The 56,185-nt window shown below is 42.3% G+C and carries 69 protein-coding genes and 3 pseudogenes; 21 read left to right on the top strand and 51 right to left on the bottom strand.

Going from position 1 to position 56,185, the window contains the following annotated elements; genetic code table 11:
• Positions 1-271 precede the first annotated feature (271 nt).
• The gene (locus AC0L6R_RS10205; RefSeq protein WP_473271134.1) at positions 272-883 is read right to left on the bottom strand and encodes an RNA polymerase sigma factor; all 612 of its coding nucleotides are present in this window, start codon (positions 881-883) and stop codon (positions 272-274) included.
• 772 nt (positions 884-1,655) lie between these two features.
• On the opposite strand from AC0L6R_RS10205, the gene AC0L6R_RS10200 reads away from it, so the two are divergent.
• Genes AC0L6R_RS10200 through AC0L6R_RS10185 form a run of 4 tightly spaced genes read left to right on the top strand, consistent with a single transcriptional unit; the run spans position 1,656 to position 4,178 of the window.
• Positions 1,656-2,192: a hypothetical protein gene (locus tag AC0L6R_RS10200; RefSeq protein WP_473271095.1), complete on the top strand. Its 537-nt coding sequence runs from the start codon at positions 1,656-1,658 to the stop codon at positions 2,190-2,192.
• Positions 2,193-2,202: 10 nt separating this feature from the next.
• A complete protein-coding gene (locus AC0L6R_RS10195; protein ID WP_473271094.1) occupies positions 2,203-2,472 on the top strand; it encodes a hypothetical protein in 270 nt (89 codons plus the stop codon).
• Entirely contained in the window at positions 2,435-3,178 is a 744-nt protein-coding gene (locus AC0L6R_RS10190; protein WP_473271093.1) for a Kelch repeat-containing protein, read from the top strand. The genes AC0L6R_RS10195 and AC0L6R_RS10190 overlap by 38 nt, the downstream gene beginning before the upstream one ends.
• Entirely contained in the window at positions 3,108-4,178 is a 1,071-nt protein-coding gene (locus tag AC0L6R_RS10185; protein WP_473271092.1) for a DUF4229 domain-containing protein, read from the top strand. Before AC0L6R_RS10190 ends, AC0L6R_RS10185 begins: the two co-directional genes overlap by 71 nt.
• A gap of 70 nt (positions 4,179-4,248) precedes the next feature.
• Here the strand turns inward: AC0L6R_RS10185 and AC0L6R_RS10180 are convergent, their stop codons facing one another.
• From AC0L6R_RS10180 to AC0L6R_RS09975, 42 genes and pseudogenes are all read right to left on the bottom strand, one after another.
• Positions 4,249-4,452 carry a hypothetical protein gene (locus AC0L6R_RS10180; protein WP_473271091.1) on the bottom strand — a complete coding sequence of 68 codons (204 nt, stop codon included), beginning with the start codon at positions 4,450-4,452 and terminating at the stop codon, positions 4,249-4,251.
• Between the two features lie 23 nt (positions 4,453-4,475).
• Positions 4,476-5,249, bottom strand: coding sequence for a hypothetical protein (locus AC0L6R_RS10175; protein WP_473271090.1), 774 nt, complete (start codon positions 5,247-5,249; stop codon positions 4,476-4,478).
• A gap of 4 nt (positions 5,250-5,253) precedes the next feature.
• On the bottom strand, positions 5,254-5,487 hold the full coding sequence (locus AC0L6R_RS10170; RefSeq protein ID WP_473271089.1) for a hypothetical protein: 234 nt from the start codon (positions 5,485-5,487) through the stop codon (positions 5,254-5,256).
• Positions 5,484-5,660 carry a hypothetical protein gene (locus tag AC0L6R_RS10165; RefSeq protein ID WP_473271088.1) on the bottom strand — a complete coding sequence of 59 codons (177 nt, stop codon included), beginning with the start codon at positions 5,658-5,660 and terminating at the stop codon, positions 5,484-5,486. Before AC0L6R_RS10165 ends, AC0L6R_RS10170 begins: the two co-directional genes overlap by 4 nt.
• Positions 5,661-5,674: 14 nt before the next feature.
• On the bottom strand, positions 5,675-6,001 hold the full coding sequence (locus AC0L6R_RS10160; protein WP_473271087.1) for a hypothetical protein: 327 nt from the start codon (positions 5,999-6,001) through the stop codon (positions 5,675-5,677).
• Positions 5,998-6,423 (bottom strand): hypothetical protein, encoded by a 426-nt coding sequence (locus AC0L6R_RS10155; protein WP_473271086.1) that lies wholly within the window; start codon positions 6,421-6,423, stop codon positions 5,998-6,000. The genes AC0L6R_RS10160 and AC0L6R_RS10155 overlap by 4 nt, the downstream gene beginning before the upstream one ends.
• A 170-nt stretch (positions 6,424-6,593) precedes the next feature.
• Positions 6,594-6,995 carry a hypothetical protein gene (locus AC0L6R_RS10150; protein ID WP_473271084.1) on the bottom strand — a complete coding sequence of 134 codons (402 nt, stop codon included), beginning with the start codon at positions 6,993-6,995 and terminating at the stop codon, positions 6,594-6,596.
• Between the two features lie 19 nt (positions 6,996-7,014).
• Positions 7,015-7,413, bottom strand: a complete 399-nt coding sequence (locus tag AC0L6R_RS10145; protein WP_473271083.1) for a DUF3823 domain-containing protein — start codon at positions 7,411-7,413, stop codon at positions 7,015-7,017.
• 30 nt (positions 7,414-7,443) lie between these two features.
• Positions 7,444-7,989, bottom strand: coding sequence for a RagB/SusD family nutrient uptake outer membrane protein (locus AC0L6R_RS10140; RefSeq protein WP_473271133.1), 546 nt, complete (start codon positions 7,987-7,989; stop codon positions 7,444-7,446).
• 5 nt (positions 7,990-7,994) lie between these two features.
• Positions 7,995-8,150, bottom strand: coding sequence for a hypothetical protein (locus AC0L6R_RS10135; protein WP_473271081.1), 156 nt, complete (start codon positions 8,148-8,150; stop codon positions 7,995-7,997).
• Positions 8,125-8,853 (bottom strand): hypothetical protein, encoded by a 729-nt coding sequence (locus AC0L6R_RS10130; protein ID WP_473271080.1) that lies wholly within the window; start codon positions 8,851-8,853, stop codon positions 8,125-8,127. The genes AC0L6R_RS10135 and AC0L6R_RS10130 overlap by 26 nt, the downstream gene beginning before the upstream one ends.
• A 57-nt stretch (positions 8,854-8,910) precedes the next feature.
• Positions 8,911-9,204: a RagB/SusD family nutrient uptake outer membrane protein gene (locus tag AC0L6R_RS10125; RefSeq protein ID WP_473271079.1), complete on the bottom strand. Its 294-nt coding sequence runs from the start codon at positions 9,202-9,204 to the stop codon at positions 8,911-8,913.
• A complete protein-coding gene (locus tag AC0L6R_RS10120; RefSeq protein WP_473271077.1) occupies positions 9,194-9,508 on the bottom strand; it encodes a hypothetical protein in 315 nt (104 codons plus the stop codon). The genes AC0L6R_RS10125 and AC0L6R_RS10120 overlap by 11 nt, the downstream gene beginning before the upstream one ends.
• A gap of 54 nt (positions 9,509-9,562) precedes the next feature.
• Positions 9,563-9,991 carry a hypothetical protein gene (locus AC0L6R_RS10115; protein ID WP_473271076.1) on the bottom strand — a complete coding sequence of 143 codons (429 nt, stop codon included), beginning with the start codon at positions 9,989-9,991 and terminating at the stop codon, positions 9,563-9,565.
• Positions 9,992-10,027: 36 nt separating this feature from the next.
• Positions 10,028-10,372 carry a hypothetical protein gene (locus AC0L6R_RS10110; protein WP_473271075.1) on the bottom strand — a complete coding sequence of 115 codons (345 nt, stop codon included), beginning with the start codon at positions 10,370-10,372 and terminating at the stop codon, positions 10,028-10,030.
• A 115-nt stretch (positions 10,373-10,487) separates the two neighbouring features.
• Positions 10,488-12,140, bottom strand: a complete 1,653-nt coding sequence (locus AC0L6R_RS10105; protein WP_473271073.1) for a SusC/RagA family TonB-linked outer membrane protein — start codon at positions 12,138-12,140, stop codon at positions 10,488-10,490.
• Between the two features lie 20 nt (positions 12,141-12,160).
• Positions 12,161-12,778, bottom strand: coding sequence for a carboxypeptidase-like regulatory domain-containing protein (locus tag AC0L6R_RS10100; RefSeq protein WP_473271071.1), 618 nt, complete (start codon positions 12,776-12,778; stop codon positions 12,161-12,163).
• Between the two features lie 99 nt (positions 12,779-12,877).
• Positions 12,878-13,585, bottom strand: coding sequence for a glycoside hydrolase family 76 protein (locus AC0L6R_RS10095; RefSeq protein ID WP_473271070.1), 708 nt, complete (start codon positions 13,583-13,585; stop codon positions 12,878-12,880).
• Positions 13,586-13,599: 14 nt separating this feature from the next.
• Positions 13,600-14,067: a hypothetical protein gene (locus AC0L6R_RS10090; RefSeq protein WP_473271068.1), complete on the bottom strand. Its 468-nt coding sequence runs from the start codon at positions 14,065-14,067 to the stop codon at positions 13,600-13,602.
• 49 nt (positions 14,068-14,116) lie between these two features.
• A complete protein-coding gene (locus AC0L6R_RS10085) occupies positions 14,117-14,323 on the bottom strand; it encodes a hypothetical protein (protein WP_473271067.1) in 207 nt (68 codons plus the stop codon).
• Between the two features lie 16 nt (positions 14,324-14,339).
• Positions 14,340-16,151, bottom strand: coding sequence for a carboxypeptidase-like regulatory domain-containing protein (locus tag AC0L6R_RS10080; RefSeq protein ID WP_473271066.1), 1,812 nt, complete (start codon positions 16,149-16,151; stop codon positions 14,340-14,342).
• Positions 16,152-16,672: 521 nt separating this feature from the next.
• Positions 16,673-17,380, bottom strand: coding sequence for a gluconate 2-dehydrogenase subunit 3 family protein (locus tag AC0L6R_RS10075; protein WP_473271065.1), 708 nt, complete (start codon positions 17,378-17,380; stop codon positions 16,673-16,675).
• Between the two features lie 76 nt (positions 17,381-17,456).
• Positions 17,457-18,848 (bottom strand): GMC oxidoreductase, encoded by a 1,392-nt coding sequence (locus tag AC0L6R_RS10070; protein ID WP_473271063.1) that lies wholly within the window; start codon positions 18,846-18,848, stop codon positions 17,457-17,459.
• A 558-nt stretch (positions 18,849-19,406) separates the two neighbouring features.
• Entirely contained in the window at positions 19,407-19,637 is a 231-nt protein-coding gene (locus tag AC0L6R_RS10065) for a phosphoenolpyruvate hydrolase family protein (protein ID WP_473271062.1), read from the bottom strand.
• A complete protein-coding gene (locus tag AC0L6R_RS10060; RefSeq protein ID WP_473271132.1) occupies positions 19,612-20,106 on the bottom strand; it encodes a phosphoenolpyruvate hydrolase family protein in 495 nt (164 codons plus the stop codon). The genes AC0L6R_RS10065 and AC0L6R_RS10060 overlap by 26 nt, the downstream gene beginning before the upstream one ends.
• A 10-nt stretch (positions 20,107-20,116) precedes the next feature.
• The gene (locus AC0L6R_RS10055; protein WP_473271061.1) at positions 20,117-20,269 is read right to left on the bottom strand and encodes a hypothetical protein; all 153 of its coding nucleotides are present in this window, start codon (positions 20,267-20,269) and stop codon (positions 20,117-20,119) included.
• Between the two features lie 352 nt (positions 20,270-20,621).
• Positions 20,622-20,762, bottom strand: a complete 141-nt coding sequence (locus tag AC0L6R_RS10050) for a hypothetical protein (protein ID WP_473271060.1) — start codon at positions 20,760-20,762, stop codon at positions 20,622-20,624.
• A complete protein-coding gene (locus AC0L6R_RS10045) occupies positions 20,752-21,114 on the bottom strand; it encodes a hypothetical protein (protein WP_473271059.1) in 363 nt (120 codons plus the stop codon). Before AC0L6R_RS10045 ends, AC0L6R_RS10050 begins: the two co-directional genes overlap by 11 nt.
• A 35-nt stretch (positions 21,115-21,149) precedes the next feature.
• Entirely contained in the window at positions 21,150-21,353 is a 204-nt protein-coding gene (locus AC0L6R_RS10040; RefSeq protein ID WP_473271058.1) for a Tm-1-like ATP-binding domain-containing protein, read from the bottom strand.
• The gene (locus AC0L6R_RS10035) at positions 21,286-21,702 is read right to left on the bottom strand and encodes a Tm-1-like ATP-binding domain-containing protein (protein ID WP_473271057.1); all 417 of its coding nucleotides are present in this window, start codon (positions 21,700-21,702) and stop codon (positions 21,286-21,288) included. The genes AC0L6R_RS10040 and AC0L6R_RS10035 overlap by 68 nt, the downstream gene beginning before the upstream one ends.
• A gap of 137 nt (positions 21,703-21,839) precedes the next feature.
• On the bottom strand, positions 21,840-22,718 hold the full coding sequence (locus tag AC0L6R_RS10030; RefSeq protein ID WP_473271056.1) for a glycoside hydrolase family 43 protein: 879 nt from the start codon (positions 22,716-22,718) through the stop codon (positions 21,840-21,842).
• Between the two features lie 219 nt (positions 22,719-22,937).
• Positions 22,938-23,783: a sugar phosphate isomerase/epimerase family protein gene (locus AC0L6R_RS10025; protein WP_473271055.1), complete on the bottom strand. Its 846-nt coding sequence runs from the start codon at positions 23,781-23,783 to the stop codon at positions 22,938-22,940.
• Position 23,784: 1 nt separating this feature from the next.
• Positions 23,785-24,902 (bottom strand): annotated as a pseudogene (locus AC0L6R_RS10020) (Gfo/Idh/MocA family protein).
• Positions 24,903-25,228: 326 nt separating this feature from the next.
• Complete coding sequence (locus AC0L6R_RS10015; RefSeq protein WP_473271054.1) at positions 25,229-25,762, bottom strand: ThuA domain-containing protein; 534 nt, start codon at positions 25,760-25,762, stop codon at positions 25,229-25,231.
• Positions 25,763-25,881: 119 nt separating this feature from the next.
• A complete protein-coding gene (locus AC0L6R_RS10010; RefSeq protein WP_473271053.1) occupies positions 25,882-26,433 on the bottom strand; it encodes a plastocyanin/azurin family copper-binding protein in 552 nt (183 codons plus the stop codon).
• 7 nt (positions 26,434-26,440) lie between these two features.
• Complete coding sequence (locus tag AC0L6R_RS10005; protein ID WP_473271131.1) at positions 26,441-29,515, bottom strand: PVC-type heme-binding CxxCH protein; 3,075 nt, start codon at positions 29,513-29,515, stop codon at positions 26,441-26,443.
• Positions 29,516-29,864: 349 nt separating this feature from the next.
• Positions 29,865-30,458: a response regulator transcription factor gene (locus AC0L6R_RS10000; protein WP_473271052.1), complete on the bottom strand. Its 594-nt coding sequence runs from the start codon at positions 30,456-30,458 to the stop codon at positions 29,865-29,867.
• Positions 30,436-30,807, bottom strand: a complete 372-nt coding sequence (locus tag AC0L6R_RS09995) for a response regulator transcription factor (RefSeq protein ID WP_473271051.1) — start codon at positions 30,805-30,807, stop codon at positions 30,436-30,438. Before AC0L6R_RS09995 ends, AC0L6R_RS10000 begins: the two co-directional genes overlap by 23 nt.
• Positions 30,771-32,279, bottom strand: a complete 1,509-nt coding sequence (locus AC0L6R_RS09990; protein WP_473271050.1) for a sensor histidine kinase — start codon at positions 32,277-32,279, stop codon at positions 30,771-30,773. The genes AC0L6R_RS09995 and AC0L6R_RS09990 overlap by 37 nt, the downstream gene beginning before the upstream one ends.
• Before the next feature lie 50 nt (positions 32,280-32,329).
• Positions 32,330-32,605 (bottom strand): two-component regulator propeller domain-containing protein, encoded by a 276-nt coding sequence (locus AC0L6R_RS09985; protein WP_473271130.1) that lies wholly within the window; start codon positions 32,603-32,605, stop codon positions 32,330-32,332.
• A 495-nt stretch (positions 32,606-33,100) separates the two neighbouring features.
• The gene (locus AC0L6R_RS09980; RefSeq protein WP_473271049.1) at positions 33,101-33,268 is read right to left on the bottom strand and encodes a hypothetical protein; all 168 of its coding nucleotides are present in this window, start codon (positions 33,266-33,268) and stop codon (positions 33,101-33,103) included.
• Between the two features lie 100 nt (positions 33,269-33,368).
• On the bottom strand, positions 33,369-33,947 hold the full coding sequence (locus AC0L6R_RS09975) for a ligand-binding sensor domain-containing protein (protein WP_473271048.1): 579 nt from the start codon (positions 33,945-33,947) through the stop codon (positions 33,369-33,371).
• A gap of 652 nt (positions 33,948-34,599) precedes the next feature.
• Here AC0L6R_RS09975 and AC0L6R_RS09970 point away from each other — a divergent pair.
• The 11 genes and pseudogenes from AC0L6R_RS09970 (at position 34,600) to AC0L6R_RS09920 (ending at position 41,481) form a co-directional block, all read left to right on the top strand.
• Entirely contained in the window at positions 34,600-34,929 is a 330-nt protein-coding gene (locus AC0L6R_RS09970; protein ID WP_473271046.1) for a carboxypeptidase-like regulatory domain-containing protein, read from the top strand.
• Entirely contained in the window at positions 34,871-35,755 is an 885-nt protein-coding gene (locus AC0L6R_RS09965) for a TonB-dependent receptor plug domain-containing protein (RefSeq protein ID WP_473271045.1), read from the top strand. The genes AC0L6R_RS09970 and AC0L6R_RS09965 overlap by 59 nt, the downstream gene beginning before the upstream one ends.
• Positions 35,724-35,939 (top strand): hypothetical protein, encoded by a 216-nt coding sequence (locus AC0L6R_RS09960; protein WP_473271044.1) that lies wholly within the window; start codon positions 35,724-35,726, stop codon positions 35,937-35,939. Before AC0L6R_RS09965 ends, AC0L6R_RS09960 begins: the two co-directional genes overlap by 32 nt.
• Positions 35,917-36,426, top strand: a complete 510-nt coding sequence (locus AC0L6R_RS09955) for a hypothetical protein (RefSeq protein ID WP_473271043.1) — start codon at positions 35,917-35,919, stop codon at positions 36,424-36,426. The genes AC0L6R_RS09960 and AC0L6R_RS09955 overlap by 23 nt, the downstream gene beginning before the upstream one ends.
• Complete coding sequence (locus AC0L6R_RS09950; RefSeq protein ID WP_473271042.1) at positions 36,353-37,021, top strand: hypothetical protein; 669 nt, start codon at positions 36,353-36,355, stop codon at positions 37,019-37,021. The genes AC0L6R_RS09955 and AC0L6R_RS09950 overlap by 74 nt, the downstream gene beginning before the upstream one ends.
• Before the next feature lie 68 nt (positions 37,022-37,089).
• The gene (locus AC0L6R_RS09945) at positions 37,090-37,725 is read left to right on the top strand and encodes a hypothetical protein (protein WP_473271041.1); all 636 of its coding nucleotides are present in this window, start codon (positions 37,090-37,092) and stop codon (positions 37,723-37,725) included.
• A gap of 147 nt (positions 37,726-37,872) precedes the next feature.
• Positions 37,873-38,013, top strand: a complete 141-nt coding sequence (locus AC0L6R_RS09940) for a hypothetical protein (RefSeq protein WP_473271040.1) — start codon at positions 37,873-37,875, stop codon at positions 38,011-38,013.
• A 66-nt stretch (positions 38,014-38,079) separates the two neighbouring features.
• Positions 38,080-39,615: a RagB/SusD family nutrient uptake outer membrane protein gene (locus AC0L6R_RS09935; protein WP_473271039.1), complete on the top strand. Its 1,536-nt coding sequence runs from the start codon at positions 38,080-38,082 to the stop codon at positions 39,613-39,615.
• Between the two features lie 24 nt (positions 39,616-39,639).
• Complete coding sequence (locus AC0L6R_RS09930; protein ID WP_473271038.1) at positions 39,640-40,344, top strand: DUF3823 domain-containing protein; 705 nt, start codon at positions 39,640-39,642, stop codon at positions 40,342-40,344.
• A gap of 92 nt (positions 40,345-40,436) precedes the next feature.
• Positions 40,437-40,685, top strand: a complete 249-nt coding sequence (locus tag AC0L6R_RS09925) for a hypothetical protein (RefSeq protein ID WP_473271037.1) — start codon at positions 40,437-40,439, stop codon at positions 40,683-40,685.
• Positions 40,658-41,481 (top strand): annotated as a pseudogene (locus AC0L6R_RS09920) (family 43 glycosylhydrolase). The gene AC0L6R_RS09925 and the pseudogene AC0L6R_RS09920 overlap by 28 nt, the downstream one beginning before the upstream one ends.
• A gap of 2 nt (positions 41,482-41,483) precedes the next feature.
• Here the strand turns inward: AC0L6R_RS09920 and AC0L6R_RS09915 are convergent.
• Positions 41,484-41,813 (bottom strand): hypothetical protein, encoded by a 330-nt coding sequence (locus AC0L6R_RS09915; RefSeq protein ID WP_473271036.1) that lies wholly within the window; start codon positions 41,811-41,813, stop codon positions 41,484-41,486.
• Between the two features lie 540 nt (positions 41,814-42,353).
• Here AC0L6R_RS09915 and AC0L6R_RS09910 point away from each other — a divergent pair.
• From AC0L6R_RS09910 to AC0L6R_RS09885, 6 genes are all read left to right on the top strand, one after another.
• Complete coding sequence (locus AC0L6R_RS09910) at positions 42,354-43,031, top strand: response regulator transcription factor (protein ID WP_473271035.1); 678 nt, start codon at positions 42,354-42,356, stop codon at positions 43,029-43,031.
• A complete protein-coding gene (locus AC0L6R_RS09905) occupies positions 43,028-44,332 on the top strand; it encodes a sensor histidine kinase (RefSeq protein WP_473271034.1) in 1,305 nt (434 codons plus the stop codon). Before AC0L6R_RS09910 ends, AC0L6R_RS09905 begins: the two co-directional genes overlap by 4 nt.
• 140 nt (positions 44,333-44,472) lie before the next feature.
• The gene (locus AC0L6R_RS09900; protein ID WP_473271033.1) at positions 44,473-45,786 is read left to right on the top strand and encodes a TolC family protein; all 1,314 of its coding nucleotides are present in this window, start codon (positions 44,473-44,475) and stop codon (positions 45,784-45,786) included.
• Between the two features lie 3 nt (positions 45,787-45,789).
• On the top strand, positions 45,790-46,896 hold the full coding sequence (locus tag AC0L6R_RS09895) for an efflux RND transporter periplasmic adaptor subunit (RefSeq protein ID WP_473271032.1): 1,107 nt from the start codon (positions 45,790-45,792) through the stop codon (positions 46,894-46,896).
• A 4-nt stretch (positions 46,897-46,900) separates the two neighbouring features.
• Positions 46,901-50,005 (top strand): efflux RND transporter permease subunit, encoded by a 3,105-nt coding sequence (locus AC0L6R_RS09890; protein ID WP_473271031.1) that lies wholly within the window; start codon positions 46,901-46,903, stop codon positions 50,003-50,005.
• A 121-nt stretch (positions 50,006-50,126) separates the two neighbouring features.
• Complete coding sequence (locus AC0L6R_RS09885; RefSeq protein ID WP_473271030.1) at positions 50,127-50,390, top strand: bile acid:sodium symporter; 264 nt, start codon at positions 50,127-50,129, stop codon at positions 50,388-50,390.
• Positions 50,391-50,657: 267 nt separating this feature from the next.
• Here AC0L6R_RS09885 and AC0L6R_RS09880 read toward each other — a convergent pair whose 3' ends face one another.
• The 7 genes and pseudogenes from AC0L6R_RS09880 to AC0L6R_RS09850 form a co-directional block, all read right to left on the bottom strand.
• Complete coding sequence (locus AC0L6R_RS09880) at positions 50,658-51,506, bottom strand: hypothetical protein (protein ID WP_473271029.1); 849 nt, start codon at positions 51,504-51,506, stop codon at positions 50,658-50,660.
• On the bottom strand, positions 51,448-51,759 hold the full coding sequence (locus AC0L6R_RS09875; RefSeq protein WP_473271028.1) for a hypothetical protein: 312 nt from the start codon (positions 51,757-51,759) through the stop codon (positions 51,448-51,450). The genes AC0L6R_RS09880 and AC0L6R_RS09875 overlap by 59 nt, the downstream gene beginning before the upstream one ends.
• Before the next feature lie 179 nt (positions 51,760-51,938).
• On the bottom strand, positions 51,939-52,448 hold the full coding sequence (locus tag AC0L6R_RS09870) for a gluconate 2-dehydrogenase subunit 3 family protein (RefSeq protein WP_473271027.1): 510 nt from the start codon (positions 52,446-52,448) through the stop codon (positions 51,939-51,941).
• Between the two features lie 173 nt (positions 52,449-52,621).
• Positions 52,622-54,400, bottom strand: a pseudogene (locus tag AC0L6R_RS09865) (GMC oxidoreductase).
• Between the two features lie 56 nt (positions 54,401-54,456).
• Entirely contained in the window at positions 54,457-55,290 is an 834-nt protein-coding gene (locus tag AC0L6R_RS09860; protein WP_473271026.1) for a glycoside hydrolase family 71/99 protein, read from the bottom strand.
• A complete protein-coding gene (locus AC0L6R_RS09855; protein ID WP_473271025.1) occupies positions 55,229-55,801 on the bottom strand; it encodes a hypothetical protein in 573 nt (190 codons plus the stop codon). Before AC0L6R_RS09855 ends, AC0L6R_RS09860 begins: the two co-directional genes overlap by 62 nt.
• Positions 55,802-55,804: 3 nt before the next feature.
• A complete protein-coding gene (locus tag AC0L6R_RS09850) occupies positions 55,805-55,957 on the bottom strand; it encodes a hypothetical protein (protein WP_473271024.1) in 153 nt (50 codons plus the stop codon).
• Positions 55,958-56,185: the final 228 nt, after the last annotated feature.

Here is a 56,185-nt window from a genome sequence, read left to right as displayed (position 1 = left end):
TTATGACTGTGACCTATATAGAGACAGGCTCTTATAAAATGACCCCACAAGTGCTAAAAAAAAATATGATATTTCACGAATTTAGTTTTGACAAAACCTTTACAACTGATGTTTTTAAACCACTCGCTATAAAAAATCAAAAGAAAAGATCAGCCAGAAACCAAATCTCAAAATCAAGATTTGGTAAAAATTTGAAGTTGCGTGAGCGGAGAAAAAAAGTCTTCTCCGAATAATACCTGCCAAAAAATGTAGTCTTCCTACAGATCCTACCCTAAATAAAAAAGTAAAAACAACTCAATAAATCCCGGTGCTTTCCGAGAAGTTCGCTGAGACCTTCTAACGATCGATACAACAATTTTCTGGCAGATTTAACTTGAGAAAATTCCATAATATCGGCAATCTCCTTATAGGACAAGCCCTCAAAAAAATACAAAGCCAGAATTTCGCGTTGTCTTGCCGGAAGTTGGTTGCATGAATTTTCCAACAGCACTTTTTGATCCACAGTAAACTGAGTACTTATGCTATGATAATCAGGGGTGAAACTAAGTTGGAATTTCCCACTTAATCCAATGTTTTCATCAAACACAATATTCTTGCGTTGTTTTAACAATCTCAAAAGTCTACGTCTAAAACTACTGAAGATATAATGTTTGACAGATTGTGCACTTGACAACCTTTCTTTAGTTTTTATTAACTGGTAAAAAACATCTTGTATAGCATCGTTAACTAATCCCGTATCACTTGAAAATTGCTTACCATAATTAAAAAGTTTATCCGCATATCTTTCAAATAGTACAGAAAGTGCATACTCACTTCCCTGAACAAACGCTGACCAAATTGTAGAATCCGAATCTTCTTCCTTCAGGGATTGCCCCGTTTCCATAGCATTCAATTGCACCGATTCTTTCGAACTTCTCTCAGAAGTAGAGAAATCATCAAAATGGTTTTTACGAGTCATGCTGGGATAAGAAATTGCATTTATGAATACACAGAATGTAATCTACCAATGGATACCTAAAGTGTCTATTTCAAAAGTAGTATTTTTAATTCTATTGCCAAATTACCCCAATGGACTACTGGATAAACGCTAATAGTCTACACCGTAGTTGTTGATTCTCAGTCACCGCAATCCTTACAATGAGATTAGAAAGTAAAACTTACAAGTGGATGCTACTAATTGTGAGTGAATTAAGTAAAGAGGCTAAAGACAACATCGAGACAAAAATACATGATGTTATTTTTATCAAACCACCATAATTTTCCAACCTTCCGTGAAGTAGCTGGCCCGATTTGCACTAACCGCTTGGATCACCTTAAAGCGTCAGATGCTGAAAAAGTTATTATTTACAATTAATCAGTGATGAAACAATTCAACTAAAAGGAAAAAACTACCCCTTGCAAAAAGCTGTCTGAGAAACCCAGACAGCTTTTCCATGGCCAAATTTTAGAATTTCAGCACTTCAAATTAATTATGAAAAGGCTATTTTTGAATTGAAGGATTCAATACATACCAATTGCATTGTCCCCTGCTTAAATTCATTGAAATAAAAAATATGCTATAAAGAATTACTACACTTGTATTGCAAGTGAACTTTAGCTTATACTATAAACCCAACGATCATTAACCCCTAGCGGAGTTTGATTCACAAATCTCAATGCCAATACTCACAAAAATTAACTTCCTATTCTCATTAGTTTTTGGTTTAATTCTTTTGCAGTCCACCCAAACTGGAGGACTTAAATTCAACGGAAGTGAGCATGCAATCAATCAACGTACCTCGTATGATGTTTTTGGAAACAATCAAGTAGAATTCTCTGATCATTTTGAAATAGATTTTAATCTTTCGCTTAGTCCCGCTACAGAGATTGGATATATTTTAAGAATCAAAAACAAAGAAAATGACAGGATCTTCAATTTGTTTTATGATGGACAGGGGGATCAGTTAATTTTCAAATTTAATGAAGAAGGCAAAAGTAATCTCATAGAAGCGAATTTAGACCGGGATCAATTGCTTAACAAGCAATGGTTTGATGTTAAAATTGCGTTTGGATTAGCTCAAGATTCCATCATTTTATCGATCGATAATGAAACCTACTCAGCCGAAAATTTACGCCTTTCAAGCTCTTATAGTCCAGTTATTCTATTCGGCAAAAGCGATCAGATAATAAGATGTCCCTTCTTTTGCTATTAAAGACCTATCCGTGTCAGGAAAAGACACCTATAGGTTTCCACTACTTGAAGACAAAGGCACCGTTGTCCATGACATCTCTGGGAAACCCTATGGTCAGGTCGACAATCCTGACTGGCTTAAAAATTATGCCTATCATTGGAAACATCAAGTTTCCTTTAAATCTCAGGCAATTGCCGGTGTAAATTACAATCCCAAAAGTAAGGAAATATATTACTATAATAAAGATTCTATCTGGACCTATAGTGTACGATCCGGGGCTGACGGAGTTGAAAGTTTTTGAAGAAAAAAGCCCTATTGAATTGATTTTGGGTACTAATTTTATTGATACGGTTTCAAATAAACTGTATTCATATGAGGTCTATTATGAAACCCCTAATTCTAAACCTACTGTAGCCAGTCTTGATCTTGATTCCTATGAATGGAATGAAGAAAGCTATGAGCAACTTCCTACACAACTTCATCATCACGGCTCCTATCTAAATCAAACCGATTCTACCTACACGATTTTTGGAGGTTTTGGAAATATGAAGTATAGTAAAAGCTTTTTCACTTTCGATTTAAACCAAAAAACCTGGACACTGGAAGAGGAGTTTGCAGGTGATGCGATTTCACCTCGATACTTTTCCTCAGTGGGGTACCAACCTGAGCAAAATAAGCTATATATCCTTGGAGGGATGGGAAATGAGTCTGGGGAACAATCTGTCGGAAGAAAATATTACTACGACCTGCACCAGGTTGACCTCAACAACAATAGGATTACAAAGCTTTGGGAAGTTCCATGGGAAAATGACAATGTAGTGCCGGTAAGAGGAATGGTTCTTTTGAATGATTCCAGCTTATACACCCTTTGCTACCCTGAACATTTCTCAGAATCATCACTTCGACTTTATCGTTTTTCTATAAAAGATGGCAGCTATGAAATTCTGGGGGATTCCATTCGCAATCCGTTCGGACAAAATAACCACAAATGCCAATCTCTATTTTGACAAAGGCCTCAATAATCTTTATGCCATAGTGCAGGAATTCGAAGATGACATTTCTTCAGATCTAAAGGTATATTCACTGGCTTTTCCTGCAATTACAAAAGGTGAATTGTCAAATTTTCCGGAGAAACAAAAAAGTGAAATCCCTTTCATCGCCCTTATCATTGGAGCAGGAGCATTAGTTTTGGGTTTCATTTTATTTAAGAAATTGAGAACAAAATCATCAGAATCTATCGATACTGCAGATGAAGTTGAGCACTATACTCACCCGCTAAAGATAGAACCGAAATCCAAGCCAAATTCCATCTTGCTTTTCGGGAATTTCACTGTTCGTGACAGCAAAAACAGGGACATTACCTACATGTTCAGTACCCAACTTAAGCAGGTGTTTTGCCTAATTCTACAATATAGCATTACTGAAGATGGTATTTCCTCTCAGCATCTAAGTCATCTTCTTTGGCTAGATAGACCTGCTGACAAAGTAAAAAACTCCCGTGGTGTCACCATTAATAACCTACGCAAAACGCTTAGCGAACTGGAAGGGCTGGAATTAATCCACGAAAAAGGGCATTACAAACTTATTTTACATGAAGAAGCCTATTGCGATTATGTTCGCTTCCTACAGATCATTACTTCGCATGAAATAAATGAACACAGAGATGAGTTTACCCAGATTGTCTCAAAAGGTAAATTTTTATACCTGTCGGACGATCCTCTTTTTGATTCATTTAAGGAAGATGCTGAAACCAAACTCGAACCAGTACTCCTTCTGGAAATAGAAAAAAACTTCACTATCGAGTCCTATCAGAACACCATATCTTTGAGTGAAGCACTTTTCCATATCGACCCATTAAACGAAACAGCATTGGTTTACCAAATCAAAGCCATGCAGAAACTCAAAATGCAGGAGGAATCAATTATAGCTTTCAGAACTTTTGCAATTGAGTATAAAAGGGTTACTGGCAAGGAGTTTCATAGAACCTATGCCAGCCTTTCCTCTTAAGAACTAACCCAATTGCTTACAAATCACCAGCTAAATTTCACCTTAACTCCATCGGGATAATTCTCAAAACTCAAGAAATAAGTTTTACTGGATTCATCCCAGCGAAGTTTCCGCTGCTCAAAACTTGTCCTGTAGGATCAATGACTTCAACAGTTTCTGGCTTGTGAGGTAAAAGTACTCTCATCACATTAGTAGTGTTTTCCGGGCTCTTTGCTACTAAGGAATACTCACTTTCAGTAGATATCTCATCATAAATTCTCGCCGCTGTAGCCAAAACCTGAGGTACTTGAGGATTCTTTACCCGTTGGATATTGAAAAGAAATGCCTGCTCACCAGCGGCTCACCTTTTTTTTCATCCAACACCGGAATCTCAGGATCAAATAAATCAATAAACTTCCCCTTGGCCGTGTAGGAAGATTGGTCTTCATTCTCATTTACTACAGAGATAATTTCATATGGACCTCTAGTTAGGGAAAAGTGGTTTTTAAATTCCAGTATCTCAGAATTTGTATCCGAATCATACATTTCCTTAATGGTATTGACAAAAGTCAAGTCATTCCCTTCCTTTAAAACGAATTCTTTGGGATCGTTGCGCATAATAACCACTTTACCTTTACCATAGGCAAATTTCCCTTCCTGAAATGGTGCTTTCAAGCTAAGTTCCCCGAACAAATGCTCAGATGGAGCATTAAAATTATTCCCATTGGTATTCCACCATTCCTGTACAGTTTGGAAAGGATCTTTATCACTACCGACGTATACAAGAATCCCACCATTTTTAACCCAGTCGCCTAAGTGAACGTGTGCGTCTTTTTCCATGGGTTTCATATTGGAATAAGACATAATAAGAATCTTTACATCTTCGAGAGTCTTTGAAAATGAGACATTTTCTATATGAACTGTTTTTACAGGCACCCCTCTTTTCAACAAAGGCAAAGCCTGCCCATAAAAATTTGACAACTGAGGATCATCATACCCCTGATGAGTGGGGAAACGCTGAAACATTAGCGAGTTGGACATCAAAATCCCTATTCCCTGCGATCCACTAACTCTGTTGTCAGAAAGAGGCATATCATTAAAGTGTGTTGATCATTACCTGGCATCTCGGGTAGAATAAAAGCGCTGCAATCTGTGCTTTCTCATCACTATCAGCACTAGTCCTATATAAACCCTCATAAATTCGATCTGGCCAAGGCATTACTTCATAATCCGCTACCATAGGATAAAGTAATTGTGCTGCAAACGTGGCCTGATAATTCTTCTTGTAATCCGCCCAATCCCTAGGCCAGTCTTCTATCGGATCAGTCAAGAGAATAGACTTTTCTGCCGGTCGGAGCAGTCATCGACTCCATGGATCCATATTCCAGAAAAGCTGTTTCGAAGCACACGTTCTTTTTCCTTTCCGTTGAAAAAATTGGGCTCACGGGAAGTGCCTGTCCATACCTGTGCGATGTATCCATCCACACTGGGCAAAGAGGCCAAACTTGCCTCAGGACTTACAAATCATCCACTGTGAATAATTCACCAAAGAATGAGTAGGAATATAGCAACGAACATTCCATCCCCTTACTCTTTCCATATTCCTTAGCGTAGGAAAAACATTCCTCCACCGCACGGTAGTATAAATGATATCTAAGCTTGTTCCGACAAATAGGTATTTTCCGCGGATTCTCGTGCTGAGGCCTCCAGTCAAAGCCGTAATATTCCTTCCATTCTCTTTTAAATGCTTCACTATAGCCTGCCCTAGCCCAAAACTCAGGTTCTTCCAGATAGATGGCGTCGATTCCAGCATCAATTACACGCTTAATTACCTTTTCCTTCATGGATGTGTAGTAAAATTCATCGAAGGAACGATATATGGAACCATATGTCCATGCCAGATTGTATCGCCTTTTTGGGTGACCTGCCCTTCATCCAAATGCCATTCGCCGTCCCACTCTCCTGTGAAATAGTCTTGGTATTCTCCCCATGCAATGCCACTCATGAAATGCGTGGTATACCCTTTGTCCCTCCAAGTTTGAACCCGCTGTTCAAAGCTCATATCGGCTTTACCGTGGTGATCTTTTACACTGTAAACAATCGCCACATCCGCCCTGACATCTGTCACAGGTTTCCAAGGATTAGAAGTTTGAAATGCAGTTTCTTCTGTTTTCAGTGAATCCTGATTCTCTTGGTTATGCGGAAGTTGAGCACAGCCCTGAATTAAAAAAAACGGAATCAGATATAGAAAGAAATTATATCGCATGGGTATAAGGATTGAATGTTATTAAGGTTAAGTCAAATTTGTCTACTGTCAACTTGTTATTACAGGTTTTTGTGAACAAAATGGATAGGATAAAAGGGAGTAAGGTGTTATCAATAGGGTAGAAGCTTAAAAACCATCCCGCTTACGGGATGGTTTTACAGTTTATATCATTAGTAAACAAGCACCTGACGTGGCTCATTGTAATTCCAACGTCTGGTTCCACTACCTCTTGGAGTATCGAAGTTAATTCTAGCAGCCGCTCTCACGAAGACCATTCTTCCCTCTGGAATCGTACCGTTGGATTCTATGTTAATGGTTTCACCAAGCATTGAATCGAAGGAAGTTCCTGAAAATTCCAATTGACTGGACCATCGCTCGTCCCGTGCCCGGTATCCTACAGTGGAGGAGTAGCTTACGAACAACTGGATATCAGTGACATTCTGAAAGCTATTGCTGTAGCCACCCATAGGTTCGATTTTAGAGCGGAATTCATCTTCAGACACTCCGCGTGTTACCCGCACTTGTGCCCTTACCTTCCCATTGACCACTTCAGGATCTTTGACCCACTCCACTTTCAAAAATGGCTGGACTTCAAACGCTTACACTTGAAACACCATTTATATCGATAGTCTGGGTTTCATCTGCAAGAGGAACACCTCGGTCATCTTCTCTAATTAAAGGAATAAAGGGTCCGTCAATACGGATATTATACGTTCCTTCAAATAACCTCGTGTTTTGGAAAGTACCGTCGGGCATGCAAAAGCAAATCTGGATTGTTGTAGTAGTAGCATTATCCCCCCAGCTCAGTTCGGTCAGTCGTGCACGTATCCCCTCGCTCCCCTGATCTGTAAGCACAGGTTCTCCGGTTTCTCTGTCCACTACTTCTCCTTGTAGAGTTTCTGCAGGCAGGTCATAATTATCCATCTCGAACATACTGCAAGAACTGAGTGAAATCAGTGCGAATAGTATTAGGTATGTTATCTTTTTCATTTTATGAAATTCTAGGTTATTGATATGGGCTTATCGGTTGGGTTGCTGATCGATCACAGGACTTTTCGACACTTCCCCTCCTGGGATAGCGAAATAATAATCGATAATATTGTACTCAAACGTCTTCAGACTAACCCACTGAAAACGTGCATCGAAGAAGTACTTTCCGCTCTCAGTAGACAAGAATGGATAGAGGCCTCTGAATCGATAACGGGAGTTCAGACCGAAATCTTCTTTATCACGGGTTTCACCCCAGAACCCATCTCTTTCTTCGTAACGCTGCACTCTCCATCTGCGTAAATCCCACTTGGTCTTATGCTCCAGGGCAAGTTCTTTTCTTCGCTCTTTACGAACGATATTGCGTCCTTCGATATTCGGGGTAATCATTCCAGTAAGTAAGGTCGCTCCTGCTCTCTCACGGATATCATTGATACTGGAAGTAGCTACCTGAAGCATATCTGAGCCATCAGGGGAAGCTTGCCCGGCCAACGCCAATTCCACTGCGGCTTCAGCGGCATTAAGCAATACGTCCGCATACCTCATCAATATAAAATGCTGGGAAGATTCTACCTTCACCTGCTTCAAAAGAGAGGATCTGGATCTAACCATTCACGGCCATATAATCCTGTAAGTGTACTTTCACCATTATTATAGAATGGCCCATTTGCTCCAGCCGCGGTAATCTGCTCCCCTTGAAAAGAAACCAACTCCTCACTCCCCCCTTCTCTGGCGCTCAAGAAAAGATTCTTTGGGCTTTGAGTGTAAGCAGGAAGTTGTTGGGATCGTGGTCTCTGCTGTAGCATAACTGTAATCGTTGAATAGAGGATTGATTGGCTCCGAACCCGTATATACTCCAGCCCTGATTTCTATTTCCTGATTTTTAAACATATCTTCAGGAAAAATGACATAGGCGCGTAGTCGCGGCTCAGCATCTTCAAAGAAATCCATAGGTGAATCATACATCAGGTAATTCCCTTCTGTATTGCTTGAACCTGTTGTTACCTTAATGGTACCATCCGGATATCGATCAAAACCCTCGAACGATTCCAGAAAATCAAGTGTAGGACAAGTACCTGAAGCCAATGGCGCTTTGAAAATAAATGGAGCGCTGTATGCATCATAACCGTGGGTAGCCACCGGAAAATCATATTGCTTAACATAAATATTCTCAGGACTGGTCTCATCACTGAACATGTCAACCATATTCTGGTATTGCGCCTGTGGATCGTTAGCTGCCCATTTTCTTGTATAGAGCGAATATTGCCCACTGGCAATCACCTCATTGGCAGCCAAGTAAGCTTCTTTGAAATACCTAACCGAAGCTTCCTGAGCAGTAGATTCAGAAAATCCAATAACACGTACACCGGTTTTTAGCCCTGTTCCAGTTAATCTTCCCGGCACAGTTTCATTGTACTTTGCAACACTACCTGCATAGAGCATCGCCTCTGATTTAAAGGAAAGTGCAACGTTCTTATTAGAATAGCCAGGGCTTAGGACTTACTGGTTGAAGTAGCTCAATCGCTTGGTTGTAGTCTGCCAATACCTGATCCAGGCTGCCTCTTCTTCTGTAGAACGAGGAATTTCTAGTTCCGCTTCCTCTGAGGGATATCGTAGTACGCTGGTCACCAGTGGAACTCCACCAAAGCGTCTAGCCATCGCTGAAAAAACAAACGCCCTAACAAAATATGCCTCGCCCAAGTAATGATTGTAAGTAACTTCAGGAAATGCGTCTTTATATTCCGGCAACTTTTCCAGCAGATAATTTGCCTCCCGGATTAGTCTAAAAGCCATTCCCCAATATGGAGTCCGCTCTCCTGTAAATGCAGAACTGATCCCATTCTCGATTCACTGCTTCTCCAGTCCCTTCAATTCCAAGTGAACCTAACCAGGAGTTGTATTCTACTCCCCACTGCGCCATGTATTTAAAATCTTCAAATGGCATCTTGCTGTACATGCCAGCGATATATACATCCATGCCAGATTCGCTGGTCATTAGCGTCTCGTCACCAATCACATTTGGAGGAGGCACATCCAGATCCGTACAGCTGGTAATGTACACCAGGCTGCATAGCAATAGTATGATTCTTAGTTTCATGTGTTTTTTATTTATGTTTCAAAGTCTCTAGTTGCTTTTATCAAAAAGATGCTGTCATCCTACTGTGTAAGTTTTGGTAAGAGGATACAATCTTCCTAGTTCATCTCCTGGATGCTCAGGATCCACAAACTTAACCCCAGTAAAAGTCAGGAGGTTATAAGAATTAGCAAAGAAACGTATGTTAGTAGATGGGTTCTTAAAGGATTTCAAAGTATAACCTAGCTCAATACTTTTAAGACGTAAGTAATTAGTGCTTACTCTGTTGAAGTCAGAATTTCCAAAAGGATAATTACCGGTGTAGCCATAGTATCCACCTATCCATTCTGTCTCAGGATCATAAGGATCTGCCATTGGATCTACAGGATGCCAACGGTCTTGATACTGTTCCAAAGCTCCACCACCATTACTACCCCATATTGAGTATAGTGGCTCTTGATACCTAATGGATCCCAGCTGATCCCTGAAACAATACACTGATATCAAAATTCCGATAGTTTGCGTCCATAGCTAAGCTGAAGTTCAGCCAAGGAGTTTGATCATAGGCAAATGGATGTTCGTCCAGACCATTGATTTCACCATCACCGTTCGAATCTGGGATTTATAGTCTCCCGTAAATATCTTGTCTTTGTAGATATCGTAAGACCAAATATCCTCCCAGTTGGTATATCGCCCGGCGGATTCATATCCAAATTGCACCCCCTGATAGCGATCAGTAAGGTTATCATTTCTCCATTGGTCATAAGAATTGCCATATGGGCCTTTCTCAGCCGCGATCAAATGCTGTCTTCGGGTGATGGTCGCTATACCTTTTAAACCATAGGACACCTGTCCGATCGTGTTTCTGTGGGGGAGTTCCAGATCCATCCCGAACTGACGATCACTGTTTGTATTTTCCCTAGGTGCTCCCGTGCCTGACGACAGAAGGGAACATCTCCAGAACGAGTGGAAAAAAGACCTTCTCGTCTACTGATCAAAATAATCAAGAAGAAAAGCCAAATTTTCCTCTCCATGCTTCAAAGTCCACACCTATATCAAAAGTTTTCGCAGTCCACCAGGTGATATTTTCATTGGGCACTACCACGGAAGCTCCATATACAAACTCCCCATTGAGTATATATCCCGGTGCATATTGATTGTAATAACCCTGCTGGGCATTACCGCTGGTAGCCGGATAGATGTAACCTGGGTACCAGTCATACGCCAATGAGCCATCATCTGCAGTCATCCCATAACTTGCCCTGAATTTGAGCTGATCAACAAAATTGAAGGCAGAAATAGAATTAAAAAATGACTCTTCAGATAGACGCCAACCTACTGAAGCTGAAGGAAACCATCCCCATCTATTGGTTTTAACGAATTTCGATGAGCCATCATACCTAAATTGTACCTCTGCGATATACCGATCCGCAAAGGCGTAATTCACTCTGCCAAACATAGCAGAATTGGCTATTTCGTATAAATCACCGGAACCACCCTGCATTCCACCCTGTTGATTTTCATTCATGCCCCCTGCGAGGTATTCCATCGCAAATGCCAAATCGCGCTGTGCGTAAAAATTATCCCCCTTCCGGTTTTGGGTTTCAAATCCCAGAAGTCCGGACACATCATGATTGGTACCGAAGGTTCTTTTATAATTAAGTAGAAACTGTGCTAAAAACTGTTGCTTACTATAAAGTTCACGTCTAATCTGATTTGGAGAACTGTTATTATAGAGTTTTGACAAATACGTATCCGTCACAGGATCATACATGTATTGATAATATTCCCTACGATAGATATCGTTATCGTCACCCCTGTAATCGTAGCTGACCAAGCCCTTAGCAGACAACCCTTCCAATACAGGGGTAAGTGTACCTAGATCATAGTCCAAAGAAGCTGAGGACTGAAAGTATTTTTGCTTGTACTTTCTATAGCCAGAAACGTCAGAGCTCATCATTGCTACTGTGTTTTGCTCCAGATCCAACCCTTCGTAATTCAACATGGTGTTTTCAGGATCAGCATAAGCGGGAAAAAGAACACCTTGTCTCCAATAATTACGGATAATTTCCACCGCACTTGAATAAGGAGAATTTCTCTGATCTGCCACTCCACTCAGGTTCAGGTTAAACTTTAACCCTTTTGCAATCTCCGTGGTGATGTTTGACCTAAGGTTGACTTTACTATAGTTCATATCACCGGATTTAAAAAACCCTTCCTGATACATATAACCACCGGCTATGTAGTATTGTGTTTTTTCGGTCCCACCTGTAATACTGATGTCATGTTGGCTTTGAGGCGCATATTCATTGATCAATAATGAATTCCAATCCGTGGTACGACGACGGCCTGTCTGAAATGCTTCAAAATCATCTGCCTGATAGATCAGATTCCCGCCATTTATATTGTTCATAGCCATCTCATTGTATAGCGTCATGGTCTGGTAAGGATCTGAAAGCTCGGGAAATCCTGATGGACTCTGCAAGGTGTATGAACCATTGTAGGTAACAGTGGCCTTGCCGTTTTGACTTCCCTTTTTCGTGGTAATAAGCACAACGCCATTTGCTGCCCTTGCTCCATAAATAGCAGCAGAAGCATCTTTCAGTACAGATAATTCGTCAATATCAGATGGATTGAGACGCTGGAAATCAGCCATGGTGCGCTGGATACCATCAATTACAACCAAGGGGTGATCCTAATCCCCTGAATGTCAAGACTGGCATTGAAAGTACCAGGCTCAGCACTTTTCTGCCATACCCTAACTCCGGCAACTCTACCGGTTAGCATATTTTGAGGATTTTCATTTTTGGTTCGCAGCATTTCTTCCCCTTTGATATTAGCTACTGAACCAGTCAAAGTGACTTTTTCCTGCATGCCATATCCTACAACAACGACCTCTCCTAATTGCTGGGTGTCAGGTACCATGGACAGTTCAATTACGGATTGTGCACCCACTTCAATTTCCTGTGTCATATACCCTATAAATGAAAATGTAAGAATTGCATTTTCATCAGGAACCGTGAGGGTAAATTTCCCATCAATATCAGTAGTCGTCCCAACTAAAGTCCCCTTAACAAGTACATTCACGCCTGGCATAGGGGTGCCGTCTTCGGAGAATGTCACCGTACCTGTTACGGTTCTATCTTTGTCCTGCTCACCAAGATTCTCCATGGAATACTTGTTTTCTTTAAGATCTGAAGCAAGAACAGGGGTAAAAACAAAGCATTGTAACCCCACTCCCATCAGAGTGGTGTTGATCAATACTCTGCAAAAACGCTTATATATCTTTTGCATATGTTTTAGGTTATTTTGGTTTATCATCGCCTCCTAGAGGCAGTAGTAGCAATTAACAATCCCGACTTTCCCAGGTTTTAGGAAAGTCGGAAACCGAAGTCATTTCCCTAGCTCATACCGTGATAAAACGGCATATTCTGCTGCAAACGCGAAGTTGAACATCCCCTCAGTCCTGTTATTATTGGGCGTTAAACTCCAGCCAACCAATAAATTGGTAGGTAGAAATCCTTCGTAAAGGAAGTTTTCATATCCGTAGTCAAGGTTTTTCTGAAAAGTAGTAATGTAATCAGCAGCAGCACCGTAGGCCGGCTCTACATCAACATATCCGCGCATCAACACTCCATTGAACCAGTTGTTAAAACCGCTTATATCGTAGGAATACAAATCAGGTTTATTCTGTTCCAATTTTGCAAAATGATTAAAGCTGTCATCAGACAATTTCTGTGCATCCTGAAGATAAGCGCCATCTCCTGTCATTCTATACAAATCTGCTGCTCCGGACAACATAGTGCCAGTGTTATAAGAAATGGCAGGTCCTACCCGATCCTGACAGTTGATTCCTTTGCGGTAAACTGTCCCGTCTATGCTTTCTGTTTGAGGATTTCCCGGAGAACATCCTCCTCTCATATCATCATAAACCCCATCTGAGCGCAGCAAATTATTCTGCTGCCAATCGTACACTTTCTTGGCAAAATCCGCATAATAATCGCTTTTCTTCACTGACATGCTTTCTCGGGTCTTTAGGTCGTCAGCATTTATATATCGGTAAGTGATCTCGTCACTTTTATCCTTGTAAATTTCGTGCAACCAAACCAACGGGCTTACCATAGGGCCGTTGCTACAAGCATGCTTGGTGACGTATCCAGGCCCCAAGGAATACCCCCACGCTCAGTTCCGTCCGGATTTCTCGTACTGTCCCATCCGTCCAACACATAGGCAGTCAAATATTCAGCTTTCTCCAGGTAGGAATTTTCTCCTATGATCTTATATGATTCAAGCAATTCACGGACAAGCCACATCTGGTCGTCATACACATTCTCTATACCTTCTACTTTAGCTGTTCCCTTGGCGTTACCACGATTCACTCCATACACTGACCATTCTTTAGTCTGGGTATAAGACACCAACTCAAATGTGCCCTGATAGTAGTCCACATTGTCATACAATTGACTCAGAAGTTCTTTATACCGGGAAAAGTTATCGTCGTAAAGTTTGGGATTCCCCTTCTCCTTTTGCTCCTGAAGTCCATGGAGAATTGCATTCACTGCTTCAATGGCAGAGGAGTACATCCATACACTACCGATCTCATCGGACCTTACTCCTGTATAGGGATTGTAATCACCTGGCCATGGCCATTCCTGAACCGGAAAAATGGGCTGAAACTGCTTTATCGGTAAGCTCCATTGCCCTAGTAAGATTTTGTTCTGAAAGGCTCACCTCCACAGGAGGGACCGTTGGGTCGGTGTCAGTTGAGTTTTCGGTGCAGGCTGTAAACAGCAGTACACAAAAACTCCAGATTGTGATCATCATTCGATATTGTATCATGTTTAGGTTAATTGTATTAGTTCAAATCAATTCTGTGGATTACCAATTTATTCTCACCCGAATTGGCTTCAGCGTTGTATACTCCAAGAGATAGGGTTACATCTTTACCGTTGAACTGAGCAAGGTCATACACAAAAGATGCGTATCCCTCCGGATTACCTGCACCTCCATCACCATGCTTGAATTTCCAGCAACCATCCTCTGCCGCGCTTGCTTCATCAGCTGTGTTGGATTGGGGATCCAAATGAGTGACAGTGCCGTCATCCTCTATAGCTGTGAGTTTGAAATAGGTGAAATTGTCGCTGAAATTGCGGGTATTCAAGGTCAATTGGTTGCTTCCAGCGCTGATTGAAAATTTAGAGTACAGGTAAGCCTCCGGCACCTTTGTATTTACATCGGGAGTATTTCTGGTTTTTATCAGATACCCTTCAGACGGAAAGACTTCAGGATCCTTTTTCAGCGGCACAAAGAACCATTCTGCTGCAACATGGTCAACTGCTCTCCATGCACGGTAAGCATCCACGTAGTTGTCACGATTGCCACTGACAGGACTAATTCCCGTGAAGGATTTTTTGGTATGAGGCATGGTTGAGCGAACGGTTTCCTGAGTGAGTTTCCAACCTTCTACTACTTCAGTTCCAGGTAGCCAATCCCAGTTTTCCACTTTTCGATCTGCAAATCGCATGGCCCGAAGTACCAACTGCTTCCAATAATCACCTGTGGATTGTCTGTAGATACCCACTGCAACAATTACCTCTTTGCCTACATACTCACTTAAATCAAATTCTATGTCTCCATAGCTTCCAGAAGCATAGGTTCTATTCTCACCTATTTTCACCGCAGTAGGCTGGGATGCTGACAAATCCACTACCTGAACTCCGAAGTATGCAGGGTTTGCGGCGTCAGCATTATGGGTACTGATTCTTAAGGATAAGATTTTATTGTCTTCTGTTATCAGCTTACTACCATAGACATAGGAGTCAAAAACATTCAAATCTGCAGGGTTGCTGCGCTCATCCTCACTGTTTCGTATTTGAAGTGTAGTCCCTTCATTTTGCTCCTGCCAAGCGCCACGGAAGTCAAGCACTGACATATAATTACATGCCCAGTCCCATCGAGGATAGGCATCTGCATTTCTTCCTCCACGATATTCATTATAATACCATTTCTCTGCTGTCAAAAGATCTGCATATGTCAATCCCCGTAGGATTTCACTGCTACCCATTATCACATCAAGATGGGCTATACCTTCAACAAAGTCTGCTTCAGTTACCGTTTTAACAACTGTTTCATAGTTAGCTTTGGTGAACGTGACTGTGTACTCATCAACGATCAGATTCTCAAGCGTAAAACCACCTTCGCTTCCGCTGGTTTGCGTACCTGCAACCCCAACGCTGACCGTCACACCTTCGAGTGGGGCGTCGCCATTTTTCCCATCTTTGATTGTCCCTGATATCTTTGCTGAGGCAAAAACCAATGACACATCCGCGGTTGCGATTCTTTCACTGTTGTACTTATCAGGGTTCACAGTAAGGCTGACTGCTAGCCACCCTTCTTTGGAAAATTTCACCGCTCGTGTTTTCAGCGTGACATTTTCAAAAATATATTTTCCATCACTTCCAGTGGTGACAGAAACTTCTTCTTCGCTAATTGCTGCAAGCACTACACTTACATCTGCAATTGGCTGTCCTTCGCTATCTGTAACAGTACCTGTGATCGAGCCTCTCGGTTCAGCAATGGGCTCGTCCTCAGTGACACAAGAAATTGTGAATACGAAAAACGTACACAACAAGGCGAAGTAACTTATCGCTCGTAAATTTTTACTCATCGTTTAGGAAATTTTGGGTTAAATTGAATCACCAATCGATCAAAAATGCGTTTCACTTCAGCGATTGATACGGATGAAAATAGAGGCGATCCGGTTAATTAATTGGTTAAATCAGGGTTAATACAAGTGGAAATTTTACTAATCCTGTAATCAAAAGATGAAAAATTCGTTTGGATGACTACAAACACTTATGAAAAGAAGCGAATACGAACATTGGTTAACAACAGACTCACACTCTGTGGGATTGCTATTTTCAAACCCTATACATTCCACCTATAAACAAGTCATCCTCAAATTAAATTGCTAATTAAAAAGTCACCTAGATCAGGGAAAAATGATTAAAAATAGCAATGCAATTGAACTTAGTTTCAATCAGGCAATCTATAAATTCATATAAAATACAAGAGGCAAAATCTTCACCTAAGGAGCATTCATATTCATACCATTGAATTTCAAATCGACGTAGATAAAAAAAATGCCTTCCAATTATTTCGGAAGGCATTCTCAAGTTAAAACCCAATCTATTTAATGATATTTCCATCCTCATCCCACTCCGCAATTGTACCCCGATCTTCAGGTTTTAGATATATGGGGAGGTATTTCTCCTGAAGCTCAAATCCATATTTTTCCATCACATGCTGTGGTACTCCATCCCAGACATTAGGCTGATTGCCTACATATCCTATGTATTTCCATCCTGCCTGAGTTGAAAAATATCCTGAGCAAACCAGATTTCTAAGCATATTAAACCACTTTACAGCACCTTCATACTCAGGGGTAGCTTTATCTGGCCAAGCAACTAGTTCTACTATTTCAATAATCTGATCGTTGGATAACTCATTAAATGATTTCCCGAATTTTTCATTTGCTTCAAAATCCAACCACATTAATCCACCTCTCATAGGTGTTTGATTTACTGGCTGGTCATTCATCATAAAGTCAATAAAATCTGGCACTTCAAGTTCTGTGGCAGATGGAGATTCATTATCTGAAGGGCATATAATATCCGCAAGGACATTTATTTTCTTTCTTTCATCCTCTGTAAAAAACTTTTCGGAAAGAAACTCTGCATCTCTACGTTTTTCCTCTTCTGTTCTAAAACCGGGAGTGCCTCCGCCTATTATTGGTTCATGGACAAGTTTTGTTTGTTCAGATTCGCAACCAGTCATGATCAAACCTGCACCCAGAGAGCCGGTAAAGAGCAGTTTAAGATTTTCTCTTCTGTTCATGGCCTATATGTTTTTTTGTTTTAACTGATCCACAATAAATTCTGAAGTTCTCCACGAAAGCGCCAGAATGGTCAGGTCAGGAGGTTTGTCCGCCTGAGACACGAATGACCCCAGCATCTACTACAAAAAGGTTTTTACAGTCATGAGCCTGACAATTGGAATTTACTACTGATCCTTTAGGACTATTTCCCATCCGCGTAGTACCGACTTCATGAATGATTCTTCCTGGTGCATGTAGCCCATAGTTTGATTCAGGTCCTGGTTTGGAACCTAAAAGAAGCGCTCCCGCATTTGTAAGAATTTCCTCGAAAGTATCGTGCATGTGCTTGGCTTGCTTCAGTTCCTGATCAGTCCAGTTGTAATTGAAGCGCAAGACCGGAATACCATATTTATCCACCGTTCCGTTAGGATCAATTTCACAGTAATTCTCATATCTAGGCACACTTTCTCCCCTACCAGACATTCCCAAGGTAGATCCATAGATCCTGCGAATATCCTTTTTCAGTCCTTCACCATATCCACCATTTGAGCTTGGATTACCGAATTCGTCCTTCAGGTATTTTCTCATGGTGTCCATACCACCACCAGCGCCGTATGATGGCTGCCCCATACCACCCCAGTATTCAATGTGATAGCCTCGGGCAAAATCCAGTTTTTTATTATCCAGCCACCATGGAGTATACATATGCATTCCTCCCACTCCGTCTTCGTCGTATCGTTCCCTTTCAAAAAGATCCGGCAGAATACCCATTCGATCTGCTCCTGTTGAATCATGAAGGTATCTTCCTAACGCTCCAGAGTCTCCACCCATGCCGTTTGGGTGAGTTTCGGACTTCGAATTCATCATGATTCGAGCAGACTCACAAGCAGATGCTCCCAGTACTACTACATTAGATTTGAGCTTGTACTCCTTCATATCGATTTTACTCACAAAGGATACTCCAGTTGCCCTGCCAGTATCGTCTGTAGTAACTTTTCGCACCATGGAATAAGTAAATAGGTCCACTTTACCTTTCTTCATGGCAGGACTGTACCAAAACAGGTACCTGCCGAGAAAATCTGCATAGACCTGACAAGCTCTGTTACATTGTGCACAGAAGAAACAAGTACCTCTCTCCTTATTGATCGGGCGGGTAAGCATGGAAAGCCTTCCAGGGATCATCGGCATCCCTGCTTTGTCTGCCCCCTTTTTCAGGAACATTTCGTGCAATCGTGGCTTAGGAGGTGGAAGAAAAAACCCATCCGCTTCGTTGTAAATTCCTTCTTTGGAACCAAATACTCCAATAAGCTTATCGACTTTATCATAGTATGGTTTCAGATCATCATAGCCTATCGGCCAATCATCCCCTAATCCATCTATACTTGCTCTCTTAAAGTCATTTGGTCCAAATCGAAGAGAGATTCTACCCCAGTGATTGGTACGACCCCCAACCATTCTTGTAGCGAAACCAATCAAATTTGGTCCCATCTTTATGCGTGTATGGTTCACCTTCTATATCCCAACCCCCAATTGCCTGATCGAAATCACCGAATGGCCTGTATTCGGGTACCAGCTCCTCTTCGCGGCGATTCCCGATGGTGGCTCTTAACCGAGTACGGTCTTCTTCTTTTGCCGGATCGAAGTCACCTCCAGCTCTCCACTACCGCCACAGAAAGGCCAGACTCCGATAGAATTCTTAGAGGCCATACCTCCACCGAGCCTCCCCTGACCCTACTATGATGACATCATATGAATCAGGAGACTCTCTTAATCTGATAACTCATTAACTATTATTTAGGGTTTAAAAACTTCATTTCAGATCATCGGCATCTTCCCTCTATCCACAGCTATTGATCTGTTTGGGAAAATAGTGTCCGTAAGGTTAATCCTAAGGTTAATTTGCGGTTAAAACCTGATAAAAATCCTCTAATCCTGAGTTTAAACCTCACTGAATACGATTAATGCCATGGATGACAACTCAGAACTAAATATGCTGATGTAGAAATACCACCTAGATTAAACTGCATTAGCTTAATAACAGAAATTTCACTTTATCGTCAGTTTTTTAAACTGCCGGGTCAAATTCGTCAGCGACTCCTCCACTCCCATTCTTTCCAAAGAGGAAGCACCAACAAATCCGTGGACATCTGCTTTTTCCAAAACTTCACGAACGTCTTCTGGTGTGTTGATCGGGCCGCCGTGTGCCAAAAAGAATAAATCAGGATTAACCGCTTTGGCTGCCGCTACGATTTCATTTGCTCCTCGCAACAGCCTCATCCATGCTACAGCTCGCACCCGTTACACCAATGGAGCCTCCCACAGTTGTTCCCACATGAGAGATAATTGCATCGGCGCCAGCTTCGGCCATCTGTCTTGCGTCCTCGGGTGAAGCCACATATACGATAGAAAACAGATCCATTTTATTGGCTATTCTTACCATTTCCACTTCTTTGTCGAAGCCCATTCCGGTTTCTTCCAAAACCTGACGGAAATGCCCGTCCACAATGGAATGAGTCGGAAAATTATTGATGCCTGAGAAACCCATTTCTTTCACTTTCAGCAGATGATGCCACATGCGTCTTCTCGGATCAGAACCATGAACACCACAGATCACAGGAATCTCTTCCACCACCGGCAAAACTTCAAATTCGCCGATTTCCATAGCTACTGCATTGGCATCGCCATAGGCCATTAATCCGGCAGTTGACCCGTGTCCTGACATTCGGAATCTACCGGAATTGTAGATAATCAGTAGATCAGCCCCACCTTTTTCTATGAATTTGGCGGAAATACCCGGTACCTGCTCCCGCAGCGATAATGGCTTTTTTCTGAGCTAAAGTTTCTTTAAGTCTTTCTCTTACTTCCTGTCTGGTATAGGGATTTCCCTTTCCTGTCCATGGATTTGGCATATTTTCTATTTTTATGGTTTGTATTTTTTAATACCCGCGGAGCACACAGAGTTTTCCCCAGAGGACGTAATTTGCGAGTATTTTTGGCTGAACTTCAGCCCCGGTTTGTATGGATATAGACCGAGATGTCAGAGGTTGTCCTGCTTCTTTCAGTAGCAGAATATGTTTTCTTGACTTTTATTCTCTTAATATCCGATCTCTCTTCTCTAATATTTCATCATCTCCATCAACGTTTCCACCGCTTTTTCAGCAAATTCTTTTTCATTGATATGAAAGGGCAAGTTCTATAAAAGCGATATCCGAATTCAAATTCTTTTCGATTGTATCTGAAAGTATCCGGTTTACGGCTGGATTATAGAACACATTTCCCTCCGCATCTATTTGGGGAAAGGCCTCTCTCCGGAAAAAGAACAGCTGATGGGCCTGTGGCATGATTTAGCTTTTTGGCTAGGATCTCACCGAGTATTTGATTTTCCTCGGCGTTAGTTCGCATCAGGGTTACTGTTGGTACCCAGCGTACACAATTGACGATTTTTGTATTTATCCGGGACAGATTCCATGGTACCAAAGTTGACCATATCCATGCATCCCGGTACCACTACTTGCGGAATCCCCAATTTCCCAGCAGCTTCCAACCTTTGTCCACCTGCACTGCAGACCCCCGTACAAAGATCATCTGCCAATTCTGTGGTGGTTATATCCAACACACCTGCAAAGCACCCTTCGAGCACTAGGCTTTCCATTGCTTTTCCTCCCAAACCATTAGCGTGAAAAGTCATCACTTCATAGCCTTTTGCCTCCAACAATTCAGTGCAAAAATCTACGCAAACGCTAGTGTTTCCCAAACATACTGATTGCTATGCGCTTAGAAGTAGTAGATTTATCGAAAACCTCCACTCCACACATGGCTACAATTGCGGCAGCTGCTTGCTGGGATAATTCGTTTGATGACACTATTCAATGCCGCTACATCTACCACGGATGGCATCATCACAATGTCCTTCGCCCCAATCTGCTCAGAAAGATCCTTGCTGGCCAAAGTAGAAATACAGATTTTCGGTAAACCCAAGGGTAGGTTTTGCATGGACTTCAGCGTAACATAAGTTCCGCTCCCCTCCGCCCATGCCGATTACTGCATCAAATTTTTTCTGCTTATAAAGATCCGCCAATATTTCTGCTGATCCCCGACCCATGATTTCCATGGCATAGCCACGGTCATTTTTACTTCGGATATCTTCTAGATTTCCTCCCCCGATTTCAGAGACTGTAGTTCCCTCCACATCTATAGGAAATAGCGTGGTCGAACCCATAACACCAACATTAACCGTAACCACTTCTGCTCCTTGTGCCAATAGACAGTCTCGTAGAAAAGAGAAGATTTGCCCTTTCGTGTCGAAGCAGCCGAGCATCAGGATTCTAGGTTTTTGGGTCATGCTTTGTGGTTGTATTTATATTGTCTTTTGCCATGGTTTGTGTCCTCGCAAACCATAAATGGTGCTAGCCTGTGAGACATAAACCACGGCGTTAGATTTCTCAGTCAGCCTTCCTTCGAAATGACCGTTACACAAAATCAATCTAATTCTAGAAATTTAAAGCTCCCTTTCTTCACTTCCAAAAGATCCGCATCGTTTCCATCCTCCTTAAATTCCAATTCAATCAAAGCCGTTTTTCTGGGAGATACCTTCCCATCCGAATTATGAGTATGCAGCACATATCGAAGTTTACCCTTTGAATCGAAGAAAAAATCTCCATGCCCGGAACCGTTGATTCCTGCATCAGCTTTGTCGAAAATAGGGTTGGTAGGACTTTTTCTCCAAGGTCCCATCGGACTTTCACTTACCGCATAGCCGACAGCGTAGTCTGGGTTCCTGAAATCATTAGCGGAGTAAATAAAGTAATATAATCCCTCGTGCTTAATAATCGCTGGACCTTCAGATACTGTCCAATCCACATTTTGAGTATTTTCCCAAGGTTCTTCCGCATGGAAGCAGTAGGTCAAGGTTTCTTCTTTAATACCTGAAAAATCATCCTTTAATTCAGCCACAAACAGTCGATTTCCTTCAGTCAAACGCACGTGGTACATGTACTTTTTCCCGTCATCATCAATGAAAATGTAAGGGTCAATCTGCTTCACAGGCGCTTCCAGATCTTTCTTTTCTGCTTGGGTAAATGGCCCTAACGGACTATCTGAAGTCGCAATTGCAATGTGTTCATTGGCGGTGTAAGCCATGTAAAATTTCCCTTCGTACTCGAAAACCTGAGGTGCCCAAAAACCAATATCTCCATAGGATTCGCCTTTTTTAAGCGCATATCCATCATTTTTATCAGACCTCTTCCAGGATTTTAGGTTTTTGGAAACATAAACTTCGAAACCCAAATTCTTGTCATTTCCACTGGTACCATAGAGATAGTAGGTGCCATCATGATAGAAAATAGTTGGGTCTGACAAGAAGAATAGGGCTTTTCTCAGGATATGAAAAAAAGCTCAGGCTAAACCAAAATGCTATAAAGAGGATTTGGGTAACGTTCATGGTTTGATGGATTATTGGGTTTTTAAAAGCTGTTACACATCAGTCTTTGTCTCACAGACAGAAATTGGTTGAGTGGTCTGTGAGAACACAGAACACGGAGGTATAGTCAGGCTTAGCGAAGTCGAAGCCTCTTTTATTCAAACTGTACTCTTATAAAAAGCTAGTCCTTCCCTAGCCAAAGCATCTGGACTTTCAGCTAAAGGTCTCCAAATACAAGTAGCTTTTGCCATTTCCTTGGATACAGCTCCGAAGGTTTCAATCACTATCGCACCCTCGTAGCCTATTTCCTCCAAAGCTTCTTTGATCTCATCCCAAGCAAGATTCCCTGTTCCTGGAGTTCCGCGGTCACTTTCATTCGCCTGCACATGGCAAAGCAAGTCCTTGCCAACCTTACGGATGGATGCTGCAATATTTTTCTCTTCAATATTATTGTGGAAGGTATCCAACTGGATTTTCAACCAAGGAGAGTCCACAGCTTTTACAATCTCCAATGCCTGATCTACGGTATTGACCATGTCACTTTCAAAGCGATTAAGAGGTTCCAACCCTAGCGTTATTCCACATTCCTCCGCAGTTTGACAGGCTTTTTTCAAGTTATCCACACACCAATCGAATTCCTGCTTTTTCTGATCAGCAGAAATAGAGCGAAGCTTTCCCACTGCAGAATAAAGCGGACCGCCGAATAATGGGCTACCCATTTTCGCAGCGATCTTGATGGAATCCTGAATGTATTTCAGACCATTTGAACGAATGTCAGGATCCTCACTGGAAATATCCCGGTCTGCTCCGAATGCTCCGCTGATACTTACTTGCAATCCAAGTTCGTCCGTGAGTTTTTTCAGTGCATCCCAATCCACCAACTCTTTGTCTTCCACAGGTACCTCGATGATATCGAAGCCCATCTCCTTCACTTTATGCACAAGATCAAAAGAATGGGTATCGAAAGGCGATACCCATAAAAATGTACTTACTCCAAACTGCATCTTAGTCGAAGGTCGGAACTTGAATTCTTTCCCCACCCTTCATGGCAGACTCGTGTGCGCAAATTCCCGCACAGGTATAATTTGCGGCAGTAGTCGCGTCTACAGCAGAATCTCTTCCTTCTACTATGGCAGCGATAAATTCCTGCACCAAGTGTGGATGTGATCCACCATGTCCAGCTCCCTGAAGGAATGACACGTGATTAGGATCGTCGATAGTCTGTCTCTTGGTAAAGTGCTTGATTGGCTCGATCAGCAACTCATCTGTGTCAGGCACATCTATTCTTCGGGCATTTTCGCCTCCATCAAAAATCACATGGCTTTCATCCTCCAGCTGCTCCCATTCGAAGGACATCTTGGTGCCATAGACGTCGTATGACTCACGATATTGTCGAACTACATCAAAAAGAGAACGAGTCGCTTCTGCAATTACGTCTGAGTTTTTAAGCGTGAAAGTTTGCCGTTTCCATTGCAAATGGAGAGCCATCGCGGCTTGCCAAATCTTCGCTTAATCTTCCTGAACCGTGACAAACTACAGTCTCAGCTTTTGTATTGTTGATTCTCAAAAGCGGAGAAATCGCATGCGTTTTTCGTTCAACATCGGCGGGAAACCTTTCCAATATTCATCCCAGCAGGCATGCTCATATCCTGAATATGCGAACCTCTTACCATTTGTATCTTGCCCAGCTGGCCTGTTTCTGCCAAGTTCAAGCCATATAAAAACTCACGGGTATATAGTGCAGTCTCCATCATCATATAGACTTTGCCAGACTTTTTCTTCGCATCCACAATAGCTGCACAATCTTCCTTAGTCATCGCCATTGGGATGGTACAAGCTGTGTGCTTATTGGCATTCAGAGATGCCAAAGTCATTCTTGCATGATCTGGAACTGGTGTCACAATATGAATCGCATCCACATCGTCACGCTTTGGCACATCTTCGAAATTAGTAAAGCAAAGGTTTCTGTCCAGATTAAACTTGGTCGCCAATTCATCAATTGTTTTTGGATTTCTAGTACAGATACCCACCGCCTTGATATTTGGATGTGCTTGATAGATTGGAATAAACTCCTTGCCGAAACCCAGTCCGACTATAACTACAGTGATTTGTTTTTGACTCATTAGTGTATGCTTTAGGTTTTTGATTAACTGTTGAAAAAGACAGGTTTGATCAGATTCAGAGTAATTACGCTACTCGTTTAAGATAATTCCGGTCTGTGCAGACACAGACCGGGGGAAGTAGGTTTATAACTTATTTCGCAGCCCATTTTACTGCATTTCGAATTAGTGTCTGATAGGCTTCCAGCTCATGCGAAGCTGCATCATGGCCTAAGGCGATGCCGACGATTTTTGCCTTTGGATTTTTTACAATGAAAATAGAAGGAAATGGATCTGTATCCGCATTGCTTGCATTTGCCAGGATTTTCGATTCCAGGACCTCGCTGCATCTACTTTGAAATAGTATAGCTCATCATCCAAAGAGAAGTGTGCTGGGAAGGCCTTTTGGTTACAGGATGCTGTTCAGTCAAATCCACATTGAAATTCCCATAGGCATTATGGCCCCTTGAGCCGCCACTAACCATGGTCTTGTTGTATTCCGGCCAATCATTCCAATTATACCAAAGTGCCGGATGCGCTAGGACAAGACCTTTTCCGGCATCTGCAAAAGCAAAAATTGCTTTGCGGGTAGCCTCGTCTGCTATAGGCTGATTATTTGCTAGAAAGAGTACGTCAGTCTCATCTAAGTATTGCAAAATGGTAGTCGGGTCATCAGTATAAGTTACTTCTGCCAAGCCATCTCTTTCCAAAGTGGCGACGTCGGCACCTTTGTACCATTTGTCAAAATCGTGAGAAGATCCGCCACCAACCATCAATACTTTGATTGGCTTTTTAGCAGGGTTTTCCTTTGCCAGCAGGCTTGTTCCAATTCCGAAAACCAATAGTAGGCTTAGAAAAGGAATGATTATTTTTTTAAGGTTCATATTTTTGGGTTGTGTTTAGAATTTTTATTAGGTCACTTATGAATTTCCACAATGTTGACAGAAGCATTAATTTACTTCTTCACCAAGACCGAAGCACTTCTTCCGACTTCAAACATTTATCATCCCTCCACGACCATGATACCATTCATCATTCTCCAATGCCCAGGAAATGTGCAGGCAAAGGGATAATTACCGGGCTTAGTCGGAGCAGTGAAAGTCAAGGTATAGAGTTCTTGAGGTCCGATCATTTTTGTGGCAAAAAGCACTTCCGGAACTTCAGGTATATAGAATTTCTCTGATGCTTTTGGGTCACGAAGCATAGCATCTGCCGCTGCACCTACCTTATCCAAGGTTTCAGGTTTAGCGATAAGTAGATTATGCTGCATACCGTCCAGATTGTCAATCTCCAGGATGATTTTATCTCCGGCTTTTACCTTGAAAGTATCCTGATCGAACTTCATCATCTCCGGTACTATTTCCAGTAAAATAGTCGTCTCACGCAATTCTTCATTTCGCGCGATTCGAACATTACTCTTTGGTTGGTCTGTGTTTTCTGTTGTTGGTTTTGCTTCGCAAAGAGCAATCGCTTCAGAAGATTTTACCTCTTTAGGAGAAAACCAATTCCCCAGTAGCAGCATGGCTGCAACTGGAAACAAGGTCACTTTAATCATGGTATGCTTATTTTAACTCTAATACTACGTTTCTAAGGTTGCCTTCAAAACTGAATTCGTCTTTGTAGGAACCTACATTTCTATCTCCTCCGAAATCACGGCCTGATCTTACACTTGGCGCAAGTTTGCCAGTAAAAGCACCATTTGCCTTGGCAGTGGCGACAGACTTGCCATCAACCAGAATTTCCATTTTTCCATCTTTAGAAATAGTTGCTTCAGTTTCATAGCTTTCTGGCAAAGCAGCATTCGTTACAGCTTCGAAAGATTTCCCGTTTTGCTTCACTACCCAGTGTAATTTACCTTCTTCCAGATAGAAAGAATAGCCATTCTGCGCATCGCCGTGCGCTGTGATCACACCGAAAGGCTCATCATCTCTTCTTTTGGAAATCTGTGTGGAAATAGAAATCGCTTTGCCTTTTACATCCGGAGAATATTGTAGCGTGCTTCTTCTTCCCAAATCGTATTTCTCGTTTGCCACGGAAGTCATCAATCTGTTGGTTAGATCTGATTTATGCGAACCAACAGCATCTGTAAAGAATTTACCCTGCTCAGCTGCTGCCGCGAAAATCGCCTTTTGCAACCAATCGTCTGTGGCATTTGCCTCATCCAAACTCGCCTGATAAAGCATTGCACCAGCTTCTGCACTTCCTGGAACTTCTGCTAGCTTCAAGATTGCATGCATCCTTACATTTAGATCTTTGTCCTGAGTTAGTCCTGCGGATTTGATTGCCTGAGTAGTCGCCTGGGTATTTGGCAAAACAGCGATTGCAGCTTTTCTCACTCCAGCAGCAGGATGTGATAATGCAGTAGTGGCTACTTTGATTGCCTCAGCATTAGTTGATTCAAAAGCACCTAGGCCATGAAGTGCCCATAGCGCATGAACAGCCGGGCTATTCAGTCCAATCTCATCCACAGATTTATCATTGACGATCTTGTACAAATCACCGAGTACTTTTTGGTTTCCAGACTCCACAAGCAGTCGCTGAGCAGTCATTCTCCAGAACATATTGTCATTTTTCAATGCTGCAATTAGACCTTTTGAATCTTCCTTAGAAAGTTTCATTGGCTTGTCACTGCTGCCGTCTTTATAAACTACACGGTAAATTCTGCCATGGTTGGTATCGCGAAGCTTACTCTGGAAGGCATTTCCCTGACCATGTGGCTGATCCTCGAAAGGCAACACCATTCTTGAAGGAGCCTGACGCTCTACAAATACGTTGTGCTGAATGATGAAATTATACCAATCAGCTATCCAAACAGCTCCATCAGGGCCAACTTCAGCCTGCACGGGGCCGAACCATTCGTCGGAGCTCGCTAGGAAATTCCATCCATCTTTTTCGCTAAAACCTGCTCCATTTGGCTCTATGATCGCATTATGGGTCAATCTGATCGTTGGCTCATTTACAAAAGCGATTCTGTTCCAATATTCCTTAGGGAAATCCCGAGCAGTATATAATCTAAATCCAGCAGCAGAAGTGAATCCGCCTACTACGTCCACTTGCCGTAAATTAGGTGTCATCGCATGCGCATCGTAGTGTCCATCGATTTTATGGATCGGTTGGATTTCAAACTCTGGAGCTGCTTCTCCCTCACCAGCTTTAGTAAATACGCGTTGTAGATATTTTGCTGGGATTGAATAGTATCCAGCATGGGTATTGTTTGCAGTGGACATGAAGACGTTGTTATCTTCAGAAAAGCCTAGTCCCCAAGTATTATTACTGGATCCAGCCAGGTATTCAAAGTCTTTTCCATCAGTATCAAATCGGTAGATCCCCTGAGGAAAACTCATCTGCTCGCCATTGATAGTTCCATTGAAACCTGAGTAGCCAGTCACTCCCCAGATCTTATTATCAAATCCGTACTGCAGATTGGAAGGCCCAGCATGCGTATCGTTTTTGCCCCAGCCAGTCATAATGACTTCTTTCACATCGGCCACATCATCACCATCAGTATCTTTCATAAAGACAAAGTCAGGCGCCATGGACACGACAATTCCGCCATTTGCAAATACCATACTGGTTGGGATATTCAACCCGTCAGCGAAGACGGTGAATTTATCAGCTTTGCCGTCACCATCGGTATCTTCACAGATCTTGATACGGTCATTTGCCAGTCCATCAGTTTCTTTAAAAGTATTTGGATAATCTACAGACTCTACGATCCACAATCTTCCTCTTTCGTCCCATGCCATAGCAATTGGGTTTTGGATATCTGGCTCAGAAGCAAAAAGCTCAATCGAAAAATCAACAGGCTTTTGAATCAGTTTTTTAGATTCTTCAGGTGCCAAGGCATCCTGCATTTTCGGCACCTCATATCTTTTAGTGAAATCAGAAATCGTTTCATCATAGATGGACACATCCGGAATATTCAAAGCAGCGACACTTGCTTTTACATCTTCTCCCATTGCCCAAAAAATGCCATTTTTTACCAAAGCTAAAAAGCCTGCATTCTTCCAAGTCTTTTCGTCATGTCCATAAGCGGTATAGAAAACACGCCCTTTACCCACATTTCTCACCCAAGTGTAAGGCTCCTTATGATCCCCGTCTACCCGCTCTATAAGCACAGTCATGTCTGGATTGATATTCTGATGCACGTAAGTTTCGTCCCAGGTTTGGAAAGGCTTCAATCCTTTCATTACCTCATTATTTGGCGCTACAATAGTTCCTGTAAAATCACCTTCACCATGAGAGGCAAACTGACCGCCAATAGTTTCTATGTACCAATCCGAGTTTTTAAAACAGCCCGTAGCTGAGTGAAGCGGAATCAATCCTTTTCCCCCCTCCACAAAACTTTTCATCGCTGCTTCCTGCTCTTTTGAGAGCACATCATGGTTGGCATAAATGACCAAACCGTCGTACTTGGAGAGATTCTCTTTAGTTAGGTCTTCTAGTTTTTCAGTGTAAGTAATATTAATCCCACTTTCAAAAAGTGCTGTAGCCAACCAAGGCGCATACAATCTAGAATTGTGATGCTCGCTGGCATGTCCAAGAAAAAGTACTTCGGCACGTCGTGGTTCGGGCTTGCCTGCGGTTTCGGAAGCTAAAGAGACTGAACTGTGACTAAGAAAAATAGTCACAATCAGCAGGAAGAGAACATTGATGTTTCTACTTAATCGCATGATTAATTCGGTTTATCAGGGTTTATCAAAAGGATGATGAATAAAAGGAAAAACTTTAATTCACTTTAGGCTGTAAAACTATCCATTCACCCTCTTTTCGATTAGTCCCAAAACTTCAAAAAATAGCAAATTCCCTTCTTTTTGGGATTTAGGCGAATTTGTAATAGACTGATTTACAAGTAACCTGAATTTTAGGAGTGATTTACCCAAAAAACCTAGGGTAAACTTTCAAATCCAATGGTCGCTTCACATTCTCTCCTAAAACCGGAAAAGAATTCCTGAGAAAAATAAAGTTCATCAGCATCGTTTTCTGTTAAATTACATCATGCTTTTTCACAAAATCCTTTGGAAGCTCCCCGAAATGTTTTTGGAAACATTTTGTAAAGTATGAAGGACTGTTAAAGCCCACCATCTCGCTTATTTCTGCAATACTGTGCAGTCCATCACCCAGCAATTCTGCAGATTTTTTAAGTCTTACTAGGCGGATGTAACCATTCGGAGTCAATTCTGAGATTCCTTTGATTTTGCGCAGCAAACTCGACTGACTCATATGAAGCTGATCTGCCAGTTCGGATACCCCAAAAAGCTCATTCTCAATATTGGCCAAAATGGCCTCATTGATCTTCTTCAAAAACTCCTCATCTGCTTTGGAATGGGCGATGGTATCCGAATTCACCAAAGGAAGACTGGCAAAAGCTTTCTTAATCTCATCCCTATGCTTCAGGAGGTTTTTGATCTGTAGGTAAAGAAACTCCAGGGAAAATGGCTTCTCCAGATACACGTCAGCGCCCATTTCCAACCCAGTGATTTTTGCATTAATGTTGTTTTTTGCAGTGAGAAGCACGACAGGAATATGGCTGGTGGCCAAATCTGACTTGATATGTTCACAGAGTTTGTAACCGTCCATTTCCGGCATCATTTACGTCGGAAATAACCAAATCAATAGGCTCTTTTTTCAGCACTTCCAGCGCCAAAAGTCCATTTGCCGCTTTATGGATTACATATTTTCCTTTGAGCTTTTCTCCCAAAAACTGAAGCAATTCCTTATTATCCTCTACCAATAGTATGGCTGGAAGACTACCTTTTTTCTTGGTTTTAACCGGCTTAACTTCAGGCTCAGCTTCCTCCTGGCTGATTTTGACTTCGGTACTCAAGTCATTCTCTTCATCCAAATGTATTGCTTCCTTTTGTTTGATTGGAAGCTGAAGAACAAACCTGTTCAATACCTTATCATCGTCCATGGAAAGAATTTCCATGGTGCATTGTCTGCTAGGGATTTTGCCAGCGGCAATCCCAAACCAGTACCTTGCTTAGCTTTTGAGGCATTCGTATCTCCGATTTGGAAAAAGGGCTCAAAGATTTTCCCTGCCATTTCCTTGGGGATAAGATCACCGTCATTCGATATTTCTATATGGAAAACAGAAGGTTGGGCAGGATCATAGTCCATACGAATATGAATCATGCTCTCTGCATTTTTAAGGGCATTGATCAGCAAGTTGCTGAGGATCTTAATGACGGCCTCCTTGTCCACATCTGCGAAAAGTGTTGGGGTGGACTTTTCGAGTGTAAAATTCAAGCCGGACTGCGAAGCGGTAACTTTGAACCGGACATAGAGTTCATCCAGGATTCCGCAAATCTCAGTTTTGAGGAAACTTAACTTAAATCCACGCTGCTCGGTTTTGCGGAAATCAAGCAGTTGGTTGCTGAGATCAATCAGTCGATTGGTGTTTTTCTCTATGATCAGCAAATCATTTTTCACCTCTGCGTCACAATTGCGGTCCTTGCTCAGAATATCCTCCAAAGGGCCTTTTATAAGCGTCAGTGGAGTTCTAATCTCATGGGTAATATTGGTAAAAAACTCAATTTTAGCCTCGTAGATCTCTCTCTCTTTTTCGGCTTCAAGCAGGTTAATCTGCACCTGATGCCTATTGTTTACCCGGTTTTTATAAATGGTAATAAGCCAATAAGCGATTAGAACGATAAGTATCAGATAAAATGCATAGGCAAGAGAAGTCTTATAAAAAGGAGGAAGAATTTCGATCTTTAACCTTGCTTCTTGATTCTTTGCACCTTCTGTCTCAATGTTGGATTGTACTATCAACTCGTATTCTCCTGGAGGCAAATAGGAATAAAAGATCTTGTTGGCATCATTGAGGTTCTGCCATTCTTTTTCGAAACCGACCATTCTATAACGAATATTCTGATTCACGGCTTTGGTATAGCCCAAAGAAGCAATGTCAAAACTCAGTGAATTCTGATCAGCTTCGAGCGTAATCTTGTCTGTGTAAGTAATAGCATTCTGCAAAATCCCATCCTGATCAGTGATTGGTATTTCCTGATTAAAAAGCTCAATACCGGTGAAAACTAAGGGAGGCTGGTAATTGTAGTTCTCAAACTGACTGGGATTAAAAGCTATGAAACCGTCCAGGCTTCCAAAATAAAGGGTCCCATCACTGGATTTATACCCGGACTGATAGTTGAATCCACTAACCATCAAGCCGTTTCCCCTATTAAACAGCTGATATGTTTCATTTTCAGGATCAAATCGGAGCAGTCCTTTATTGGAAGTAATCCAGAGCAAACCCTGGTCATCCTCCACAATATCATAGTAATTATTTGTAGGAAAGCCTTTAGCAAGAGTATAGGAGATAAAGGAATCTTTTTCACTGTCATATCTAGCAAAACCTCCTCCTGAAGTAGCTACCCAAAGTTGTTGTTTATCATCCAAAAAAACATCGACAACAGAATGGTGAAGAGAGACTGCTTCGGTTGTCTGATTCAGGAAGAAAAAGACCTTTTTTCTCTGGAGACAGGGTCAAAACTAATCAGTCCATTATTATAGGTAGCTAACCAGATAATTCCATTTTGATCTTCAAGCATATCATAAATGAAGATATACTCCATTTCAGGAATGTGCTGAAAATGATCTTTTTCATCCTCATACAGGAACAGCCCCGCAGTACTTCCTATCCAAATTTTATCATTACGGTCGATCAGGATTGCAAAGAAATCATCGGAGTGAAGTCCTGCATTTGGCGTTTTTTCGAGGAATATTTCCTAATCACCCCTGTTTTGGTGTTTAATACATTCAACCCTTGACTAAAGGTACCAGCCCATAGCTCATTTCCCCGCTGTGCGAGTCCGTGAATATTGTGATAGGAAAACTCCCTAGAAGACTTTCCAACCGGGAAGTGCTGAAAGTGATCTGTTTTCGGATCGAATAAATTAAGTCCGGCATCTTCCCGTTCCTATCCATAGTTTACCGTCCGGTGCACCTATGATCTCGCGTACCCGCTTCCCTGTTATTGTGTTTTTGTCGGCAATCGGGTCAGTACACATCAAACTTTGTAGGCTGATTTGGCAGGTAATTCACTCCTCCAAAATAGGTCCTACCACAATCCCCCCTCCATATCCTTCCAAATAGAATAGATAGCATTATTTGAAAGTGCATTGGGATCGTTGTCGTTTTCCTGGATGTGCTGATAGCTTTTCTTGACAAAATCATAAATAAAAAGTCCCGATTCTGTTCCTATTGCCAGCTCATTTTTGCTAATCGGGAACAATTCCCTGAGAAAGTGGATTCCCATTTTCATCCTTTGAAAGTAAGTCAGTGATGATCCCCGTGCTTTTTTCAAGCTTTTTGATTCCGGTATTTTTTGTGGCTATAATCATAAATTCCCCCCAATCCTGCAGTCCCTGCACGATTTCTTGTGCCAACTTATTTTCTTCATCAATAAAATGGACAAAGGAGGATGATCAGGGTACATACCTGACCACGCCTCTTCCTGTAATGGCAGCCCAAATTTCATTGCGCTCATCAATTTTCACGGTATTGACATTTCCCTGGGGAATGCTGCCCTGATACTTCAGGATCGTGTGCAAAAAGTTCCAGCTTTCCCTGCTCAGTGTCATAGCGAAACAAGCCAATGTAACTTGCTATCCACATATTTCCTGCTTGATCCTTTGCTATGGAAGAAATGGTTCCTCCTATGGAATGACCATCCACCGTAGTCTCGGTGAAATGCCTGAATGTTTCCTTTTTCCTATCAAATAAATAAAGTCCCTCTGCTGTACCTACCCAGAGTGTACTATCCTGACTTTCTGTAATGAAATAAACAAAGTTGTTCCCGAGCCTATTTTCGACTGGACCTTTGCTGTCTGAATTGTAATTTTTCCAGCTATTTCCATCGAAGCGTGTGAGTCCATCTTCGGTACCAAACCACATAAATCCCTGACTGTCCTGAAAAATTGAAAAGACAGAATTATCCGTGAGACCTGATGTCACGTCATAATGCCTAAAGTAGTAGCGCTTTTCCTGAGCGAAACTTGAATTGGCGAGTGTAAGAATGAAACTAAGGCTTAGCAAACCTGCCAGTAAACTTTTGGTCAAGGTCATAGGATTTTGGGTTGTAGGTCTGAAATTATCAGAATCCACTTAGCTACTCCTCTAGAATTCAAAATTTACACTCTCAGAACTAGAATTGGAGAATATTTATCATTTGCTGACTGAAAAGTTACAAATCAACCGGAATCGATTTCTCCTTTCGCAATCGATTGAGAAACGTAAATAAAAAAATCGGCTCTGCACCAAACAATTCCTCTATTATTGAATTTCAAACGGATTTTTATATGATAAACAATTAAAAAATCAAAATTAACCGAATTTTATTTTAAAAATTTAGAATTAACCAAACACAAACATAAGTCTTTGGCGGTAAATCTTACATTTTTTGAAGCTTTATTGATATAGCCTCCTTTTAGTAAAAATTACATTTATACTATCGGCAAAGGAGACATTTTCCTTTATAAAAATTCTTCTTTCCGTAAACGATTTATTTACAAAAACCCTCAATAAACCCTATGCAAAAAACACCAACCCCCACTTAGCCTGACCCTTGGACGCGCCTCACTGGTCAGACTAGACTAGCTCGGTATTTACTTTCTCTTTCTTCCTGTCTGAATTGAGCCTTTTTCAAGGCTTCTGGGGAAAATACTGCCTATACCGAACACCTATTTATTTAAAAATTTTCAACCCAAAATGATTACTTATGAAAAGACTTCTTCTCATGAAATCCAGTCTGCTGCTCCTGATCGGAATGTTGGCTATGCAATCGCTGCTTGCACAGACTGGTACCACAGTCCGGGGAACAATCCTGGAAGAGTCCACAGGTGAACCACTTCCTGGGGTCAGTATACTGGAAAAAGGTACCACTAACGGAACCGTCACTGATTTGGACGGCAAATTCGCAATCACACTAGTAAGTGCAAATGCTATCTTAAGAGCCTCCTTTATAGGATTTAAAACCCAGGAAATCATCGTTGGAACTCAAACTGAAATTGAGGTTCAACTGGCGAGCGAGCCTGGGCAGTCTGGATGAAGTTATAGTCGTCGGCTATGGCGAGCAGCAAAAGGAAACAATCACTGGAGCGGTAGCCAATGTTACAAGTAGGGATATTGACAAGGCTCCATCTGCAACTGTATCGGGGGCACTTGCCGGCAAGATGGCAGGTTTAGCATTCCGGCAGCCAGATGGTCGTCCGGGAGCTGGAGCTTGGCTTCAGATCCGTAATATGGGAACCCCATTATTTGTAATTGACGGTATTCAAAAAGACGAAGGTCAGTTTAATAACCTCGCTCCTGGCGATATAGAGAGTATTACCATTTTGAAAGATGCTTCCGCAGCAGTTTACGGTTCTCGTGCTGCAAATGGAGTTGTAGTGGTAAAAACCAAACAGGGTAATCGTGGAGAAACTCCAACCATCAACATCAACGGATATTATGGGGTACAAAACTGGTCCAGGTTCCCTGATGGTGTAGATGCTTACGAGTGGATGCTTGGTAAAGCTGATGCAGATATCAACCAATTTGGTAGCACCAATATCACTGCAGATGAATTAGAAAAATGGAATCAAGGCACTGAATACGGCTATAAATCATTTAACTGGAGGGATTTTATCATTCAAGGAAATGCTCCTCAAAGTAACTTCAACGCATCTGTTTCCGGTGGGTCTGAGCGAACCAATTATTACCTATCAGTAACAAGATTTGATCAAAAATCTGTGTTCTCAGATGAGTTTGAATTCAACAGAACCAACATTCAGTCAAATATCACCACTGAAATCACCGATAAGCTGACCATTGGAATGCAGATCAATGGTCGAATAGAAAACCGTGAAAACCCAGGCGTTTCCTGGTGGAGATGACTATTGGCAACCAAGGTTTGCGCTATTTAGAAATAGACCTACTGAGCGCCCTTATGCTAACGACAATCCTGATTATCCTGCAAACATCAATAATATCGAGACGAACTGGGCGCTCTTAAACTACGACCGTACCGGCTTTCTACGAAAACAAATGGCAGGTATTGCAAACCAACTTTACTGCTGAATACGAGATAGTAAAAGGTTTGAAAGCCAAAGGATTGTACTCCTACTACTTGGCGGATAATATGTTCAACACTTTCGAATACACCTATGATGTCTATGGTTATAACCCAGAGACTGATGCGTATTTCAGATCAGGTGGAAATGACAACCCTTATCGTGACCGTGGCCAAACCAAAATCATGGAAAATGTATGGCAATTGTCTTTAAACTATAACAAGACCTTTAATGATAAGCACAATGTAGCCGTATTTGCCATGAATGAACGAATCGAGCGTACACGTCTGTACAATTTCCTACACTCTGTCCCGACTAATAACTTCTTGGATATCATCAAGTTTGCTGATACTGATACTTATAACGACGAGCGTCAAGTAGAAGCAAGAATTGGTTATGTAGGAAGAGTAAACTATGACTATGCTGGCAAATACCTATTGGAGCTGGCTGGTCGTGCAGATGCTTCCTGGAAATTCTCTCCGGATAATCGTTAGGGGCTTCTTCCCATCAGTATCCGCAGGTTGGAGAATCTCCGAAGAAGGTTTTATGAGTGATTTCTCATCTAATTTGAATATGGATGAGCTAAAAGTTAGAGCATCCTATGGCCAACTTGGAGATGATAATATCGGAATTGGTCCATTTGATTACCTCACTGGCTATAGATATGGTTCCTCTACTGTGATTGTAGATGGTGAAAATATCCAAGGTTCTGCCAACACTGGGAAGCCCATAGATAACCTTTCCTGGTATGTGGCAACCATTGCAGACATAGGATTAGACTTCTCATTTGGAAGCGGAAAAATCACAGGTGCATTGGATTATTTCCACAGAAAGAGAACTGGGCTAAGAGGTCAACGAAATGACATATTCTTGCCACTAGAGCTTGGATATGGATTGACTGATGAAAACCTCAACTCTGATTCTAATTCAGGTGCTGAAATAGCGGTAAACTGGAATGGCAAAGCAGGAGATCTAGTATTTAGAATTGGTGCAAACGCCTCCTACTCACGAAGCAAGTTCGTCGAATCTTACAACCCCACATTCAGTTCTTCTTGGGACAGATATAGAAACTCCCGAGAAGATCGCTAGACGGCATCTTCTGGGGCTACGAAGTCACTGGTCAGTTTGAGTCTTTTGAAGCAATCAACGAATATCCAGTGAACATTGATGGCCAAGGAAACAAGACATTGCTTCCTGGAGATTTGATCTATAAAGATGTAAACAATGATGGCAAAATTGACGGCTACGATGAGCGACCAATTGGCTACCAATCAGGAGCTCTTCCAAGCTTAAACTTCGGTCTGAACTTCAATCTCCAATACAAAGGATTTGACCTAACAGCTGACTTCTCAGGTGGTGGAATGTATTCTTACAATCAAAACTGGGAAATGCGTTGGCCATATCAGAATGGCGGAAACCTACTCGCCTCTATGTATGATGATCGTTACCACAGAGAGGATATACTGGACATCAACAGTCCTTGGGTAGCTGGCGCCAACCCTCCACTTAGATTCAATACTGGAGGACATAGCAACTACAACAAAAACTCAACGTGGTGGCTAACCAATGTGAAATACCTGAGAATGAGAACTCTTGAAGTTGGATACACACTTCCTGAAAAAGTATTAAACAGATGGAATATGTCCAGAGCACGAGTATTTGTAAGTAGCTACAACCTGTTTGCGCTGGACAATGTGCACCAATTCGGAATCGATCCTGAAGTAGCTGATGAAAATGGCTTGCAGTATCCACAGAATAAAGTGGTCAATGTAGGATTCAACATATCATTCTAATAAACCCGAGCGAATAATGAAAAAATTGAAATATATATACCTAGTCATTTTCCTAGCTTTTGCGGGATGTAATAATGGCACGAGTTTTTAGATAGAGAACCCACTGATATTCTGGGAGAGGATCAGGTATGGGCAAATGATGACTTGGTGTTTTCAGTACTGGCTGACCTTTACAATAGACTTCCTGACTACCAAGGATTAGAAAACTGGTGGGAATACGCCAATTTCGATGAGACTTTTGCGAGCAATGCCGGCGACTACGTGGAGACATCAAAACCAAGAGTATAGCTATGGTGATTGGGGAATGTGGGATTATGGCTACATCCGTGATCTGAAATCTTTTCATTCAGAAATGTGAAGAAGCAACTGAAATTTCTACAGATTCTAAAAGCAGATTCTTTAGCTGAAGCCAAGTTCATCAGAGCTATGGTATACTTCGAACACGTAAAGAGAATGGGTGGCGTACCTTTGATTTTGGAGCCACTGGAGTATGACTATAGCGGTGACCCTACCTATTTGCAATATGCTAGAGCAAAAGAGCATGAAGTTTATGACTTTGTGATCGCTGAGATGGAAGCTGTGAAAAATGATCTTCCAAATGGAAGCACTAAATCCAGAGCGACAAAAGGTGCTGCATTGGCACTGATTTCTAGAGCAGCGTTATATGCTGGATCCATTGCAAACTATGGTCAATTGACTCCTGAAGTGTCACTTCCTGGCGGAGAAGTAGGAATACCAGCAAGTATGGCTGATGCGTATTACACTACATCTTTGAAAGCTTCAGAGGAATTAATGGGCTTAGGCACCTATGAATTGTATGATCAAGATCCTGACAAGTCTGAGAATTACTCGAATATTTTCCTGAATAAGAACTCAAACAATGAGGTAATCATGGCCAAGGACTTCCTAGTACAAGGTAGAACTCATGGATTTACTATTGAGAATATTCCTCGCTCCCTTCGGGAGGAAAACACCTCCGGAGGAAAGATGAATCCTTCACTTAATCTCATCCAGTCGTACGAATTATTGGACAATACTTTCGCAGAGTTGCCTACAAAAGATGCATCCGGAAATCCTATCTACTACGATGAGCCAATGGATATTTTCGCGGGTAGAGATCCAAGATTGCTAGGAACGGTGATCGTCCCGGGATCTTCCTTCAGAGGAAAAGAAGTGGATATCTGGGCTGGGTACAAGTTAGCAGATGGCTCCGTGATCACTTCGGGTCAGCTAGGTGGACAGGCGCAGCTTCCAGGAAGTACTGCTTCCGTCCAGGTGGTAGGATTCGATGGGCCCATTGACCAGTTGGAATGGTCAGCACAGAATGGTTTTTATCTTAGAAAGTATGTAGATACATCTGTGGGATCGGGTCAAAGAGGAACTGGATCAGCTGTGTGGTTGGTAAGGTTCAGGTATGCAGAGATTCTCTTAAATGCTGCCGAGGCCGCTTTTGAATTGGATCAATTGGAAAAAGCTGCTGAATACATGAATCAGGTTCGAAGAAGAGCTGGTTTCCCAATGGACTTGACTCCAGGTGAAATTGATTTTGATCGAATCGTACATGAGCGCAAAGTGGAGCTGGCATTTGAAAATCACATTCTATGGGATAACAAACGCTGGAGATTGGCTCACCGGGTATGGAATGGTGTGACCACAGACCTGACAAATAATCCCGGAAATGCCTTAGCAGTTAGTACAAGGGTATTTGGATTGAAGCCATTCAAATATTATGAACCCGGATCACCGAACAATGGAAAATGGATATTTGAGGAATTTCTTCCTGCTCCTGTCTTCAATGCACACAGATTCAGATTGGGAAATTACTACTCTCTGATTGGAGACAATGTGAGAAACAACAATCCGAAAATTGTAAGAAATCCTAACCAATAATTATCCCTCAAAACTCAAAAGAACATGAAATTAAATTTCAATAATATACTGGGAATGATGGGAATAGCAGCTTCCCTTGCTTCCTGCAGCTATGACAATTACGATGAACCGAGCTTCCAACTGGATGGAAGAATCGTTTATCATGGTGAGCCTATCGGTGTGAGTTATAATGATGTCTATATAGAACTCTGGGAGTCTGGTTGGCAGCGTCTTGGTAATATTGGTGTTGCGGTAGATCAGGACGGTTCATATTCCTCTCTTCTATTCAAAGGGGAGTATAAAATGATCATACCTAATAACCAGGGACCTTTTAGAAAGATTACTAATGACCAATCGGGCAATGACACAATTCCTGTGAATCTCACTGGAAGCCGTACTATGGATATTGAAGTAATGCCTTACTACATGATCCGCAATACCGATATTTCCGGTGGAAGCAATAAAGTGACGGCAACTTTTGACTTGGACCAAATCATCACCGATGAAAATGCTAAAGAAATCCAGGAAGTTTCCCTTTATGTGAGCAAGACCGCCTTTGTGGACACCAGAACGAGCATCGCCACTACAAATATAGCTGGGGGTGATTTGGGGAATTCATCTTCCATCTCTTTGGAAGTGACTGTTCCTGATAGAGTCCCCACCCAGAATTATGGCTACGCAAGAATTGGTGTTAGAATACAGGGTGTGGAAGACATGATTTTCTCTGAAATAGTTAAAGTAGAACTGTAATCCCTGCATGGGGTAAAGTTGGGAAGCCCAGACTTTGAGATGGGTTCTGGGCGACCCGGCTTTTTACAAGTATGTTTAGAAAAAAACACCATATGTACATTTCCATTTGCCTGTTGCTAGCCTTTACCTCCTGCACGCAAACAAAGGATAGCCAACTTGACGATATAACATATCCACTTCAAGCAGATACTCTGGTATATACCAATCCTGTTTTTGAACCCGTATTGGCTGATCCTACGGTGGTGAAAGTTGGCGACGAATTCTTCGCCTACGGTACGAGGACAATTGGGGAGAAGAAGGAGGCTACCACCTGGTGCCCGTCATCAAATCCAAGGACCTAGTGAACTGGAATTTTGTTGGGAATTCCATGGCAAAAAAGCCTGATTGGAAAGAGCGTGGAGGAATCTGGGCTCCTGATGTAACCCAGGTCGGTGATCAATTTTACATGTATTATTCCTTCTCCACTTGGGGTGATCCGAATCCAGGAGTAGGATTAGCTATAGCTGATCGTCCCGAAGGACCATTTGTAGATCAGGGGAAAGTGTTCGTTTCACAGGAAATAGGAGTTGCCAATTCAATTGATCCATTTTATTTGGAAAAGGAAGGGAAGAAATACCTGATCTGGGAAAGTATGATGGACTATTCCTAACTCAATTAACTCCCGATGGCAAAAAGCCTACAGGTGAGAAAACCCAGGTTGCAGGCAATCAACTGGAAGCTGCCTATGTGTACGAAAAAGATGGGTACTATTACTTGTTTGGATCAGCTGGCACTTGCTGCGAAGGTGCAAACAGCACCTACAAAGTATTGGTAGGAAGATCAAAAAGTTTGGAAGGTCCATATTTGGACCAAGATGGAAAAAATTTACTGGAAGCTGATGCAGGCACTTTGGTAGTTGGGACAAATACCAGCAGCAATGGCTATGCAGGACCGGGACACAATGCTGAAATCATCACAGACTCCGAAGGTCAGGATTGGCTGCTGTATCACGGCATGGCAAAAGCAAAACCAAAACTAAGTAACGGCACAAACCGAAGGGTACTGCTTTTGGATAAAATCATCTGGACAGGTGGCTGGCCAAGTATCGCTGGTCGCGAACCTAGCACTACTTCCCAATCTTCGCCAATATTTCATTGAAACTAACCCATGAGTTCACTAAAATATCTACTATTAAGCATACTAGTATTTGCCTTCAGCCAGACTTGTTTTACCCAGTAAAATGTAAATCTAGCTGATTTTTCTTCCGAAAATGGCGCATCTGTCATTGAACAGGATGGTAAAATCATTGTTTCTTGGCCCATAGGATTTAAGGAAAAGGGAATATTACAACTCGACATGAATCCGGAAAGTCCACTTTTCAGCGCCATCCAATTAAATGGTGCTGCTGGCAGAGAAAGATATAGCCATAGATCTAAATCCACTCTTTCTACTTGTAAAAAGGGTACAGGTTCATTTTGCATTAAATTCATTTGAATCGTTTCATTTTTAACCCTTCAAATGTGGTTTTAAACACCCTATAAGCAACATTAATATTTTTGCGATATGTGTGCCTTTTTTTTCTTTTTGATGTAAAATCAGAAATGAACCTATTTTAGATTTGGCTCAAAATTAGAAAACGTACCTTTGAATTTCCTGCCAAATTTGAAGGTATTTGAGCTGTCTCAGGTTTGAAATAATTTGAAAGGTTTAGAATCTCAATTTAGCCTCGTACAATTCGTACGGTACGAGGGGTACGAGCCGTGGGAGGTGTACGAAGCGTACGAATTTTGAAATCCTTATTTCATGAATAAATACAATCCAAAATAATGGTGTATAGTTATAACAGAACTATTCAATTTTGACCAGTCAAACAGAAACTTTAACAAACCAAATAATCTCTGGTAAGAACAGAAAATTGAAGAAAATTAATAATCCAGCAAAATTGAATTAATCAACGAAAGCATTCTGAATTTTATATTTTGCCAGAAGTAAACCTTTTACAAAATTAAAACGTGGATTACCTTCATTCCATGGAAATCCTACTAATCGAAGACGACCCTATTTTAAGCTCCAATATATCTGAAGCGCTGAAAGCTGAAGGGTGCCAAGTTTCCATATTTTACGATGGCCTTCTCGCGGAGAAAACCTTGAGGCAGCATCCATACGACTGCGTGATCTTGGATGTCAGTCTTCCCGGCAAAAACGGGTTTGATGTGCTTCAGGAATTCAGAACGCACAATACCGTCACTCCAGTCATTATCTTGACCGCTTTCAGCGAGTTGGAAGACAAGATCAAAGGCTACAATTATGGAGCGGATGATTACCTGAGCAAGCCTTTTTTTATGCGCGAATTGATCCTTCGCGTGAATTCTCTGCTCAAACGTGCAGGCGCCAAAGCCGAAGTAGGCCAGAAAATCGTAATCGATGACTTATCTATAGATTTGTCTAAAAGCCAAGTAACAAAGCGTGGAAATGACATTGAACTCACTCCCAGAGAATATCAAATCTTGAAAAAACTGGCCCAAACTCCCGGAGAAATCGTCCCAAAACGAGAGCTCATTCAGGAAATCTGGGGCACCTCCATGGATGCCAATACGAATACAATTGAAGTCTACATCAACTTCCTCCGCAAAAAAATCGACAAGCCTTTTGAGACCCAAAGCATCAAAACCAAAGTAGGTTACGGCTATTATCTGGACGTGTCATGAGAATCAGAAATCGGATATTGATCTACTTTGTGACAGCGGTGACCTTACTTGCGGCGGTTTCCCTGACTGCCGTTTTCATCTTGTTTTCGGAGTACAGAGAGGAGGAATTTCAGCAGCGGCAAAAAGCCAAAATCATTCTGACGATCAATCTGATTTCCCAATACAAGGAGAAAAGTGAGAACCTCTCCAAGTCCATGGATGAACTCACGATCAATGACTTTTTTGATGAGAAACTCATGATTTTTGACGGGGAAAAGTCGCTGATATTCTCCAGCATCGATGATCTGTCTATCCAAGATCCTGAGTCAATTCTCAATGCGCTCTCTCCGGAATCCATCTGGCTGGAGACCAAGGAGGGTGATTACGACGTCATCGGCACGTATTATAACAAAGACGGAAAAAGCTTCTACGCCATCTCTAAAGCATACGATGAATACGGGCTCACGAAGCTGGACTTCCTCAAAAACACGCTTTCGCTGATCTTCGTTGGCATTCTACTTACTATTGTGCTAATCTCATTTTTTCTATCCAAGAAACTGGCCATGCCGATCGTGAAGCTTTCGGAGGACATCGATGATTTTCACTTCAATGCCAACCAAAACCAACTTCTCAAACTCCCCTATTCCGGTACGCTGGAAATCGATCAACTCTACGACCGATTCAATCAGCTACTTCGCCGGACGAATGAATCGATGGCATTTCAGAAGCATGCCGTCAGACACATCTCTCACGAACTCAAAACTCCGATCTCTGTGCTGGTGTCGGAACTGGAGCGACTCAAACTTCAGGTGGAAGACGATCAGCTGGCCGATCAACTCTCGCAGTTGGCTTACAAGGCAAAGTTTCTTGGAGAAATCATCCATAGCCTGTTGCAGATCTCGAAGATCGAAGCTGGTCAAGAACTGGAGTTGAGCAAGATTCGTTTGGACGAGCTGCTCTTTGACCTGATGGCAGATCTGCAAACTATCCGACCGGATTTTGCCTTTGACTTCCAACTGGATTTTGCCGGAGAGGAGTTGCAGGAAAATCAGCTGGAAGTCATGAGCAATGCGGTTTTGCTTCGAGCAAGCTTCCAGAATCTACTGTCCAACTGCATCGCCTACAGTGACAGCAAATCTGCCACAATCAACGTCAACTGCAATTCAGAGACGGAGTTGTTGGTGTCAATTTCCAATTCCGGATCCCCGCTTCTGGAAGATGAGAAGCCACTCTTATTCGAACATTTTTTTAGGGGAAAAAACAGTCAGGGGAAACTGGGCTTTGGTTTGGGATTGGTGTTAACCAAAAAAACATCCAACTAGCAGGTGGATCAATCCAATACGAAAGCAGCATCACCAAAGAAAATATCTTCTCCATCAAACTTCCCTTAAGGTAAACTTTATCTATTTTAAGGTCTTTTTAAGGTCATCAAGAGCACTTTTGTCCATCAATACATCACGATATGGACATCAAAAAGTGCCTTTTTGCTGCGCTACTACTTCTTTATTTTACCCACCCTTCGAGTTTTGCTCAGGATACTATCCGACTGAGCAGGCAGGAAAGTGAAGTCAGATTTTTAACTGAAAACCTCCTTCTCTTAGCTGAAAAACTGAAAATCCCTCAGGCGGAAGCGCTCACTATGCAGGCCAAACTTTGGCCAAACCCAACGCTGGAAATTGACGAGATCAACATAGGAACTACTGTCAATGGAATCAATGGGACAGGTCAATTGGGAGAGACTTTACCTCCAATGTTTGGGAACTTCGGTAGCGATCAGCAAATCGCTGCATCGATCGAACAACTCGTGCAGACTGCCGGAAAGCGGAAAAAGCTCGTGGCCATGGAGCAAGTAAATGAAGCGATGGCAGCGGCGTATTTCGAAGATTTACTTCGCGGTCTGAAACTGGAATTCCGAACCAGTCTGAGCGAACTGCAATACCTGCAGTTTTCCAAAACCCTCTATCAGACGCAGCTGGAGTCGATCAGATTGCTGTCTGCTGCCTACAAAAATCAGGTAGAACTTGGCAACGTACCTCGCGGAGAATACATCCGGCTGAAGGCTGCAGAACTGGAAATGGCCAAGCAAATCAACGAGCTGGATGACCAACTGCACACAGAGCAGAAGGAGCTAAAACTCCTGATGAATTTGCCGGCAAATGTCTATCTGAAACTCACAGACGAGGGATACGAGCGGGATATCAAGGAATTTGAAGATTTAAAACTACGAGATCTTTCTGCGCTGGCAATGGCATCGCGACCAGATTATCAGCTTGAGCTGCTCGGTCAGGAATATGCCGAGAAAAACTACCTCTACCAAAAAGCTCAGCGTGTTCCTGACATGGCTTTCAAGGTCGGCTATGACAGAGGCGGTAATTTTCTCTACAATTTCGTTGGGCTTGGACTCACGATGGATTTGCCGGTTTTCAACCGCAATCAGGGAAATATCAGGCATGCTGAATTTGCTACAAAAAACGCCACCCTACTCGCCCAATATAAAGCATCTCAGGTCGGTGATGAGATCATTCTCTCCTGGCAAAACCTGAGAAACAGCATCGCTTTGTACCGTGAAATTGAACCGGACTACGAGCAAACACTGGATGAACTGCTGGCTAGCTATGTCAGCAATTTCAAAAACCGTGACATTGGTATGCTAGCCTTCCTGGATTTTCTGGAAGCCTATTTAGAAAACAAAACTATCATTCTCGAAAACAAACTGGACATCCAGAAGAAAGCAGAGGAATTCAACTTCACACTGGGAACGGACTTATTCAATTAAAAAATGAAACAATACTCACATAAAACGCTATTGGTCGCGCTGTCTATCGGTCTAGTAACTATCGGCTGTAGCAAAGCTCCTGAGGAAGTAAAAGAAAAACCGACCAGCTTCTGCCTCAATGAAAAATTCAAAACCAAAGTGGGTTTCTACGATGTGACCGAGCAAGCCATCGTCGAGAAATTGCACCTCACTGGTTCAATAGAGACCAACCCAGATCATGTGCTGAGCTTTATTTCTCTGGTGAGTGGGATCATCACGAACACGCATTTCTCTATCGGAGACGAAGTGAAAAAAGGTCAGGTGCTGGCTGAGCTGAAAAGCGCAGAACTTACCTCCATGCAGTCCGAGCAGAAGTCTTTGCACTCACAGTTGAAGGTGGCTACCAAAAGACTTCAATCAACGCAATCCATGTATGAAAGTGGAATTTCTTCGGAAAAAGATCTGCTGGAAGCACAGAGCGAGCTGGATATTTTGAATACAGATCTAGAGCGAGTGACGAACAATCTCAACCTCTTCTCTCCCAGTGAAAAGCAAGGAGTATTTCAGATCAAATCACCTGTCACAGGCATTATCACAGACAAGCGGATCGCCGGCGGAACTCAGATTTCTTCGGAAGGTGATCCTCTTTTCACTATTGCTAACCTAGAAGAAATATGGGTAATGGCCAATGTGTATGCTTCCAATGTAGATCACATCACAAAAGGCATGGAAGCTGAAATCAAGACACTTTCCTACAAAGACCTGACTCTAAACGGCACCGTGTCGGTGATTTCGCAGGTGCTGGACTCAGAGTCCAAAGTACTGAAAGCCAGAATTGTCCTAAAAAATGCTGACCTCAAATTGAAGCCAGGAATGCTGGTGGATGTCTATGTGGCAAAAGATGCTACTGGCTCAGCCATAGCTGTTCCGGTTGGGAATCTGATTTTCGATGCCAATCAATATTTTGCTTTGGTGTACCGAAATGATTGCAGTATAGAAGTACGAAAAATAGATATCCTAAGTAAGAACGAACGCATCGCTTACCTCAGCAACGGTTTGGCTGCAGGAGAAAAAATCCTGTCTACGAATGCCTTGTTGGTGTATGAGCAGTTGAAAAATTTCCAAAACTAAGAGCATGCAAAAATTAGTAAAGGGAATCGTCGGATTTGCCCTCAGAAACTCAACTATCGTATTTTTCATGACCGGCCTGCTCTTCGTAGCCGGTGTGATCAGTTACATGAATACCCCGATAGAGGCATTTCCGGATGTCACTAATACACGAGCCCGAATCATCACCCAATGGCCAGGTAGAAGCGCCGAAGAAGTAGAAAAATTCATCACACTTCCGCTGATGAAGGAGATGAACACCATTCCCAAAAAGTCTGATGTCCGTTCTATCTCTCTCTTTGGACTTTCAGTAGTCACGGTAATTTTCGAAGATGAAATCGATGATTTCTACGCCCAGCAATACACTTCTAACAGACTTCAAAGTGCCGATCTCCCGGAAGGAGCCGACGCAGCGATAGAGCCTCCATACGGCGCAACGGGCGAAATATTCCGCTATGTACTGAAGAGTAAAAAGCCAATCGGCGAACTTTCGGCCATACATGACTGGGTGATCGAACGAGAGTTGGTTGCAGTTCCTGGTGTAGCGGATGTGGTGAGTTTTGGTGGGGAAGAAAAAACCTACGAGATCAAAATCAACCCAACCGAGCTCGCCAACTATGATCTTTCACCGCTGGAAGTCTATGAGGCAGTTGCCAAGAGTAATATAAATGTAGGCGGAGACATCATCGAAAGTGGTAGTCAGGCGTATGTGGTACGTGGTGTCGGTTTACTGGAAAGTATCGAGGATATAGAAAATATTCTCATCGAGGTAAAAGGAACCAATCCTATTCTGGTGAAGCACGTGGCAGAAGTGCAAGTATCAGCCAAGCCAAGATTGGGAATCGCAAGTTTGCAAAATGAAGAAGACCTGGTAGAAGGGATCGTCATCATGCTTCGCGGAGAAAATCCCGGTGAAGTCATCGCCAGACTGAAGGACAAAATCGAAGAGCTGAACACTAGGATTCTTCCGGCGGATGTAAAAATCGAGCCCTTCATTGACCGTACCAAATTGGTCGATCTTACCGTAAGCACCGTCACCAAAAACCTCATTGAGGGAATTGTGTTGGTGTCCATTATCGTCTTTATTTTCTTGTACAATTGGCGACTTACGCTGATCGTGGCTTCGGTCATTCCACTTTCCTTTCTCTTTGCCATCACTGCGCTGAGGATGCTGGACATGCCCGCCAACCTGATTTCTATGGGATCCTTGGATTTTGGATTGCTACTGGAAGGAGCGCTGGTGATCGCCGAGCGGACCTTTGTAGGATTGGAGAAACGAGCACATGAGCTGGGCTTTGAGCGATTTAATAAAATCTCCAAGTCGGGCATTATCAAACGTAGTGCAGGAAGCGTGGCCTCTTACATCCTATTCGCCTTGCTTATTCTGATTGTTGCATTGCTTCCGATTTTCTCTTTCCAGAAAGTAGAAGGAAAAATGTTTACTCCACTAGCCTTTACGCTAGGCTTTGCCTTGTTGGGATCGTTGATTCTAAGCTTGACCTATGTGCCGGCGATGTGTAAGGTTTTACTGACCAAAAATATTCAGGAGAAGGACAATTTGATCACCCGATCGTTTAGAGATGGACTTTTCAAACTTTACCTATGGAGCACCAAACATAGAAAAGCAACGATAGCAACTTTCCTCGGGTTGATTGTGATCAGTGCGGTCGGATTCATGAATATCGGCACAGAATTCCTCCCCAAACTCAATGAGGGCGCAGTCTATGTACGAGCCACTTTACCCAATAGTGTCAATCTGGAAGAATCCAACCGCCTCAGTAAGGAGATGAAAACCTCACTTCGTGAATTTGAGGAAGTGAAATTTGTGCTGTCTCAGGTCGGCCGACCAAATGACGGTACAGATCCTACAGGATTCTTTAATATAGAATTTCATATTGAGCTCCATCCAGAAGAAGAATGGAATCGCGATATCAAAAAGGATGAGCTGATCGATCAAATGCGTTCCTCACTCCATGTCTATCCAGGGATTGTTTTCGGCTTTAGCCAACCAATTCAGGACAACGTGGAAGAGTATGTGGCAGGTGTAAAAAGCTCTTTGGTGATCAAAATCTTCGGGGAGGATCTCTTCGAACTTGAAGAATACGCTGATCAGGTAGCTGCAAGTATCAAAGACGTGGATGGTATCCAAGATCTAAATGTGTATAGAAACATCGGTCTTCCTGAGCTTCGTATACAGCTTCATGATCACAAAATGGCCAGATACGCCGTAGATATGAGTGATGCGCAGGCGGTGATAGAGATGGCGATTGGCGGTAGAGCGGCCACGACTTTCTTCGAAAACGAGCGGATGTTTGATGTACGAATCCGATTCATGAAAGAATATCGGGATGACGAGGAGAAAATTGGGGAAATCCTGATCCCGACGAAAGACGGTAAGAAAGTGCCGCTTCGGGAGATCGCCACCATAGACTTCCACACGAGCCCAACTTTCATTTATCGTGAAGGAAGCAGCAGATACATCGCCGTTGGATTTAGTATAGAAGGTCGTGATCTGGGAAGCACCATCGCCGAAGCCAAAGCAAAAGTGGATGAGCACGTATCATTTCCCGAAACAACCAAAGTGACGTGGGCAGGAGAATTTGAAAGTAAGGAGCGAGCTACTCAGCAGCTAATGTACATTATCCCTATCTCACTCTTGTTAATCACGTTCTTACTTTGGTTGAATTTCGAAGGAAATCTCAAGGACACCCTTATCTCTCTGATCGTGATACCATTTGCATTTATCGGAGGCTTCTTTTCGCTCTGGATTACAGGAACCACTTTCGGGATTTCGGCCGGGATAGGATTTATCATTCTCTTCGGTGTGGCGACTATAGACGGAATCGTGCTGATCGGAAATATCAAGCAAAACATGGCCGAACGTATTCCACTTCACAAGGCTATTTCCAATGGAGTTTACAACAGAATCAGACCTGTATTGATGATAGCACTGATGGGCTCGATGGGCTTGTTGCCTGCGGCACTATCCACAGGAATGGGCTCAGAGATTCAGAAGCCTCTGGCGATCATGATTGTAGGCGGACTGATTGTGTGTATGATTCTGTCTTTGACTGTGCTCCCTCAAATCCTGCATTACGCTTATCGAAACAGCTATAAAGAAAAGCATTCCTAACTATGAATTTTCCAAAGATCAAAATCAATCCTTTTCTACTGGGAATGGTAGCGGCGATTGCCTTGGCTTTTTTCTTCCCATTAGAGAATACTAGCCTAGAAATATTCCTACAGAAAAGATCGTGTCCATCGGTATAGCGCTGATCTTTTTCTTCTATGGAGTAAAAATAAGTCCTGAGAAACTCAAAGCAGGACTCAAAAACTGGAAGCTGCACATGCTCATCCAGCTTAGTACATTTGTAGTTTTCCCGCTCCTAGTACTAGCGTTTCTTCATCTGGTGAATACAGCTCCGCTGCATTTGATCTGGATGGGAGTATTCTTTCTGGCAAGTCTTCCTCTCCACCGTTTCTTCGTCTGTGGTAATGGATATTCATTGCAGGCTTAGCAAAACTCCGATTATCTCTATAATCGTTATTGGGAAGAATATTTTATGTGGCAGTATAACCAGTGGAAGGATAATCCCTTGTAGCTCCCTGCTTTCCAGAATTACCTGTGTAGAAAAACTCCACCACACTACTCCATCCTGGGTTAGGAACTACAGGACAATAAAAGTCGTTGAACGTGACATTTACGTAAAATCAAGGTTCACGGCAAACGTACTTTTATAAGTCTGAATAAGTCACTTCCTGATTTTAATATTTTATTCATTCACCTAATTATTCTGACTCCAAAGTTTAATAATTGCCTCTTCTTGGTTGTATCCAAATAGGTAAGCTTCACTAATTCGGTTAGCTCTATAGCTCCCATTACTTTCGTTTTCACGGGTAATCATTCTGTTACCAGGCATCTGAAGATGGCCGTTAGCATCGACACTTTTGATCCATTTTTGCGCGTAGCGTAACCAATCATTTCTTTCCTGTTCGGATTGTAGAGAGAACCATGTGATCTCATCATATCCCCAAACAAAATGGGAAGTGGTGTCAGCGACACCAACGTCTTTCGATTTTCCATAATTATCAAATTCAACCAGATAAGGTAAGCTCTCAGTTTCCCAGCCCGAGGGACTTATACCACCCAGACTTTTGTTATAAATCGCATCTAAATATCCCTGCTCTAATTCCCCTTTTAATGGACTGCCAACAACTTCCTTAATGCGCAGTGGGAAGGAATTAAAATCAAATAAACTGACACCATCTTTAAGTAATCCTCCGTACGGGACGTGGGCGTCCAAGATCACCCAACCTCTTCTAGAAGCACTTTTGGCTTTCTTTCTGATTCTATCTATGATTTCATTCCAATGCTCATGCTCTGGATCGTTCATTCCAATAAGTTCTACCTGGCCCAGATGAAATGCTTCCGCACCAATTTGCATATAAGAACCAGCCAAGTAATAGAACCATAATTTGGTCTCTAACCTGCTGATATCAGGCACACTTTTGCTATTTCCCCAATGATCAACAAAGACTCCTTTTTCATTGAGCATCGCCTGATAGGAAAAATTTCTAGCAGTCGCCGGCAAACCAAATTCGGTAAGAACACCAGGCTGGGATTGAAATTTCATTTACCTCCTCTGTGACGATTTCAAATAAACAACCTTGAATGACCATAGTAGAATCAAACTGATGAAGGTCTGCAGCAATAGAACGGGCAGTCTGCCAATATTGAAGGGAATTCAATATGGACTCCCCACCCCATCTATAAATAGCTCTTCCAAGGAATTTGGCTCCTATCTTCTTGACCATTCGTATATCATCTTCATGATATAAATATTCTCTACCACCTTCAGGTTTGTCCGGTGTTAACAGATAAACCATAGTGATAGCTCTATTCAGGTAATTTTCAAGAACAGTTTTGCTAATTCCTACAGAATCAAAATGATAGCTTTTGCTAGGGTTTTGTTGAGCATCTCACCTGGTTTACAATCAGAAATAGCAGGGGTAATAAGCATATAAGAAAGACTTCTCTTCGTACGCAACTTTCAAAATCCATTACATCAACTGATTAAGTTTCCGTCCTCATCCCATTGTGCAACTACACCCCGCTCCTCAGGTTTTAAGTAAAGTGGGATGTATTGTTCCTCCAGATTGAAACCGTGTTTTTCCATCACTTCCTGCGGAACTCCATCCCAGACATTTGGCTGATTCCCTTTGTAATCCAGGTATTTCCATCCAGCTTCTGTAGAAAAATACCCGGAGCAGGTCAAGTTCCTCATCATATTAAACCAGCGAACTCCACCCTCATATTCCGATAAGGCAGTTTCCGGCCAAGCTACGAGATCTATTATCTGTATTACTTGATCTGAGCTGAGGTCCAGAAATGCTTTTCCAAACTTCTCTTCAGATTCAAAATCCAACCACATCAACCCACCTCTCATTGATGTTTGATGCGCAGGCTGATCCTTCATCATAAACTCAATGAAATCAGGCACACCTATTTCCGTAGCTGCCGGAGAAGTAGCATCCTTAGGCATAATGACGTCCACCAGAATCCTAATCTTTTGCATCTCATTCTCAGTAAGAAACCGGTCAGTTAGCAAAGCCTGGTCTCTGCGAATTTCCTCCTGTATCCTACCACCTCTAGTACCACCATCTAATAAAGGTTGATGTTTTACCTCAGTATTATCCGCTTCACAGCTCAGTCATGGTGCAGACCAGTGCCAATTGATCCTGTGCCACGTCAATTTTCAGATTTTCCCTTCTGTACATCTCTTAAATGAGCTTCTTTTTTCAACTGATCGACGATGTAATCTGAGGTTCTCCAGCTCAGAGCCAAAATCGTCCAGGTTGGGTTTTTGTCTGCCTGCGAAACAAAAGGAACCGGCATCAACTACAAATAGATTATCACAATCGTGCGCCTGACAATTAGAGTTAAGGACAGAAGTTTTGGGATCATTTCCCATTCTGGCTGTTCCCACTTCATGAATGATTCTACCCGGTGCCTCAAGTCCAAAATTCGTTTCAGGGCCTTGCTTTTTACCCAAAGGAATGGCACCGGCATTCTGTCAAAATTTCTTCAAAAGTGTCCTGCATGTGCTTGGCCTGAAGTATCTCCTGATCAGTCCATTTATAATGAAAGCGCAGCACAGGTATTCCATATTTATCGACTACGTCTGGATCAATCTCACAGTAATTGTCAAAGCGGGGAACACTCTCTCCACGGCCAGCCATACCAATCGATGCCCCATAAAGTTGATGTATATCTTTCTTCAGACCTTCACCATAACCTCCGTTTGGACTTGGTTTTCCAAATTCATCTATGATATATTTTCTCATGGACTCCATTCCTGAACCAGCCCCATATCCTGGCTGTCCCATTCCTCCACCGTATTCAATGTGGTAACCTCGTGCAAAATCCAACTTCTTATTATCTCCCCACCAAGGCGTGTACATGTGCATTCCTCCTACACCATCTTCATTGTATCTTTCCCTTCCCATCAGGGATGGAACAATTCCTGAACGACTAGCTCCTGTAGAGTCATGCAGGTAATGTCCCAATACTCCTGAGCTGTTACCGATGCCGTCAGGATGGGATTTGGATTTTGAGTTTAGCATTATCCTGCTCGTCTCACAAGCTGAAGCACCCAAAACAACTACCCTTGATTTGAGTTTGTACTCTTTCATATCCTCTTTGCTGACGAAAGAAACTCCAGTTGCTTTTCCCTGATCATTCGTAGTCACTTTTCTGACCATCGAGTTGGTAAACAAATCCACCTTACCTTTTTTCATGGCGGGATGAAGCAGACATGTTCCCGCCGAAAAATCTGCGTATACCTGACAGGCTCGGTTACATTGACTGCAGAAAAAACACACTCCCCGTTCATTATTTATAGGACGGGTGAGCATGGATAGCCGGGCTGGAATCATAGGAACGTTTGCAGCATTGGCTCCTTTCTTTAGATATAGCTCATGTAGTCTGGGTTTTGGAGGAGGTCAGAAAAAAACCATCTGGCTCATTATAGATCCCTTCCTTGGTACCAAAAACTCCTATCAGCTTATCTACTTTATCGTAATAAGGCTTTACGTCTTCATAGCCAATAGGCCAATCATCACCCAAGCCATCAATGCTTGCCCTTTTGAAATCATTCGGACCAAATCGCAGGGAAATCCTTCCCCAGTGGTTCGTGCGACCACCGACCATTCTGGATCTGAACCAGTCAAATTGGGTTCCATTCTTTCGGGTATAAGGTTCACCTTCAATATCCCAACCACCTATGGCGGCATCGAAATCACCGAAGGGTCTTATTCTTGTGCTGGCTCCTCTTCTTGGTGACTCCCAAGGCGGCCGAAGCTGGGTACGATCAGCATCCTTTCCAGGGTCAAAATCTCCTCCTGCCTCTATCACAGCTACTGTAAGCCCCGCTTCCGAAAGTATCTTGGAAGCCATACCTCCTCCTGCTCCGGAACCAACAATGATGACATCATACGGTTCCCCGGATGTTTTAATCTGAAAACTCATGTATTATTCTTGAATTGTATTGGTGATTAAACTCATAAGTAAAACTGAACAGCAGTTTATCTACTAGGCTGTGTGGCGGAAAATGTCCCTTCTCCTTTAACCCATTTTCCCGCTTGTCCAGTTAGGTATAAATAATGATCTGTTTGCAATTCAGGATCAATGCCTATGAATTTGCCATCTGCGTTCAATGGAGTTGTTCCCTCATGCATCACCTTAAAAATGGCTGTCCCTTCATCAATTTCATCGAACATGGCTACGTACAATGACTTTGCCCCGGACTTCACTGCTCCATTAATTTGTTGCCAAAAGAAGTTTCCTTTCAGTCTTGGAATAGCATTGTATTCTGCTTCCTGATTCATATTTCCCCAGCTAAATCCAGGAAAAACAAGAGGAATATACTTCACATTATTTGAGTTGCACCACTGTAAATCAGACACTAAAGTCTGGGAAGAAACCTCTCCATAGTTTGCGGAATTGTATCTCCCTACAGCCCAAGGCATGATCACATCAGATTTTTTGATCAGCTCATGTAGTTTGGGATTGTTCTCTGTATCATTCCCTAAGGATCTCCACCAATAAGGAATACCCAGCATTACGGAAACCCGGTTTTGAGATCCTTTCAACTGATCGACAAGTATGGAAGCATCCTCTATCGAATACTTTCTGTTGTCATTAAAGCCAACTCCCCAAACCGCTACCAGAGGCTTACCGTTTTCTCTCAGATAAGTCGGATTCTCCTGATTGTCAAACAGCTTGTACTTATTGACTAATTCAAAATAGTCCCTCTCTACGAATTCTCTAACATCCTCGCCTGTAGCACCGCTGAGGTCATACATGATGCAAACTGCCCTGCCGTATTTCTTGGCTGCTACCAATGCGTTCTTTTCCAATACTTTGTCGAAATGTCGCTTCCCAGACCGGATTGGAGTCTTTTACTTCAGCGACAAAACGTTGAAGGTAAACTCCATCAATTGCGTATTCCTTCATCCACTTAAAGTGTAAATCCGTAGTCTCAGCATCATAAGAGCTAAAAAGATGCGCAGTTTCCCCATTTTCAAATTTGAAATCTGTTGGGTAAGTTTTAGCATATTCACTTACATCTGCCCACATATCTATGGTAGAACAACCAGGCTGAAACCCACATCCTGACTGGTAATGATACCAGCCACGATTAGAATCATCGCCTTCTGCGGCAAACCATCCCTGATAACCAGCCATAACCAACCCATCGATATTGGTATACAATAACCCAGTCTCATCGTATTCTATTTCAGTAGTAGGTTTTGTGGGTGGATCAGGATCGGGGGTTGAATCAGGTTCAGTTGATTCTGAGCACCCGAAGGTGCTCAGGAGTATTATAGATAGCCAATAGGTCAAAAACATAGTGTTATAATTTTTCATTGCTTAAAGAGTAATTCGCTCCGCTGGTACATAGTTATATTTTGATTCAGCCGCATTGGCTATCGCTCCTATTCTGAAAAAGAAATCATCTGCTTTTCCAAAAATGGTACTGTTTGCCGCCACATCCATTTCAAGTGTAAAGACTTCATCCGGCAACACATCCCGATTGATATCATTTTCTACAGAAAAGGATTAAAACCCATTCCTGAAGCTACAAATAGAAATGCCACAACTTACGATATTGCAACATTTCTTGGCCCCGGTTTGCTCTACTGAAGCACTTTTTTTAATTGATGATGTAACATCACCTGTAACAAAATATGGTCATGGAAGATGTAACCAGTTGCAACGGGTGATGGCTAAATATTCTTTTGTGAGCAGTAT

The organism is Algoriphagus sp. 10J20-15 (assembly GCF_055809615.1).
The sequence above is the reverse complement of the archived record's forward strand: the minus strand, read 5'-3'. Positions and strand labels throughout refer to the sequence as shown.

Excerpts from the sequence above, each read along its gene's own strand:
- AC0L6R_RS10205 (WP_473271134.1), bottom strand. The coding sequence starts at position 883 with ATGGAAACGGGGCAATCCCTGAAGGAAGAAGATTCGGATTCTACAATT.
- AC0L6R_RS10200 (WP_473271095.1), top strand. The coding sequence starts at position 1,656 with ATGCCAATACTCACAAAAATTAACTTCCTATTCTCATTAGTTTTTGGT.
- AC0L6R_RS10185 (WP_473271092.1), top strand. The coding sequence starts at position 3,108 with ATGAAATTCTGGGGGATTCCATTCGCAATCCGTTCGGACAAAATAACC.
- AC0L6R_RS10175 (WP_473271090.1), bottom strand. The coding sequence starts at position 5,249 with ATGCCTCTTTCTGACAACAGAGTTAGTGGATCGCAGGGAATAGGGATT.
- AC0L6R_RS10160 (WP_473271087.1), bottom strand. The coding sequence starts at position 6,001 with ATGAAGGAAAAGGTAATTAAGCGTGTAATTGATGCTGGAATCGACGCC.
- AC0L6R_RS10155 (WP_473271086.1), bottom strand. The coding sequence starts at position 6,423 with ATGCGATATAATTTCTTTCTATATCTGATTCCGTTTTTTTTAATTCAG.
- AC0L6R_RS10145 (WP_473271083.1), bottom strand. The coding sequence starts at position 7,413 with ATGAAAAAGATAACATACCTAATACTATTCGCACTGATTTCACTCAGT.
- AC0L6R_RS10130 (WP_473271080.1), bottom strand. The coding sequence starts at position 8,853 with ATGCTCTATGCAGGTAGTGTTGCAAAGTACAATGAAACTGTGCCGGGA.
- AC0L6R_RS10125 (WP_473271079.1), bottom strand. The coding sequence starts at position 9,204 with ATGGCTTTTAGACTAATCCGGGAGGCAAATTATCTGCTGGAAAAGTTG.
- AC0L6R_RS10120 (WP_473271077.1), bottom strand. The coding sequence starts at position 9,508 with ATGAAACTAAGAATCATACTATTGCTATGCAGCCTGGTGTACATTACC.
- AC0L6R_RS10110 (WP_473271075.1), bottom strand. The coding sequence starts at position 10,372 with ATGGATCTGGAACTCCCCCACAGAAACACGATCGGACAGGTGTCCTAT.
- AC0L6R_RS10105 (WP_473271073.1), bottom strand. The coding sequence starts at position 12,140 with ATGGCTGATTTCCAGCGTCTCAATCCATCTGATATTGACGAATTATCT.
- AC0L6R_RS10100 (WP_473271071.1), bottom strand. The coding sequence starts at position 12,778 with ATGCAAAAGATATATAAGCGTTTTTGCAGAGTATTGATCAACACCACT.
- AC0L6R_RS10090 (WP_473271068.1), bottom strand. The coding sequence starts at position 14,067 with ATGTACTCCTCTGCCATTGAAGCAGTGAATGCAATTCTCCATGGACTT.
- AC0L6R_RS10085 (WP_473271067.1), bottom strand. The coding sequence starts at position 14,323 with ATGATACAATATCGAATGATGATCACAATCTGGAGTTTTTGTGTACTG.
- AC0L6R_RS10080 (WP_473271066.1), bottom strand. The coding sequence starts at position 16,151 with ATGAGTAAAAATTTACGAGCGATAAGTTACTTCGCCTTGTTGTGTACG.
- AC0L6R_RS10075 (WP_473271065.1), bottom strand. The coding sequence starts at position 17,380 with ATGAACAGAAGAGAAAATCTTAAACTGCTCTTTACCGGCTCTCTGGGT.
- AC0L6R_RS10070 (WP_473271063.1), bottom strand. The coding sequence starts at position 18,848 with ATGGGACCAAATTTGATTGGTTTCGCTACAAGAATGGTTGGGGGTCGT.
- AC0L6R_RS10065 (WP_473271062.1), bottom strand. The coding sequence starts at position 19,637 with ATGAGGCTGTTGCGAGGAGCAAATGAAATCGTAGCGGCAGCCAAAGCG.
- AC0L6R_RS10055 (WP_473271061.1), bottom strand. The coding sequence starts at position 20,269 with ATGCCAAATCCATGGACAGGAAAGGGAAATCCCTATACCAGACAGGAA.
- AC0L6R_RS10050 (WP_473271060.1), bottom strand. The coding sequence starts at position 20,762 with ATGCGAACTAACGCCGAGGAAAATCAAATACTCGGTGAGATCCTAGCC.
- AC0L6R_RS10040 (WP_473271058.1), bottom strand. The coding sequence starts at position 21,353 with ATGCAAAACCTACCCTTGGGTTTACCGAAAATCTGTATTTCTACTTTG.
- AC0L6R_RS10035 (WP_473271057.1), bottom strand. The coding sequence starts at position 21,702 with ATGACCCAAAAACCTAGAATCCTGATGCTCGGCTGCTTCGACACGAAA.
- AC0L6R_RS10025 (WP_473271055.1), bottom strand. The coding sequence starts at position 23,783 with ATGCAGTTTGGAGTAAGTACATTTTTATGGGTATCGCCTTTCGATACC.
- AC0L6R_RS10015 (WP_473271054.1), bottom strand. The coding sequence starts at position 25,762 with ATGAACCTTAAAAAAATAATCATTCCTTTTCTAAGCCTACTATTGGTT.
- AC0L6R_RS10010 (WP_473271053.1), bottom strand. The coding sequence starts at position 26,433 with ATGATTAAAGTGACCTTGTTTCCAGTTGCAGCCATGCTGCTACTGGGG.
- AC0L6R_RS10000 (WP_473271052.1), bottom strand. The coding sequence starts at position 30,458 with ATGGACGGTTACAAACTCTGTGAACATATCAAGTCAGATTTGGCCACC.
- AC0L6R_RS09995 (WP_473271051.1), bottom strand. The coding sequence starts at position 30,807 with ATGGAAATTCTTTCCATGGACGATGATAAGGTATTGAACAGGTTTGTT.
- AC0L6R_RS09975 (WP_473271048.1), bottom strand. The coding sequence starts at position 33,947 with ATGACCTTGACCAAAAGTTTACTGGCAGGTTTGCTAAGCCTTAGTTTC.
- AC0L6R_RS09970 (WP_473271046.1), top strand. The coding sequence starts at position 34,600 with ATGAAAAGACTTCTTCTCATGAAATCCAGTCTGCTGCTCCTGATCGGA.
- AC0L6R_RS09950 (WP_473271042.1), top strand. The coding sequence starts at position 36,353 with ATGCTGGCAAATACCTATTGGAGCTGGCTGGTCGTGCAGATGCTTCCT.
- AC0L6R_RS09930 (WP_473271038.1), top strand. The coding sequence starts at position 39,640 with ATGAAATTAAATTTCAATAATATACTGGGAATGATGGGAATAGCAGCT.
- AC0L6R_RS09925 (WP_473271037.1), top strand. The coding sequence starts at position 40,437 with ATGTACATTTCCATTTGCCTGTTGCTAGCCTTTACCTCCTGCACGCAA.
- AC0L6R_RS09915 (WP_473271036.1), bottom strand. The coding sequence starts at position 41,813 with ATGAATTTAATGCAAAATGAACCTGTACCCTTTTTACAAGTAGAAAGA.
- AC0L6R_RS09910 (WP_473271035.1), top strand. The coding sequence starts at position 42,354 with ATGGAAATCCTACTAATCGAAGACGACCCTATTTTAAGCTCCAATATA.
- AC0L6R_RS09905 (WP_473271034.1), top strand. The coding sequence starts at position 43,028 with ATGAGAATCAGAAATCGGATATTGATCTACTTTGTGACAGCGGTGACC.
- AC0L6R_RS09900 (WP_473271033.1), top strand. The coding sequence starts at position 44,473 with ATGGACATCAAAAAGTGCCTTTTTGCTGCGCTACTACTTCTTTATTTT.
- AC0L6R_RS09895 (WP_473271032.1), top strand. The coding sequence starts at position 45,790 with ATGAAACAATACTCACATAAAACGCTATTGGTCGCGCTGTCTATCGGT.
- AC0L6R_RS09890 (WP_473271031.1), top strand. The coding sequence starts at position 46,901 with ATGCAAAAATTAGTAAAGGGAATCGTCGGATTTGCCCTCAGAAACTCA.
- AC0L6R_RS09880 (WP_473271029.1), bottom strand. The coding sequence starts at position 51,506 with ATGAAATTTCAATCCCAGCCTGGTGTTCTTACCGAATTTGGTTTGCCG.
- AC0L6R_RS09875 (WP_473271028.1), bottom strand. The coding sequence starts at position 51,759 with ATGGTTTATCTGTTAACACCGGACAAACCTGAAGGTGGTAGAGAATAT.
- AC0L6R_RS09870 (WP_473271027.1), bottom strand. The coding sequence starts at position 52,448 with ATGCAAAAGATTAGGATTCTGGTGGACGTCATTATGCCTAAGGATGCT.
- AC0L6R_RS09855 (WP_473271025.1), bottom strand. The coding sequence starts at position 55,801 with ATGAAAAATTATAACACTATGTTTTTGACCTATTGGCTATCTATAATA.